At 73.0% G+C, this 50,655-nt stretch carries 42 protein-coding genes and 2 pseudogenes (1 of these 44 cut by a window edge); 23 read left to right on the top strand and 21 right to left on the bottom strand.

From position 1 onward, the window contains the following. The 9 genes and pseudogenes from BIV23_RS37925 to BIV23_RS37965 form a co-directional block, all read left to right on the top strand. Window positions 1-360, top strand: the end of a protein-coding gene (locus BIV23_RS37925; protein WP_079173659.1) for a PfkB family carbohydrate kinase. It extends 783 nt beyond the left edge of the window; only the last 360 of its 1,143 coding nucleotides appear in the window; the start codon falls outside the window, past its left edge; the stop codon is at window positions 358-360. 43 nt (window positions 361-403) lie between these two features. Continuing rightward, window positions 404-1,690 (top strand): annotated as a pseudogene (locus tag BIV23_RS37930) (ABC transporter substrate-binding protein). Further along, the gene (locus BIV23_RS37935; protein WP_071385530.1) at window positions 1,690-2,649 is read left to right on the top strand and encodes a carbohydrate ABC transporter permease; all 960 of its coding nucleotides are present in this window, start codon (window positions 1,690-1,692) and stop codon (window positions 2,647-2,649) included. Before BIV23_RS37930 ends, BIV23_RS37935 begins: the two are co-directional and overlap by 1 nt. 14 nt (window positions 2,650-2,663) lie before the next feature. Then, window positions 2,664-3,569, top strand: a complete 906-nt coding sequence (locus BIV23_RS37940; protein ID WP_079173654.1) for a carbohydrate ABC transporter permease — start codon at window positions 2,664-2,666, stop codon at window positions 3,567-3,569. A 116-nt stretch (window positions 3,570-3,685) separates the two neighbouring features. Further along, window positions 3,686-4,219, top strand: coding sequence for a DUF4981 domain-containing protein (locus BIV23_RS37945; RefSeq protein WP_483883314.1), 534 nt, complete (start codon window positions 3,686-3,688; stop codon window positions 4,217-4,219). A 64-nt stretch (window positions 4,220-4,283) separates the two neighbouring features. After that, complete coding sequence (locus BIV23_RS37950) at window positions 4,284-6,110, top strand: LamG-like jellyroll fold domain-containing protein (RefSeq protein WP_071385532.1); 1,827 nt, start codon at window positions 4,284-4,286, stop codon at window positions 6,108-6,110. Between the two features lie 26 nt (window positions 6,111-6,136). Then, window positions 6,137-7,828 carry a PHP domain-containing protein gene (locus BIV23_RS37955; protein ID WP_071385533.1) on the top strand — a complete coding sequence of 564 codons (1,692 nt, stop codon included), beginning with the start codon at window positions 6,137-6,139 and terminating at the stop codon, window positions 7,826-7,828. Between the two features lie 150 nt (window positions 7,829-7,978). Beyond that, entirely contained in the window at window positions 7,979-8,749 is a 771-nt protein-coding gene (locus BIV23_RS37960; protein ID WP_218161908.1) for an IclR family transcriptional regulator, read from the top strand. A gap of 218 nt (window positions 8,750-8,967) precedes the next feature. Then, complete coding sequence (locus BIV23_RS37965; protein ID WP_071385535.1) at window positions 8,968-10,377, top strand: glycoside hydrolase family 16 protein; 1,410 nt, start codon at window positions 8,968-8,970, stop codon at window positions 10,375-10,377. A 77-nt stretch (window positions 10,378-10,454) separates the two neighbouring features. Here the strand turns inward: BIV23_RS37965 and BIV23_RS37970 are convergent, their stop codons facing one another. Next, window positions 10,455-11,378: a helix-turn-helix domain-containing protein gene (locus BIV23_RS37970; RefSeq protein WP_071385536.1), complete on the bottom strand. Its 924-nt coding sequence runs from the start codon at window positions 11,376-11,378 to the stop codon at window positions 10,455-10,457. A gap of 146 nt (window positions 11,379-11,524) precedes the next feature. On the opposite strand from BIV23_RS37970, the gene tkt reads away from it, so the two are divergent. From tkt to BIV23_RS38005, 7 genes are read left to right on the top strand one after another with little or no spacing between them, the layout of a single operon-like run. Next, the gene (tkt, locus tag BIV23_RS37975; protein ID WP_071385537.1) at window positions 11,525-13,600 is read left to right on the top strand and encodes a transketolase; all 2,076 of its coding nucleotides are present in this window, start codon (window positions 11,525-11,527) and stop codon (window positions 13,598-13,600) included. Window positions 13,601-13,640: 40 nt separating this feature from the next. Continuing rightward, on the top strand, window positions 13,641-14,786 hold the full coding sequence (gene tal, locus BIV23_RS37980; RefSeq protein WP_071385538.1) for a transaldolase: 1,146 nt from the start codon (window positions 13,641-13,643) through the stop codon (window positions 14,784-14,786). Beyond that, window positions 14,783-16,459, top strand: coding sequence for a glucose-6-phosphate dehydrogenase (gene zwf, locus BIV23_RS37985; protein WP_177240184.1), 1,677 nt, complete (start codon window positions 14,783-14,785; stop codon window positions 16,457-16,459). Before tal ends, zwf begins: the two co-directional genes overlap by 4 nt. Next, window positions 16,456-17,382, top strand: a complete 927-nt coding sequence (gene opcA / locus BIV23_RS37990; RefSeq protein ID WP_071385539.1) for a glucose-6-phosphate dehydrogenase assembly protein OpcA — start codon at window positions 16,456-16,458, stop codon at window positions 17,380-17,382. Before zwf ends, opcA begins: the two co-directional genes overlap by 4 nt. Window position 17,383: 1 nt before the next feature. Beyond that, the gene (gene pgi / locus BIV23_RS37995; RefSeq protein ID WP_071385540.1) at window positions 17,384-19,051 is read left to right on the top strand and encodes a glucose-6-phosphate isomerase; all 1,668 of its coding nucleotides are present in this window, start codon (window positions 17,384-17,386) and stop codon (window positions 19,049-19,051) included. Window positions 19,052-19,053: 2 nt separating this feature from the next. Then, entirely contained in the window at window positions 19,054-19,932 is an 879-nt protein-coding gene (gnd, locus tag BIV23_RS38000) for a phosphogluconate dehydrogenase (NAD(+)-dependent, decarboxylating) (RefSeq protein ID WP_071385541.1), read from the top strand. A 6-nt stretch (window positions 19,933-19,938) separates the two neighbouring features. Continuing rightward, window positions 19,939-20,532 (top strand): histidine phosphatase family protein, encoded by a 594-nt coding sequence (locus tag BIV23_RS38005; protein ID WP_071385542.1) that lies wholly within the window; start codon window positions 19,939-19,941, stop codon window positions 20,530-20,532. 39 nt (window positions 20,533-20,571) lie between these two features. On the opposite strand, the gene BIV23_RS38010 is transcribed toward BIV23_RS38005, so the two are convergent. From BIV23_RS38010 to BIV23_RS38020, 3 genes are all read right to left on the bottom strand, one after another. After that, the gene (locus BIV23_RS38010) at window positions 20,572-22,500 is read right to left on the bottom strand and encodes an ArnT family glycosyltransferase (protein WP_071385543.1); all 1,929 of its coding nucleotides are present in this window, start codon (window positions 22,498-22,500) and stop codon (window positions 20,572-20,574) included. Between the two features lie 170 nt (window positions 22,501-22,670). Then, window positions 22,671-24,467 carry a bifunctional sugar phosphate isomerase/epimerase/4-hydroxyphenylpyruvate dioxygenase family protein gene (locus BIV23_RS38015; protein ID WP_071385575.1) on the bottom strand — a complete coding sequence of 599 codons (1,797 nt, stop codon included), beginning with the start codon at window positions 24,465-24,467 and terminating at the stop codon, window positions 22,671-22,673. A gap of 80 nt (window positions 24,468-24,547) precedes the next feature. Continuing rightward, entirely contained in the window at window positions 24,548-25,444 is an 897-nt protein-coding gene (locus tag BIV23_RS38020; protein WP_071385544.1) for a shikimate dehydrogenase, read from the bottom strand. A 163-nt stretch (window positions 25,445-25,607) separates the two neighbouring features. On the opposite strand from BIV23_RS38020, the gene BIV23_RS38025 reads away from it, so the two are divergent. Next, window positions 25,608-26,273, top strand: coding sequence for a TetR/AcrR family transcriptional regulator (locus BIV23_RS38025; protein WP_071385545.1), 666 nt, complete (start codon window positions 25,608-25,610; stop codon window positions 26,271-26,273). A gap of 239 nt (window positions 26,274-26,512) precedes the next feature. Beyond that, window positions 26,513-27,874, top strand: coding sequence for an MFS transporter (locus BIV23_RS38030; protein WP_071385546.1), 1,362 nt, complete (start codon window positions 26,513-26,515; stop codon window positions 27,872-27,874). A gap of 36 nt (window positions 27,875-27,910) precedes the next feature. Here the strand turns inward: BIV23_RS38030 and BIV23_RS38035 are convergent, their stop codons facing one another. The 3 genes from BIV23_RS38035 to BIV23_RS38045 all read right to left on the bottom strand — a co-directional run bounded on the left by BIV23_RS38035 (window position 27,911) and on the right by BIV23_RS38045 (window position 29,612). Next, complete coding sequence (locus tag BIV23_RS38035; protein ID WP_071385547.1) at window positions 27,911-28,252, bottom strand: VOC family protein; 342 nt, start codon at window positions 28,250-28,252, stop codon at window positions 27,911-27,913. Between the two features lie 232 nt (window positions 28,253-28,484). Further along, window positions 28,485-29,081 (bottom strand): TetR/AcrR family transcriptional regulator, encoded by a 597-nt coding sequence (locus BIV23_RS38040; protein ID WP_071385548.1) that lies wholly within the window; start codon window positions 29,079-29,081, stop codon window positions 28,485-28,487. Between the two features lie 90 nt (window positions 29,082-29,171). Continuing rightward, window positions 29,172-29,612: a PPOX class F420-dependent oxidoreductase gene (locus BIV23_RS38045; RefSeq protein ID WP_071385549.1), complete on the bottom strand. Its 441-nt coding sequence runs from the start codon at window positions 29,610-29,612 to the stop codon at window positions 29,172-29,174. Window positions 29,613-29,702: 90 nt separating this feature from the next. Here BIV23_RS38045 and BIV23_RS38050 point away from each other — a divergent pair, with 90 nt between their 5' ends. The 3 genes from BIV23_RS38050 to BIV23_RS38060 all read left to right on the top strand — a co-directional run bounded on the left by BIV23_RS38050 (window position 29,703) and on the right by BIV23_RS38060 (window position 32,921). Further along, complete coding sequence (locus BIV23_RS38050; RefSeq protein WP_071385550.1) at window positions 29,703-30,287, top strand: TetR/AcrR family transcriptional regulator; 585 nt, start codon at window positions 29,703-29,705, stop codon at window positions 30,285-30,287. Beyond that, window positions 30,284-31,636, top strand: coding sequence for an MFS transporter (locus BIV23_RS38055; protein ID WP_071385551.1), 1,353 nt, complete (start codon window positions 30,284-30,286; stop codon window positions 31,634-31,636). Before BIV23_RS38050 ends, BIV23_RS38055 begins: the two co-directional genes overlap by 4 nt. A 61-nt stretch (window positions 31,637-31,697) precedes the next feature. Further along, the gene (locus tag BIV23_RS38060) at window positions 31,698-32,921 is read left to right on the top strand and encodes a serine hydrolase domain-containing protein (protein ID WP_071385552.1); all 1,224 of its coding nucleotides are present in this window, start codon (window positions 31,698-31,700) and stop codon (window positions 32,919-32,921) included. A 20-nt stretch (window positions 32,922-32,941) separates the two neighbouring features. Here BIV23_RS38060 and ribA read toward each other — a convergent pair whose 3' ends face one another. Further along, window positions 32,942-33,613, bottom strand: a complete 672-nt coding sequence (gene ribA / locus BIV23_RS38065) for a GTP cyclohydrolase II (RefSeq protein ID WP_071385553.1) — start codon at window positions 33,611-33,613, stop codon at window positions 32,942-32,944. Between the two features lie 38 nt (window positions 33,614-33,651). Here ribA and BIV23_RS47555 point away from each other — a divergent pair. Continuing rightward, window positions 33,652-34,419, top strand: a pseudogene (locus BIV23_RS47555) (creatininase family protein); the annotation flags it as partial. On the opposite strand, the gene BIV23_RS52695 reads toward BIV23_RS47555, so the two are convergent. The 5 genes from BIV23_RS52695 to BIV23_RS38090 form a co-directional block, all read right to left on the bottom strand. After that, a complete protein-coding gene (locus tag BIV23_RS52695) occupies window positions 34,305-35,480 on the bottom strand; it encodes a lysylphosphatidylglycerol synthase transmembrane domain-containing protein (RefSeq protein WP_071385554.1) in 1,176 nt (391 codons plus the stop codon). The pseudogene BIV23_RS47555 and the gene BIV23_RS52695 sit on opposite strands and share 115 nt — an antisense overlap. Continuing rightward, window positions 35,477-36,619, bottom strand: coding sequence for a class I SAM-dependent methyltransferase (locus BIV23_RS38075; protein ID WP_245790837.1), 1,143 nt, complete (start codon window positions 36,617-36,619; stop codon window positions 35,477-35,479). The genes BIV23_RS52695 and BIV23_RS38075 overlap by 4 nt, the downstream gene beginning before the upstream one ends. Further along, complete coding sequence (locus tag BIV23_RS38080; RefSeq protein WP_425443568.1) at window positions 36,616-37,818, bottom strand: glycosyltransferase family 4 protein; 1,203 nt, start codon at window positions 37,816-37,818, stop codon at window positions 36,616-36,618. Before BIV23_RS38080 ends, BIV23_RS38075 begins: the two co-directional genes overlap by 4 nt. 14 nt (window positions 37,819-37,832) lie before the next feature. Then, window positions 37,833-38,231 (bottom strand): 6-pyruvoyl trahydropterin synthase family protein, encoded by a 399-nt coding sequence (locus BIV23_RS38085; RefSeq protein ID WP_071385555.1) that lies wholly within the window; start codon window positions 38,229-38,231, stop codon window positions 37,833-37,835. Between the two features lie 111 nt (window positions 38,232-38,342). Then, window positions 38,343-39,332, bottom strand: coding sequence for a zinc-dependent alcohol dehydrogenase (locus tag BIV23_RS38090; RefSeq protein ID WP_071385556.1), 990 nt, complete (start codon window positions 39,330-39,332; stop codon window positions 38,343-38,345). A 107-nt stretch (window positions 39,333-39,439) separates the two neighbouring features. Between BIV23_RS38090 and BIV23_RS38095 the strand changes: the two genes are divergently transcribed. Continuing rightward, a complete protein-coding gene (locus tag BIV23_RS38095) occupies window positions 39,440-40,207 on the top strand; it encodes a CDP-alcohol phosphatidyltransferase family protein (RefSeq protein WP_071385557.1) in 768 nt (255 codons plus the stop codon). 67 nt (window positions 40,208-40,274) lie between these two features. Here the strand turns inward: BIV23_RS38095 and BIV23_RS38100 are convergent, their stop codons facing one another. The 8 genes from BIV23_RS38100 to BIV23_RS38135 form a co-directional block, all read right to left on the bottom strand. Continuing rightward, window positions 40,275-40,979 (bottom strand): YcnI family copper-binding membrane protein, encoded by a 705-nt coding sequence (locus BIV23_RS38100; RefSeq protein ID WP_071385578.1) that lies wholly within the window; start codon window positions 40,977-40,979, stop codon window positions 40,275-40,277. A gap of 767 nt (window positions 40,980-41,746) precedes the next feature. Then, a complete protein-coding gene (locus BIV23_RS38105; protein ID WP_071385558.1) occupies window positions 41,747-43,447 on the bottom strand; it encodes an ABC transporter permease subunit in 1,701 nt (566 codons plus the stop codon). A 5-nt stretch (window positions 43,448-43,452) separates the two neighbouring features. Then, on the bottom strand, window positions 43,453-44,949 hold the full coding sequence (locus BIV23_RS38110) for an ABC transporter substrate-binding protein (RefSeq protein WP_071385559.1): 1,497 nt from the start codon (window positions 44,947-44,949) through the stop codon (window positions 43,453-43,455). Window positions 44,950-44,972: 23 nt separating this feature from the next. Beyond that, the gene (locus BIV23_RS38115) at window positions 44,973-45,503 is read right to left on the bottom strand and encodes a GNAT family N-acetyltransferase (protein WP_245790838.1); all 531 of its coding nucleotides are present in this window, start codon (window positions 45,501-45,503) and stop codon (window positions 44,973-44,975) included. Between the two features lie 113 nt (window positions 45,504-45,616). Further along, complete coding sequence (locus BIV23_RS38120) at window positions 45,617-46,981, bottom strand: GH1 family beta-glucosidase (protein WP_071385561.1); 1,365 nt, start codon at window positions 46,979-46,981, stop codon at window positions 45,617-45,619. Window positions 46,982-47,019: 38 nt separating this feature from the next. Beyond that, the gene (locus BIV23_RS38125; protein ID WP_071385562.1) at window positions 47,020-47,859 is read right to left on the bottom strand and encodes a carbohydrate ABC transporter permease; all 840 of its coding nucleotides are present in this window, start codon (window positions 47,857-47,859) and stop codon (window positions 47,020-47,022) included. A 13-nt stretch (window positions 47,860-47,872) separates the two neighbouring features. Further along, a complete protein-coding gene (locus BIV23_RS38130) occupies window positions 47,873-48,883 on the bottom strand; it encodes a carbohydrate ABC transporter permease (RefSeq protein WP_071385579.1) in 1,011 nt (336 codons plus the stop codon). An 8-nt stretch (window positions 48,884-48,891) separates the two neighbouring features. Beyond that, a complete protein-coding gene (locus BIV23_RS38135) occupies window positions 48,892-50,208 on the bottom strand; it encodes an extracellular solute-binding protein (RefSeq protein WP_071385563.1) in 1,317 nt (438 codons plus the stop codon). Window positions 50,209-50,655 lie beyond the last annotated feature (447 nt).

Consider the following 50,655-nt stretch of genomic DNA (forward strand, 5'->3'; position numbering starts at 1 on the left):
GCCGCCTCACTCGGCGGCTGGCCGCTGGCCGAGCGGCTGCGGTTCGCCGTCCTCGCCGCCGGCCTGTCGGTGGCCCGGCACGGCGGGGCGCTGGCGGCCCCCGGCTGGTACGGCGTCGACCGCTGGTGGCGGACGCGGAGCGACCCCGAACTGCGGCGCGCCTACAGCTTCCTCGCCGACCGCCTGCCCGCCGACCCGGGCCCGCCGCCGCGCCCGGCCCCGGTCACCCCGCCGGCGTGGCCCGCACCCGCGACCGCGCCGGAGCGGGGCGCGCCCGTCCCCGCGCCGGGCCGGCCCGCACCGGCGGCATCGCCCGTCCCGCACTCCGACGACGATCCGCCCGCCACGGCGCGGAGCTGATCCCCTCTCGCGCGTCGACGACATCCGAAAGGCGGTGGGAGCTGTGCGGCTCTCCCGAAGAGGCCTGCTACGGGCGGGCCTCGGCACGACGGCCGCCACGGCGCTCGGCGGCCTGGCGTCGGGCTGTGCCGTGCCGACCGGCTCGACCGGCCGGAACATGGTGCTGTGGTACTGGGACGGCGGCCTCGGCGACACCGTCCTGAAACAGGCCAGGAAACGTTTCGACGGGTCCGTGGCGCTACGGGCGGTCAAGATAGGCGGTTACTACCGCTCGAAGCTGATCACCACGATGGCGGGCCGGGCCCACATCCCCGACATCGCGGGCCTCAAGGGCGAGGACATGGCGTCCTACCTGCCCGATGCCGACCAGTTCGTGGACCTGCGCACGCTCGGCGCGGAAAAGCTCCGCCACCGGTATCTGGCCTGGAAGTGGGAGCAGGGTCACGCGGCCGACGGCCGGATGGTCGGGTTCCCGATCGACTGCGGCCCGGTCGCGCACTACTACCAGTAAGAGGTGTTCCGCCGGGCGGGTCTGCCGTACGAACCAGCCGATGTGACACGTGAGCTGGGCAGCTGGGAGACGTTCTTCGCCGCCGGGGAACAGCTGCGGAAACGCCTGCCGGGGACGTACCTGCTGACCGACATCACCAGCGTCTTCGAGATGTCGGTCAACCAGGGCACGAAGCGGTACGTCGACAGGGAGCGGCACTTCATCGGCGACCAGGAACACGTGCGTACCGCGTGGGACCGGGCCGTGGAGGCCAAGCGGCGGCGGATCGTCTCCGACCTGGTCAGCGGCACCCCGGACCAGCTCTCGGCCGTCCAGGACGGCAAGCTGCCCAGCCAGCTCAACGCCTCCTGGGCCACCAACGACATCAAGACGGGGGTGCCGAGGACCACGGGCCGCTGGCGGGTGGCGGCCTGTCCGGGCGGGCCGTCGAACATCGGCGGCTCGTTCCTCTCCGTCACCAAGGCCTGCCGGGAGCCGGAGGAGGCGTTCCGGATCATCAGCTGGGTACTGGACGCCGCCAACCAGGCGCAGGGCTTCGTGGACGCCGGCCTGTTCCCGTCCACCCCGGCGTCGTACGGCCTGAGAACGCTGCGCGAGCCCGATCCGTTCTTCGGCGGCCAGATCACCATGGACGTCTTCGGGCCCGCCGCGCAGAAGATCCCGGTCGCCTACGACAGCCCGTACGACACCGCCCTTTCGCAGCCGGTCAAGGACGAGATCAAGAACGTCGGCGTCCTCGGCAAGGACCCCGAGCAGGCCTGGAGGGACGCCATGCACACCTGCCGGCGCATCGCCGAACACCTGGGGGTGAGCTACTGATGGCCACGGCCCTGGACGGCAAGCCCTCGCCCGTGCTCGCGGATCCGTCCGCCGTCCGCGGAAAGCGGGGCCGGCGCGCGTACTGGCACCTCTACGCCGCCATCTCCCCCTTCTATCTGCTGTTCCTCTGCTTCGGCCTGGTCCCCGTCGGGTTCTCCCTCTATCTGTCCTTCCACCGCTGGGACGGTCTCGGCCGGATGGAGTGGGCGGGCCTGTCGCAGTACCGGTACCTGCTGGCGGACAGCGACTTCTGGTCCTCGATCGGGAACACCGTCGTCATCTGGGCGCTGGCCACCTTCCCCATGGTCTTCCTGGCGATGGTGACGGCCGTGATGCTCAACTCGGCGGTGCGTTTCAAGAACGTGTACCGGTTCGCGTACTTCCTGCCGAACGTCACCTCCGTCGTCGCCGTCGCGATCATCTTCGGCTCGGTGTTCTCCACCAACTTCGGCCTGGTCAACGCCCTGTTGCAGGCGGTCGGGCTGGACCAGGTGGCCTGGCTGAACACGCCCTGGGGCATCAAGGTCGCCATCGCCACGCTGATGACCTGGCAGTGGACCGGTTACAACGCGATCATCTTCCTCGCCGGGCTGCAGACCATCCCCGGCGAGCTGTACGAGGCGGCGCGGATCGACGGCGCCGGGCCCGTCGCGACCTTCTTCCGGGTGACGCTGCCGCTGATGCGGCCGGTGCTGCTGTTCGTGCTGGTCGTCTCGACCGTGACCGGTCTGCAGAGCTTCTCCGAACCCCAGGTGCTGCTCCAGAACACCGCCAACGAGTCGGCCTTCTCCGGCGGCCCCGGGCACGCGGGCCGCACGATGGTCCTCTACTTCTTCCAACAGACCTTCGACAACAACGACTTCGGCTACGGCGCCGCCGTGGCCTGGGGCATCTTCCTCGTCGTCGCCCTCTTCTCGATCGTCAACTGGCGCCTGGTGCAACGCCGGGGCGAAGAATAGGCAGGCCGCACACCATGGCAACCACCCACGGCACACGACGGCCCCGCACCGTCAGGGAAACCCGGAGCATCAGGGGCACCCGGACCGGGCGCATCAGGGGAACCCGCGGCAGAGGCATCGCGCTGCACGCCGTCCTCGTCCTCGGTCTGCTGCTGTCGGCCTTCCCGTTCTACTGGGCCGTGATCATGTCGACGCACACGTCGAGCGAGATCTTCTCCTTCCCGCCGAAGCTCCTGCCGGGCTCGCACTTCCCGGAGAACGTCCGTCATCTCTTCGCCGCCGTCGACTTCTTCGGCTCCATGCTGAACTCGCTGCTGGTCGCGGGCTCGGTGACGGTGCTGGTGCTGTTCTTCGACTCGCTGGCCGCGTTCGTCTTCGCCAAGTTCGCCTTCCCCGGCCGACGGCCGCTGTTCGCCCTGCTCATGCTGATCTTCATGGTGCCGGCGCAGCTGGCCGCCATCCCGCAGTTCGTGATCATGGCGAAGCTCGGCTGGATCGGCTCGATGACCTCGCTGGTCGTGCCGGCGTCGGCCAACGCCTTCGGCATCTTCTGGATGCGCCAGTACATGCGGGGCGCGATCCCCGACGAGCTGCTGGACGCCTCCCGCATCGACGGCGCGCACTTCCTGCGCCAGTACTGGCACGTGGCCCTGCCGGTGGTCCGGCCCGGGCTGGCCTTCCTCGGCATCTTCACCTTCATGAGCCAGTGGAACGACTACGCCTGGCCCCTGATCGCCCTGACCAACCCCGACAACGTCACCCTCCAGGTCGCCCTCTCCCAGCTGAACGGCACCCACGGCACCACCGACTACGGCATGGTGATGACCGGCGCCCTGCTCGCCCTGGTCCCGCTGCTGACCGTGTTCGCGATCGGCGCCCGGCAGATCATCGGAGACCTCGCCAAGGGGGCCATCCGATGAGGGAACCCTGTCGGGGGCCGGTGATGGGTCACTTTCCGTAATCGGTTACCGAGTCCACCCCGGCTCTTCAGGGCGGCTTCATCCGCCGGCCCCGGGGCCACGGAATGGTGCAGCGCGTGAGCTACGGAAGACCGGCCGGGCGCATGGACACCGGGCCGCACGAGCACCGGCAGCGCGGGGCCGCGGTCCGCATCCGGTGCCACCGGCACGAGGGAATCGTCCTCGCCAACGACCACCACGTCCCCGGTCTCGGCCGGCTGGCGGCGACCTGGGAGTTGGTGCGGGCCGACGGGAGGACCCTGGCCGCCCCGGCCGAACTGCCCGATCTGCGGCCGGGCGAGACGGCGGCGGTGTCTCTGCCGTTCGGGCTGCCACGGGACGGCGGCGCGGCCTGGCTGACCCTGCGGGTGCTGACGGCGACGGACGAGCCGGGGGCGCCGCGCGGTACGGAACTGTGCGCGCCCCGGATCCTGCTGCCGGCCACGACCACCACCAAGGCCACCACCGCCACCGCCACGACCACCGTCACCAGGTATCCCGAACGCGCCACGCCCGCCGGGCACACCGAGGCTGAGACTGCCGTAGGGCCGCCGTCCCGCCCGGCACCGGCCGTGAACCGCCGCCGCAGTCGCCCCCTGCGTGCCCTCTGACCCCGAACCGCTCTGCCCTTCTCAGTGACCTCCAGTGATCTTCAGCGACCTTTACGGAGCACACGTGTGTACGTCGCATGACCCCGTCCGGGACGAGGCCGCGCAGGCCGGTGCCGGGCGACGCAGTTTCCTCAGGGCCACCGCGCTGCTGGGCGCCGCCGCCACGGCCGGGGTCGCCGTGCCGGCCGGCGCCGAGGCGGCGGAGAAGGGCGGCCGGCGGCCCGACCCGGAGAGCCGTCGCTTCACGCTCGCGGTGATGCCCGACACCCAGTACCTGTTCGACGGGCCGAGCATCGACGCGGCGCCCGTCGAGGCGTCGCTGCGCTACCTGTTGCAGCACGGCAGGGACGAGAACATCGTCTTCCTGTCCCACCTCGGCGACCTCACCCAGAACGGCGCCGAGGCCGAATTCGCGGCGATCGGCGCGGCGTTCGGGATCCTCGACCGCCGAGGCGTCGGCTACAGCGTGCTGGCCGGCAACCATGACGTGAAGTCCTCGACGGACGACCAGCGCGGCCCGACGCCGTACCTGGAGACTTTCGGTCCCCAGCGCTTCCGGAGCACGTCGACCTTCGGCGGGGCCTCTTCGGACGGCTACAACACCTACCACCTCTTCCGGGCGGCCGGTCGGGAGTGGCTGGTGCTGGCACTGGACTGGCGGCTGTCGGACAAGGGGTACGCGTGGGCGAAGGACGTCCTCGCCCGGCACCCGAGGACCCCCGTCGTTCTCACCACACACGAACTCGTCGTCGAGGACGACCGGTTGTCGGACCACGGGCAGCAGCTGTGGGACCGGCTCATCGCGGACCACGACCAGATCTTCCTCACCCTGAACGGCCACTACTGGCCGGCCGGGCGGGCGGTCCGTACGAACGCGGCGGGCAACGAGGTGCACCTGCACCTCACGAACTACCAGAACCGCTACTTCGGCGGCGCGGCGATGATCCGTCTGTACCGTTTCGACCTGGACCGGAACGTCATCGACGTCGAAACCGTTTCCCCGTGGATCCTCGGCCGGGCCGCCGAGGGCCTGAACGCGCTGGAGCGGCAGGAACTGGAGCTGAGCGGCGACGCGGACCGCTTCTCGGTGGACATCGACTTCGCGGCCCGCTTCGCCGGCTTCGCCCCGGTGCCGGCCCGCCCCGCGCGGCCCGCGTCTAAGATGCTGATCCCGGGCACGGCCGCCTACTGGCGCTTCGAGTCGGCCGTCTCCGGCACCGTGCGCGACCTGTCCGGCCGGGGCAACGACCTCACCGTGGTCCCGGTGGGCGGCGGCACGCTCGGCTGGTCGGCCGACCACCACCCCGACCAGCCGGGGCACGGCAGCCTGGAGTTCCAGGGGTACAAGTCCCCGCTGAAGGGCGCGTATCTGCGCACGGTGGACGGTGCGCCGCTCAACTCGGCGACTTTCGGGAACGGTTACACCATCGAGGTCTTCTACCGCCTCCCGGCCGACTGGGACCCCGCCCACCACGCCTGGTCGGGCATCGTCGGCCGTACCGGCACGGGCGGCGCCGCCGGCAGGACCGGCGACGATCCCGACGAGCCGCTGGCCACCCTCTCGCTGTCGGACGACCGTGAGCCGCAGTGGGCGATGCGGCCGCTCAACCAGGAGGGCATCGCCACCAACTGGGGGCAGGAGACGCCGCTGGAGACCTGGTGGCACCTCGCGGTCGTCAACGACGGCACCCGCACCACCCTCTACGTTGAGGGCTGCCCGGTCGTCCGCAACCCGAAGGCCCCGGCCGTCGGGATCACCTCCGTCGGACTGCCGTGGCTGCTCGGCGGCTACGAGTACGCGGGAAAGACCGACCAGATCCTGCACGGCCGCCTCGGTGACGTACGGATCGTCTCCCGGGCGCTGCCCGTCACCGCCTTCATGACCCACTGACCCCGCCCCCCGCACCGAGGATCACCATGACCGAGCAGCAGCTCCCCGTCTGGGCCGACCCGGCGGTCTCCCCCGCCGACCTCGACGCCCAGGGCATGTCCCGACGCCGGCTCCTTCGCCGTGCCGGCCTGTTCGGCGCCGCCTTCGCCCTCGGGTCGGCGACGACGCCCGCCCTGGCCGCCACCGACGCCGACGCCGACGCCGACCGGCACCTCGGCGGGGACGACCCGCATCTCGCCTACCTGGTCGGCGACCACCACGTGCACTCCGTCTACAGCCACGACGCCAAGTACACGTTCTCCCAGCAGGCCACCGCCGCCGCCCGGTACGGCCTGGACTGGATGGTGTTCAACGAGCACTCCAACGTCGGGCACGCCCGCTACGGCGCCGCGCTGGAGCACCGGGAGATCCTCAGGGCCCGGGCCGAGAACCCGCGCCAGCTGATCTTCCAGGGCCTGGAGTGGTACATCCCGGCCGCCGAGCACGCCACGGTGTTCGCCGCGCCCGGCCCGCACGAGGCCGACCTGCTCACGCGGTTCGAGCTGGCCTACGACGGCAAGCTGCTCGGCTACGACAAGGGCGGCGCCGCCGACCCGGACACCGCCCGCAACGAGGCGCACGCGGTCAAGGCCGTCACGTGGCTGGCGGAGCAACGCCGTTCGGGCTACGTCGACGACGTCCTCGTCCTCGCCAACCACCCGTTGCGCCTCGGCATCGACTCGCCGCACGAGCTGCGTGCCTGGCGGGACGCGGCGCCCGAGATCGTGATCGGCATGGAGGGCGCGCCCGGCGCCCAGGGCGCGGCGATCCCGGGATGGCGGGGCTCGGCGTCGATCCGCGGCGAGTACGAGAACAGGCCGTCCGACCAGTCGTGGTCCGGCTACCCGGCGGACGCCTACCTCACCTACGGCGGCTTCGACTGGGCGACCGCGACGGTCGGCGGCCTGTGGGACGCTCTGCTGGCCGAGGGCAGGCTGTTCTCGATCACCTCCAACTCCGACAACCACCGCACGGTCTTCGACACCTGGAAGAACGGCGACTGGGCGCCGGGGCGGAACTTCGACAACACGGGCAGGCTGCCCGACCCGGTGGACACGGGCACCCCGCAGCCGGGCAGCGACTTCTGGCCGGGCGAGTTCAGCCGCACCCACGTCGGCGTCACCCGCTACGGCTACCGGGCGGTGATGGCGGGCCTGCGCGCGGGACGGGTGTGGGTCGACCACGGGCATCTGCTCGACGGCCTCGACGTACGCCTGAAGCGGGAGCGCGACCACGGACCGGGGGTCACGCTCGGCGGGCGGCTGCGGGTCCGGGCGGGCGAGCGGCTCACCCTGTGTGTGACGGTCACGACCGCCTCGCGCGCCAACCCGCAGGGCATCCTGCCGAGGCCGGCGCACGTGGACGTCGTCCGGGGTGCCGTGCGCGGTCCGGCCGCCGACCGGGACGGCTGGCGGGCGCCGGACACCAGGGTCGTGCACACCACCGACGTCGGCGGCCGCACCGGCACCTACACGCTGCGCATCCCGCTCACCGCCGGCGAGGAGTCCTTCTACGTCCGCCTGCGCGGCAGCGACGGAAACCGGCACGGAACCGGTTACCTCGGCGCGGCCGTCGACCCGCACGGACCGGTCCCGCACACGCCCGGCGACGGCGACCCGTGGGCCGACACGTGGTTCTACTCCAACCCGGTCTTCGTCGACGTGACCGGAGCCCGGTGACCCGGGACCGAGCAGGGCCGACCGGAGCCCGCCGGCCCACGGCGTCCTGACCCGCACCCGTCGGCGCGACGGGCTCCCGCGCGTACTGTCGGCGATGCAGCTCCCGCCGGGCCCGGCGGGAGCGGGCGACGACAGGGCGAGGTGGGTGCGGTGGGCGGTCGGTCAGCTCCCGAACGGTCCGCTTCCGAGCGGCTGCTGGCCGTGCTCGACGCGTTCGACCACGAGCATCCGGCCCTGTCGCTGACGGACATCAGCCGCCGGGCCGGGCTCAGCCTCACCACCGCGCACCGGCTGGCGGGGGCCCTGACCGCGTGGGGCGCGCTGGAGCGCGACGCGTCCGGCGTCTACCACGTGGGGCTGCGCCTGTGGGAGGTGGCCGCGCTCGCCCCGCGCGGTCTCGCCCTGCGCCAGCCGGCGCTGCCGTATCTGGAGGACCTGTACGAGGCGACGCACGAGAACGTGCAGCTGGCGGTGCGGGACGGCACGGAGGCCGTCTACGTCGAGTGGCTGCAGGGCCGTTCGGCGGTGGGCGTGCACATCCGCGTCGGCGCTCACTGGCCGCTGCACGCCACCGGCGTCGGCCTCGCCCTCCTCGCGCACGCCGACCCGGCCGTCCAGGAGGAGTACTGCGCGGGGCCGCTCGCCTCGTTCACCCCGTACACGCTCACCGACCCGCCAGGGCTGCGGCGCACGCTCGCCGAAGTACGCCGCTCGGGCGTGGCGGTGAGCGAGCGTCAGGTCACGCAGGACGCGCTGTCCGTGGCAGCGGCCGTACGCGGCCCGGGCGGGGAGGTGGTCGCGGCGGTGTCGGTGGTGGTGCCCCGGGACGGCGCCCAGGTACCGGTACTGGCTCCGGCGGTCCGGATGGCGGGCCGGGGGATCTCCCGGGCCCTGGGCTGGCGGCCGGGCGACGCGGTCTGAGCGGGTACGGGTGGCTTCAGCCCGTGAACTCCCCCGCGAATCCAGCACTTTCCTTGTTTCAAGGCTTGACGGCCGCAGGGGCGGGGAGCACATTGGCGGCACCCTGAGAGCGCTCTCAGGCGACCTGCCGCGGAGCGCTCTCACACCTCGTGCACACCCCGCAAGTCCCCGTAACCCGCAACTCCTGTACCCCGCACCCCCGTACCCGGGAGGCCCCCATGAACGCACCCTCCGGAATACCCAGACCCAGACCCCCGCGGCGCCGGCCCCTGCGCCGCGCGCTCGTCGCCGTCGTCGCGACGCTCGGTCTGTCCGCGGCCCTCGCCACGGCCGCCACCGCGCCCGCGAACGCCTCCGCGCCCGCGCCCCCGTCGGGCTGGTCCCAGGTCTTCCTGGACGACTTCAACGGGGCGGCAGGCTCCGGCGTGAACACCTCCGACTGGCAGTACGACACCGGGACTTCGTACCCGGGCGGCGCCGCGAACTGGGGCACCGGCGAGGTCGAGTCGATGACGTCGAGCACGAACAACGTGGCGCTGGACGGCAACGGCGACCTGCTCATCACCCCGCGCCGGGACGCCTCCGGCAACTGGACCTCGGGCCGTATCGAGACCACCCGCACCGACTTCCAGCCCCCGACCGGCGGCAAGCTGCGCGTGGAGGCCCGGATCCAGATGCCGAACGTGACCGGGGACGCGGCCGCCGGCTACTGGCCCGCTTTCTGGATGCTGGGCGCGCCGTTCCGCGGCAACTACCAGAACTGGCCGGGCGTCGGCGAGCTGGACATCATGGAGAACGTCAACGGCCTGAACAAGACCTGGGCCACGATGCACTGCGGCACCAGCCCCGGCGGCCCCTGCAACGAGACCACCGGCCTCGGCAACTCCACCGCCTGTCCGAACACCACCTGCCAGTCCGGCTTCCACACCTACACGACGGAGTGGGACCGCTCGGTGAGCCCGGAGGCGATCCGCTTCTACGTCGACGGCGTCAACTACCAGACGGTCACGGCGAACCAGGTGGACGCGACGACGTGGGCCAACGCCACGAACCACGGTTTCTTCGTGATCCTGAACGTGGCCATGGGCGGTGGCTTCCCCGGGGCGTTCGGCGGCGGCCCGACCGGCGCCACCGACCCGGGGCACCCGATGGTCGTGGACTACGTCCAGGTGCTCCAGTCCGGCGGCAGCGGCGGCGGCACTCCCCCGCCGGGCAACCGGGACGCCTACAGCCCGATCCAGGCCGAGTCGTACGACGGCCAGTCCGGCATCGGCACCGAGACGACCACGGACACCGGCGGCGGGCAGGACATCGGCTACATCGCGAACGGCGACTGGGCGTCGTACAAGGGCGTGAACTTCGGCTCCACGGCGGCCACGCAGTTCTACGCCCGGGTGGCGAGCGGGGCCGCGTCCGGGGTGAGCGGTCTGGTCCAGGTGCGGCTGGACAGCCCGACCAGTCCCCCGATCGGCAGCTTCTCCGTGGCCAACACCGGTGGCTGGCAGTCCTGGCAGACCATCCCGGCCAACATCGGCCCGGCGACCGGCACCCACGACGTCTATCTGACCTTCGCCAGCGGCCAGCCGGCGGACTTCGTGAACGTGAACTGGTTCGACTTCGGGCACTGACGCCGCCCGGAGGCGGTAGGGAGGGTGGCTGCACGCGCATGCGTGGAGCCACCCTCTCGTGCGTCTCCGGGCGCCTCTCAGCGCAGCTCCGCCCGGAACCCCACCGGTGTCCGGCCGGTGTGCAGCTGGAAGAACTTGGAGAAGTTCGCCGCGTCGGGGAAGCCGACGGCCGCGCCGACACGGCCGATCGGCAGGTCGGTGTGCGCGAGGAGGCGTTTGGCCTCCAGGATCACGCGTTTGTCGATGAAGCCCTTCGGGGTCCCACCGGTGGCGGCGCGCACGGCGCGTACGAGGGTGCGGCGGGAGTAACCGAGGGCGTCGGCGTAGGCGCTGACGCTGTGGTTGGCGGCGAAGCCCTGCTCGACGGCGTCCCGGAACCGGGTGAAGGTGCTGTCCGTCTGTTGCCGGGAGGCCTCGGCGGAACTGGCCGCGAGGTGGGCGAGGCGCAGCAGGAACGCGGTGAGCGAATGCCGGAGGACGGCGGTGTGCAGGCTGAGCGGGAGGGTGGCGGTGTCCTCGTACTCGCGGTGGAGCTGGTCGAGGGCGGCCTGCAGGGCAGCCAGCTGGGCCGGGTCGGGGTGGAGCAGGGGCGGGAGGTCGTAGCGGTACAGGCCGGTGGCCTCGACGGTGGCGCGCGGCAGGAAACCGGGCTGCATGGTGAGGACGGTTCCGTGGTACGCGCTCTCGCGGGAGAAGCGGTGGACCTGTCCCGGGCGGATCCACAGCAGGTCGCCCGCCGAGGCCTCGTACTCGGCGAAGTCGATCATGTGGCGTACGGGGCCCTCGGTGAAGAGCATGACGACGTGGAAGTCGATGCGGTGGACGCGCTCCAGCGGGGCGTCGGCGTGCCAGGTGCGGCCGGTGCCCATGGGGCCGACCTGCATGCCGACACGGCCGACGGCCAGCTCGGTCGGGAAGGGGAAGGTCCTGATCCCGCCACCGTCTGCGTCGCTGTCGCCGTCCGTGGCACTGCCGTCAGCTTGTGGCGTTCTGTCAGCCATGTCCTGTTCGCGCCGTCCATGTTCCGTGATCGCTGTCCCAGATTCACCACAGACTGACACACCCCGACCTTCCTTCTAAAAAGTCAGACTTTTAAGTTTGAACGCGTCCGGCCAGCCATTGCGCACTGAACGAGGATTTCTTGAAGATGAGCACGCAGACTTCCGACGGCTTCGAGTGGACCGACCTGGACCGGCGCGCCGTCGACACGGCCCGTCTGCTGGCGGCCGACGCGGTGCAGAAGGTCGGCAACGGGCATCCGGGCACGGCGATGAGCCTGGCGCCTGCCGCGTACACGATCTTTCAGAAGGTGATGCGTCATGACCCCGCCGACCCGGAGTGGGCCGGTCGTGACCGCTTCGTCCTCTCCCCCGGTCACACCTCGCTGACCCTCTACACGCAGCTGTTCCTCGCCGGGTACGAGCTGGAGCTGGACGACCTGAAGGCCTTCCGCACCCAGGGCTCCAAGACGCCCGGCCACCCGGAGTACGGCCACACCGCCGGCGTCGAGACCACCACCGGCCCGCTCGGCCAGGGCGTCGCCAACGCCGTCGGCATGGCCATGGCCGCCCGCTACGAGCGCGGTCTGTTCGACCCGCAGGCCCCGGAGGGCACCTCCCCCTTCGACCACACCGTCTGGGCGATCGTCTCCGACGGCGACCTGGAGGAGGGCGTCTCCGCCGAGGCCTCCTCGCTCGCCGGCCACCAGAAACTCGGCAACCTGGTCTTCGTCTACGACGACAACCACATCTCCATCGAGGGCGACACCGCCACCGCCTTCTCCGAGGACGTCCTGAAGCGGTACGAGGCCTACGGCTGGCACACCCAGCGCGTCGAGCCGACCGCCGAGGGCGACGTCGACCCCGAGGCCCTCTACCGGGCGCTGAGGGCCGCGCAGGCCGAGACCGGGCGGCCGTCGATCATCGCGATGCGCACGATCATCGCCTGGCCCGCCCCGAACGCGCGGGGCACCGAGGCCTCCCACGGCTCCGCGCTCGGCGCGGACGAGATCGCGGCCACCAAGCGGCTTCTCGGTTTCGACCCCGAGCAGACCTTCCAGGTCGAGGACGAGGTTCTCAAGCACGCCCGCCGGGCACTGGACCGGGGCGCGGAGGCGCACGCCGCCTGGGACCGGCGGATCGCCGAGTGGGCCGGCGCCCGGCCGGAGCGGGCCGCGCTCTTCGAGCGGATCGGCAAGGGCGAGCTGCCCGCCGGCTGGCAGGACGCGCTGCCGGTGTTCGAGGAGGGCAAGTCGGTCGCGACCCGGGCCGCCTCCGGCAAGGTCCTCCAGGCGCTCGGCCCGGTGATCCCCGAGCTGTGGGGCGGCTCCGCCGACCTCGCCGGCTCCAACAACACCACGATCGACAAGGCCAGCTCCTTCCTGCCGCAGGGCAACCCGCTGCCCGGGGCCGACCCGTACGGCCGTACCGTCCACTTCGGCATCCGCGAGTTCTCCATGGCCGCGGAGATGAACGGCATCGCCCTGCACGGCAACACCCGGATCTACGGCGGCACCTTCCTGGTGTTCTCCGACTACATGCGCAACGCCGTGCGGATGTCGGCGCTGATGCAGCTCCCGGTGACGTACGTCTGGACGCACGACTCCGTCGGCCTCGGCGAGGACGGCCCCACCCACCAGCCGGTCGAGCACCTGGCCTCGCTGCGCGCCATCCCGGGCCTGAACGTCGTCCGCCCGGCGGACGCCAACGAGACCGCGGTCGCCTGGGCCGAGATCCTGAAGAGGCACGCCGTGAACCCCGCCCCGCACGGGCTCGCGCTCACCCGCCAGGGCGTGCCGGTGTACGCGCCGAACGAGGACGCGGCCAAGGGCGGCTACGTGCTGCGCGAGTCCCAGGCCGAGGCCCCGGAGGTGATCATCATCGCGACGGGTTCCGAGGTGCAGCTGGCCGTGGCCGCGCGGGAGACGCTGGAGGCGGAGGGGATCGGCACGCGCGTGGTGTCGATGCCGTCCGTGGAGTGGTTCGAGGAGCAGGACCAGGCGTACAAGGACTCCGTCCTCCCGCCGTCCGTGAAGGCCCGGGTCGCCGTGGAGGCCGGGATCGGTCTGACCTGGTACCGCTACGTCGGCGACGCCGGCCGGATCGTCTCCCTGGAGCACTTCGGCGCCTCGGCCGACGCGAAGACCCTGTTCGCCGAGTTCGGTTTCACCCCCGAGAACGTCGCCGCCCAGGCCCGCGCGTCGCTCGACGCCGCGCGCGCCTGAACCCGACGCGACAACACAACTCAACCGGAAATCAAGAAAGATGACTGACGTGACCGAAGCAATCGCCACCGCCGGAGCCCTTGAGCGCCTCGCCCACGAGGGGGTCTCCGTCTGGCTGGACGACCTGTCGCGGGGGCGTATCGCCTCGGGCAACCTGACGGAGCTGATCGAGAGCAAGAACGTCGTCGGCGTCACCACCAACCCGTCGATCTTCCAGGCGGCCATCGGCTCCGGTGCGGGGTACGAGGAGCAGCTCACCGATCTCGCCGTGCGCGGGGTGACGGTGGACGAGGCGGTGCGGATGATGACGACCGCCGACGTGCGAGCCGCATCCGATATTCTGCATTCTGTATACACCGCCTCCGAGGGGCGCGACGGCCGCGTCTCCATCGAGGTCGACCCGCGCCTCGCCCACGCGACCGAGGCCACGATCGCCGAGGCCAAGCAGCTCGCCTGGCTGGTGGACCGGCCCAACGTGATGATCAAGATCCCGGCGACGAAGGCGGGCCTGCCGGCGATCACCGAGGTCGTCGGGCTCGGCATCAGCGTGAACGTGACCCTGATCTTCTCGCTGGAGCGCTACCGCGAGGTCATGGCCGCCTACCTGGCCGGCCTGGAGAAGGCCCGCGAGCGCGGCATCGACCTCGCCACGATCCACTCGGTGGCGTCCTTCTTCGTCTCCCGCGTGGACTCCGAGATCGACAAGCGGCTGACCGCCCTCGGCACCGACGAGGCCCTCGCCCTCAAGGGCCGCGCGGCCCTCGCCAACGCCCGGCTCGCCTACGAGGCGTACGAGGAGGTCTTCGGCTCCGAGCGCTGGCTGGCGCTCGCCGCGCGGAAGGCGAACAGGCAGCGTCCGCTGTGGGCGTCCACCGGCGTGAAGGACCCCGCGTACAAGGACACCCTCTACGTGGACGAGCTGGTCGCGCCCGGCACCGTCAACACGATGCCGGAGGCCACGCTGAACGCGGTCGCCGACCACGGCGAGATCACCGGCGACACGGTGACCGGCGGCTATGCGCAGGCCCGTGCCGACCTCGACGCGGTCGGGAAGCTCGGCATCTCCTACGACGAGATCGTCCAGCAGCTGGAGGACGAGGGCGTCGCCAAGTTCGAGGCGGCCTGGCAGGACCTGCTGGACGCCGTAGCGAAGTCCCTGGAGAACAAGGGAGTTGACGCCCGATGACCGAGAACGCGCCCGCCGCCGCGGCACCCGCCGCCGCGGCACCCGCCGCCGCGGCACCCGCCGCCGCGGCACCCGCCGCTGCGGCACCCGCGAAGGCGCAGGCGCCGGCGACGTCGCCGGCGCAGGTGACCGTGCCGGTGGGTCCGGCCGCCGGCTGGGAGAACCCGCTGCGGGACACCCGTGACCGGCGCCTGCCCCGGATCGCCGGTCCGTCCGGTCTGGTCATCTTCGGGGTGACCGGTGACCTGTCCCGCAAGAAGCTGATGCCGGCCGTGTACGACCTGGCCAACCGCGGTCTGCTGCCGCCGGGCTTCTCGCTGGTGGGCTTCGCCCGCCGGGAGTGGGAGGACCAGGACTTCGCGCAGGTCGTGCACGACTCCGTGCGTGAGCACTCCCGCACCCCGTTCCGCGAGGAGGTGTGGCAGCAGCTCGCCGAGGGCATGCGGTTCATCCCCGGCGACTTCGACGACGACACCGCGTTCAAGCAGCTCAAGGACGCCGTCGAGGAGCTGGACGCCTCCCGCGGCACCGGCGGCAACTTCGCCTTCTACCTCTCGGTGCCGCCGAAGTTCTTCCCGAAGGTCGTGCAGCAGCTGAAGAAGCACGGCCTGGCCTCCCCGCCCGCGGGTTCCTGGCGGCGTGCGGTCATCGAGAAGCCGTTCGGCCACGACCTCGGCAGCGCCCGCGAGCTGAACGCGCTCGTGCACGACGTGTTCGAGCCGGACCAGGTGTTCCGCATCGACCACTATCTGGGCAAGGAGACCGTCCAGAACATCCTGGCGCTGCGCTTCGCCAACCAGATGTACGAGCCGATCTGGAACCGGTCGTACGTCGACCATGTGCAGATCACCATGGCCGAGGACATCGGCATCGGCGGCCGGGCCGGCTACTACGACGGTATCGGCGCCGCCCGTGACGTCATCCAGAACCACCTGCTCCAGCTGATGGCGCTCACCGCCATGGAGGAGCCCATCGCGTTCGACGCGGAGGCGCTGCTCACCGAGAAGCTGAAGGTGCTCAAGTCGGTGCGGCTGCCGGCGGAGCTCGGCAGGCACACCGTGCGCGGGCAGTACGCCGAGGGCTGGCAGGGCGGCGAGAAGGTCGTGGGCTACCTCCAGGAGGAGGGCATCGACCCGAAGTCGAAGACCGACACCTTCGCCGCGATCAAGCTGGGCATCGACAACCGCCGCTGGGCGGGCGTGCCGTTCTACCTGCGCACCGGCAAACGCCTGGGCCGCCGGGTCACCGAGATCGCGGTCGTCTTCAAGCGGGCCCCGCACTCCCCCTTCGACTCCACGGCGACGGAGGAGCTCGGCCAGAACGCGATCGTCATCCGCGTCCAGCCCGACGAGGGCATGACCGTCCGCTTCGGCTCCAAGGTGCCGGGCACCTCGATGGAGATCCGGGACGTGTCGATGGACTTCGCCTACGGCGAGTCGTTCACCGAGTCGAGCCCGGAGGCGTACGAGCGGCTCATCCTGGACGTGCTGCTCGGCGACGCGAATTTGTTCCCCCGTCACCAGGAAGTGGAAGAGTCCTGGAAGATCCTCGACCCGATCGAGGAGTACTGGGCGGCGCACGGCCGTCCGGCGCAGTACGCGTCGGGCAGCTGGGGACCGACGGAAGCCGACGAGATGCTCGCACGAGACGGACGGAGCTGGCGCAGGCCATGAAGATCGACCTGACCGACACCACGGCAAGCAAGATCAACAAGGCGTTGGTGCAGGGCCGCCGCGCCATCGGCACCCCGGCCGTGGGCATGGTCCTGACGATGGTCATCGTCACGGACGAGGAGAACGCCTACGACTCGATCAAGGCCGCCGAGGAAGCCTCGCACGAGCACCCCTCGCGGACCCTGGTCGTCATCAAGCGGCACGCCCGCACCCTGCGCGACCGCACCCACTCCCGGCTCGACGCCGAGGTCCGGGTCGGCTCGGAGGCCGGCGCCGGCGAGACGGTCGTGCTGCGCACCTACGGCGAGGTGTCCGACCACGCCGACTCGGTCGTCCTGCCGCTGCTGCTGCCGGACGCCCCGGTCGTGGTGTGGTGGCCGGTGGAGGCCCCCGACACCCCGTCCAAGGACCCGCTCGGCGCGCTCGCCCAGCGCCGGATCACCGACCTGTACGCGGCGCTCAAGCCGATGGAGGTCCTGGAGACCCGGGCCCGCAACTACGCGCCCGGCGACACCGATCTCGCCTGGACCCGGCTGACGCTGTGGCGATCGATGCTGGCCGCCGCCCTGGACCAGGCCCGCACGAAGATCACCTCGGCAGCCGTCGAGGCCGAGGCCGACAACCCCAGCGCCGAACTGCTCTCGCGCTGGCTGGAGGCCCGGCTGAAGGTGCGCGTGGACCGCGTGGTCACCGCCGGACCGGTCGTCACCGCCGTGCGCCTCGGCACCGCGAACGGCGAGATCGTCATCGACCGGCCCGAGGGCCCGCTCGCGACGCTGACCCTGCCGGGCCAGCCGCCGCGGACCCTCGCGCTCAAGGTCCGCCCCACCTCCGAACTCATCGCCGAGGAGCTGCGCCGCCTCGACGCCGACGAGATGTACGCCATCGCCCTGAAGGGCGAGGCCGCCAAGGAGAACGCCTGACATGGCAGCGACCCAGCGAACCGGGTTTCCCCAGCTCACCCACCGGCCCGAGTGGACGGCTCTCGCCGACCACCGCGCCGAGGGCCGGCCGCACCTGCGCGAGCTGTTCGCGCAGGACCCCGGCCGCGCCGAGCGGTACGTCGTACGGGTCGGGGACCTGTACATCGACTACAGCAAGCACCTGATCACCGACGAGACGCTGGCCCTCCTGCAGGAACTCGCCACCGCCACGGACGTGTTCGGCCTGCGGGACGCCATGTTCCGCGGCGAGAAGATCAACGTCACCGAGGACCGGGCCGTGCTGCACACCGCGCTGCGCGCCCCGCGCGACGCGGTGATCGAGGTCGACGGCGAGAACGTGGTGCCGAAGGTGCACGCGGTCCTCGACACGATGGCGCGCTTCGCCGACCGGGTCCGCTCCGGCGAGTGGACCGGCCACACCGGCAGGCGGATCAGGAACGTCGTCAACATCGGCATCGGCGGCTCCGACCTCGGCCCCGCGATGGCGTACGAGGCCCTGCGCCCGTACACCGCACGGGAGTTGACGTTCCGCTTCGTGTCCAACGTGGACGGCGCCGACCTGCACGAGGCGACCCGCGACCTGGACCCGGCGGAGACCCTGTTCATCGTCGCGTCCAAGACGTTCACGACGATCGAGACGATCACCAACGCGACCTCGGCGCGTTCGTGGCTGCTGAGGGCGTTCGACGGCGACGACAAGGCCGTGGCGAAGCACTTCGTGGCCCTGTCCACGAACGCCGGGAAGGTCACCGAGTTCGGCATCGACCCGGACAACATGTTCGAGTTCTGGGACTGGGTCGGCGGCCGCTACTCGTACGACTCCGCCATCGGGCTGTCCCTGATGATCGCGATCGGCCCGGACCGCTTCCGCGAGATGCTGGACGGCTTCCACCTGGTCGACGAGCACTTCCGCACCGCCCCCGCCGAGGCCAACGCCCCGCTGCTGCTGGGCCTGCTGGGTGTCTGGTACGGCGACTTCTTCGACGCGCAGTCGCACGCGGTGCTGCCGTACAGCCACTACCTGTCGAAGTTCACCGCCTACCTCCAGCAGCTGGACATGGAGTCCAACGGCAAGTCGGTGCAGCGCGACGGCAGGCCCGTCGAGTGGCAGACCGGGCCGGTGGTGTGGGGCACGCCCGGCACCAACGGGCAGCACGCGTACTACCAGTTGATCCACCAGGGCACCAAGCTGATCCCGGCGGACTTCATCGGCTTCGCCCGCCCGGCCGGCGAGCTGAGCGGGGAACTCAGGGCGCAGCACGACCTGTTGATGGCCAACTTCTTCGCCCAGACCCAGGCCCTCGCCTTCGGCAAGAGCGCCGAGGAGGTCCGCGCGGAGGGCGTGGCCGAGGAGCAGGTGGCGCACCGCACCTTCCACGGCGACCACCCCACCACCACGATCCTGGCCGGCGAGCCGACCCCGTCCGTGCTCGGCCAGCTCATCGCCCTCTACGAGCACAAGGTGTTCGTCCAGGGCGCGATCTGGAACATCGACTCCTTCGACCAGTGGGGCGTCGAACTCGGCAAGGTCCTCGCCAAGCGCGTCGAGCCCGCTCTCACCGAGGGCGCGGACGTCCCCGGTCTCGACCCCTCCTCGAAGGCCCTCGTCGCCGCCTACCGCACTCTCAAGAACGCAACGGAGAACTGATCATGCAGCTCGGTCTCATCGGTCTCGGCAAGATGGGCGGCAACATGCGCGAGCGGATCCGCCGCGCCGGCCACACCGTCATCGGCTACGACCGCAACCCCGACGTCTCCGACGTCAAGTCCCTCGAAGAGCTGGTCGAGAAGCTCGACGCGCCCCGCCACATCTGGGTGATGGTCCCGGCCGGCACCGCCACCCAGACCGTCGTCGACGAACTCGGCGACCTGCTCCAGCCCGGCGACACGGTCATCGACGGCGGCAACTCCCGCTGGACCGACGACGAGAAGCACGCCGCGGCCCTCGCCATCAAGGGCATCGGCTTCGTCGACGCCGGTGTCTCCGGCGGCGTGTGGGGCCTGCAGAACGGCTACGCGCTCATGGTCGGCGGCGACAAGGAGCACGTCGAGCGGCTGCACCCGATCTTCGAGGCGCTCAAGCCGGAGGGCCCCTACGGCTACGTCCACGCGGGCCGGGTCGGCGCCGGGCACTTCTCCAAGATGGTCCACAACGGCATCGAGTACGCCATGATGCAGGCGTACGCCGAGGGCTGGGAGCTGCTGGAGAAGGTGCACTCGGTGGAGAACGTGCGCGAGGTGTTCCGCTCCTGGCAGGAGGGCACCGTCATCCGCTCCTGGCTGCTCGACCTCGCGGTCAACGCCCTGGACGAGGACGAGCACCTGGAGAAGCTGCGCGGCTACGCGGAGGACTCCGGCGAGGGCCGCTGGACGGTCGAGGCGGCCATCGACAACGCCGTCCCGCTGCCCGCGATCACGGCGTCGCTGTTCGCCCGGTTCGCCTCGCGCCAGGACGACTCCCCGCAGATGAAGATGATCGCCGCGCTGCGCAACCAGTTCGGCGGCCACGCGGTCGAGAAGAAGGGCTGAACCACCGTGGGGGACCTCCTGCTGGTCCGCCACGGTGAGACGGAGTGGAGCCTGTCGGGCCAGCACACCAGCTGGACCGACCTGCCCCTGACCGAGCACGGCGAGGAACAGGCCAAGTCCCTCGCCCCGCTCCTCACCGGGCGGACGTACGCCCGCGCGCTGGCCAGCCCGCTGGGCCGCGCGATACGCACCGCCGAACTGGCGGGCCTGAGCGGGCTCGTGACCGACCCCGACCTGCACGAGTGGGACTACGGCGGCTACGAGGGCATCACCACGGCCGACATCCACACCACCCGCCCCGGCTGGGACCTGTGGACCGACGGTGTGCCGCCCGGCCCCGAGGGCCACCCGGGCGAGTCGCCCGCGCAGATCGGCGCCCGCGCCGACCGGGTGCTGGCCCGGGTCGACACGGCGCTCGCCGAGGGCGCCGGGGACGTGGTCCTCGTGGCCCACGCCCACTTCCTGCGGGTGCTCACCGCCCGCCGGCTGGGCCTCGCACCCGCCGAGGGCCGGCTGTTCCAGCTGGCCACCGGCACGGTCAGCCGGCTCTCCACCGAGCACGGCCGGCCCGTGATCGCCGAGTGGAACAGGCGGGCGTGACGGCCGTCAGCCGTACGCCCGCCCGTCCCGCGGCCCGGTTCACCCCCTGCGGTGGGCCGGGCCGCAGTCGTACAGCCGGTTCGTGTGGTCGCGCGATCCGTCGTACGCGGCCGCCGGGACGGGCGCGCAGTGATCGCTCGTCCAGCGCACCAGCCCGCCGACGAGCGTGTGCGCCCCGTGCCGGTGCGCGGCCCGGACGTCGGTCCGCTTCAGGACGACGTAGCGCAGCCGGCCGGAGTCGATCAGCCGGTGGAAGCGGGCGGAGGAGGGGTACGGGACCCGCCCGGTGAAGCCGCCCATGGGCATGACGTGCGCGTTCGCCGAGATGACGTACGGCGCGGCGGACCACCAGCCGGGGACGGCGGCCAGGTACTCGGCGCCGTGCCGGTGCGCGGTGAGATAGCCGAGCAGGTGCTGCTGGGCGGGGTCCAGTTGGGCGAGCGGGTTGCCCGAGCGGTGGCTGGTGGGCCCGACCCGGGCCAGCGAGCCGGGCTGGTTGTAGCGCAGCGACAGCGCCGACGCCGACCAGGCGGCGGGCACGAGCAGGGCCGCGGCCAGGCCCACGGCAAGACCGGCCCGGGCCACGCGCGGGCGGCGCCGGAGCACGGCCAGGGCCAGGGCGACCACGGCGAGGACGGCGGCGGCCGGGCCCGACCAGGGCAGGAAACGCGGGTACCACAGGGTCAGCGCCACGCACCAGGCGGCGTTGACGGCGAGCGCCACCGGCAGCACCCAGCCCTGCGGGCCGCCCCTGAGCCCGGCCCGCCAGGCCCGTACGACACCGGCGCCGGCGAACGCAGCGAGCGCGACCGCGACCACCCCCATGTAGTAGGTGTGCCCGGTCACGCTGCCGAAGCTGAAGACGAAGAAGAACGTCGCCAGCCACACGCCCCACAGCACCTGCCCGGCGAGCACCCGGTCCGTGCGGGCCGGGCGCCGCCGCCACAGCGCCAGGGCGCCGCCGACGAGCCCGAGCGCGGCCAGCGGGTAGAGCCACCCGGTCTGGGTGGCGAGCCCGGGGCTGAACATCTTCCACACGCTGTCGCCCATGCCGGGGCCCGAACCGGCCGCCCGCAGGCTCTCGTTGGGCGCGACGCTGCCGGTGCCGGCCGCGTCGACGCCGACCGTGTGGAAGCGGGTGAGGAAGTTGTAGCCGACGACCAGGCCGAACGCCGAGTTGTCGGTGGTGCCGTCGAGATACGGGCGGGCGGAGCCCGGGGTGAGGGTGGCCGCGACCATCCACGACACCGACACCGCGAACATGACCGCGGCGGCGAGCGCGAGGTCCCGCAGCCGGCGGCGCAGGCTCGGCGGGGCGGCGACCAGGTAGGTGCCGGCGAGCGCGGGCAGCACCGCCCAGGCCTCCAGCATCTTGCACTGGAAGGCGACGCCCACCCAGAACCCGGCGAGCAGCAGCGGGCCCACCCGGCCCCGCTCGGTCGCGCGCCAGGCCGCCTCGGCGGCGAGCAGGAGCAGCAGGACGAACGGGGCGTCCTCGGTGACGGACCGACCGAGGCCGATCGTCACCGGGGTGAGGGCCAGGAAGGCCGCCGCCAGCAGCCCGGCCGGCACGCCCGCCCAGCGCCTGACCAGCACATGGAGCAGGACCACCGAGGCGACGATCTCCAGGGCCTGCGGCAGCACCAGCGCCCACGGGTGGAAGCCGAACACCAGCGCCGACAGTGCCTGCGGCCACAGGAAGCCGGGCAGTTTGTCGATGGTGAGGGTGTTGCCCGGGTCGAAGGAGCCGAACAGGAACGCGACCGGGTTGTCCGTCATGCTGCGCACCGCGGCGGCGTAGAAGCCGTGGAACGAACTGTGGTCGAGGCCCCACAGGCACAGCAGCGCGGCGAGTGCGGCTATGGCCACCAGTACCGGGCGTTCGTACCGCTGGGCGGGCGGGCGGGGCGCGGCCGCGGGCGGCGGCCCGCCGTCCCGGACGACCGACTCGGTGGAGGTGCTCAGCATGAACGGCCTTTCAGGCTCCCGGAAAACGTGTGACACGGGCGCAGCGCGCATACCGGATCTTGCGGAGTATCCGCGTCCGGAGATGTACGGAGCCTGAACCGGAGCTGAATCCGGTGGAGGTCTCACCGCCCTCTCACCCCTACGGGAGATCCGGTAAGAGGCCGGTCAGTTCAACGCAAGAGCCGTCCCGTGTGCTGAGCCGCGAGCCGCACCGGCGCGTTGACGGCACCGTACCCCTGGTGGCCGGGATCGCGCTGGACGAGTTCGAAGAAGACCCGGCCGACCGTCTCGGTGTAGCAGTGCCGGAAGGCGCCGCCCGCGTCGCGGTCGTAGAGGATGCCGAGCTCGTGGTACGTCTCCAACTCACCCTCGGCGAAGGCGAATCGGGCGGCGAGGTCGTCGTAGTAGTTGTCCGGGACCGGCAGCAGCCGGCCGCCGGCCGCGCGCAGGGCGCGGGCGGCGGCCACCACGTCGTCGGTGGCCAGTGCGATGTGCGCGGCGTGCACCGTCCCGTCGGCGGGCGCCGCGCCGACGGTGAGCGCGATACGGACACCGCCGTCGGCGCTCGCGACGGCCCTGCTGCGGCGCAGCCCGTAGGGGTCGGCGAGGTCGATGCTCTCGCGGGCGTCCAGCCCGAGGACGCTGCGGTGGAAGAGCGTCGCCGCGTCGTAGCGGTGCCAGGGCTGGGTGAGGGCGAGGTGGTCGATGCGGGTGGCGCCGGCGGGCCCGGGGGCGTCCGGCAGTGCGGCGAAGTCGCCTCGCCAGCGCGGGAGCCGGGACGGGTCGGAGGTCTCGTCGGCGAGGAAGAACAGCTCCGTGCCGTCGGGTGCGGCGACCGCGTCCAGCGGGGCGTCCTCGGGGGCGCGGCGGCAGGGCAGGACGGGGGCGTGCAGGGCCTCGGCGCGGCGGGCGGCGCCGGCGGGGTCGGGAGACGCGAGCCCGATCGCGGCGAGCCGGGTGCCGTCACGGCGGTCGGCGCCGGTGTTGACGAGGATGCGGGCCGCACCGTGCTCCCACAGGTCGACGGGTTTGCCGCGGTGCCGGGCGGTGCGGGCGAAGCCGAGGGCGGCCAGCAGGGCGGTGACCGGTTCGGCGTCCGCGGTGAGGAGTTCGGCGAAGGCGATCCCCGTGGGGACGACCCGCGGCGGCAGCTCGGCGGCGCCGACGGCCTCCTGGAGCAGCAGCAGGGACCGGTGGGCGTCCACGGCGGTGGCACCGGCATCGGCCTGCCGGTGGACGTCGTTGAACACCTCCAGCGACAACGGCCCCCGGTAGCCGGCGTCGAGGACGTGCCGCAGCAGTCCCGCGACGTCGAGGCCGCCCTGGCCGGGGAAGCAGCGGTGATGGCGGCTCCACTGGAGGACGTCCATGGCCGGCAGCGGCGCGTCGGCGAGCTGGAGGAAGAAGATCCTGTCGCCGGGTATGTCCGCGATGCCGCGGGGGTCCGAACCGCGGGAGAGGATGTGGAAGCTGTCCAGGCAGGTGCCGAGCGCGGGGTGTCCGGCCGCCTCGACGATGCGCCACGCGTGGTCGTACGTGTTCACATGCCGCCCCCAGGCCAGTGCCTCGTACGCCACCCGGATCCCGAACTCCTGGGCGAGGTCGGCGAGTCGGGCCAGCTGTGCGGTGGCGAGTGCGTCGTCGTCCACGGCGAGCGGGCTGACGCTGGAGCACACGAGCACGGTGTCGGCACCGAGCCGCCGCATCAGCTCGAACTTGTGCCGGGCACGCTTCAGGTTTCCGGCGTGGACCTTCTCCGGAACGGCCTCGATGTCCCGCATCGGCTGGTACAGGTCGATCCGCAGCCCGAGATCGGCGCACCGGGCGCGGATCTCCTCGGGCGGGAGCGGGCTGGCGAGCAGGTCGTTCTCGAAGATCTCCACCCCGTCGAACCCGGCCCGCGCGGCGGCGGTGAGCTTCTCGGTGAGGGAGCCGCTGAGGGAGACGGTGGCGATGGAGGTGCGCAGCGCCCCGTACGGGGCGCGGGCCGTGCCGGCGTGCGGCTCCGCCGCGTGGGCACGGTCAACCGCGACGAAGCCGTCCCCGGTCATCCGGCCAGACTCCCCGAACGCTCAGCCCCCGCCAGCTCCGCGAGGTCGCCCAGCATGCGCCCGCTGTCCGGCTCCACCCCCGTGAACAGCCGAAACGCGTCCGCGGCCTGGAACACGGCCATCCCGCCCCCGGGCAGCACGGCACAGCCGCGCTCCCGCGCGACCCGCACCAACTCGGTCTCCAGCGGCCGGTACACCACCTCGGCCACCCACGATCCGGCCCGCAACAGCTCGGCGGGCAGCGGCAGTCCGGGATGGGCGGCCATACCCGTAGGGGTCGCGTGGACGAGTCCCCCCGCACCGTCGGCCTCCGCCAGCAGCACGGGCAGCTGATCGGCGGCCGCCGCCTGCGCCCGGCCGGGGCCGAAGTGCCGTACGAGCGACTCGGCGAGCCCGGCCGCGCGGCCGGGCAGCGCGTCGACGACCGTCACCCGCCCCGCGCCCAGGGTCAGCACGGCGTGCGCCACCGCCGCGCCCGCGCCCCCCGCGCCGAGCTGGACGACCCGCTCCAGAGGGGCGTCCGGCAGGCCGCGCGCGAAGGACGCGGCGAAGCCGGTGACGTCGGTGTTGTGACCGACGGCCCGGCCGTCGGCGCCGAAGACGACGGTGTTGACCGCGCCGAGCGCCTCGGCGCGCGGGTCGAGCGCGTCCAGGTGACCGAGGACGAGCTGCTTGCAGGGGTGGGTGATGTTGAGCCCGTCGAAGCCGAGGTCGCGGGCGGCCCGGACCAGGTCGCCGACGGCCTCCGGGGCGACACCGAGGACGTCGATGTCGAGAAGCCGGTAGAGGAGGCGCAGGCCCTGCCGGTCCGCCTCCCGCTGGTGCAGGGCGGGGCTGAGCGAGGGGCCTATGCCGGCCCCGACCAGCCCGACGAGATACGAGTCCTTGGCCACGCGGACCTCCCGAGGCGACGCTAATGTACGAACCAGTACGTTAGCTATATCAGCGGCGGGAGTCCCGGGGAAGCCCCCGGCGGCGTCCGGGGCCCTGCTTCTACAATCACCGGCACCACCGACGAGTGCTCCGCCCCGGTGTCCCCGGCCCCGAAGGAACCCGATGACCAGCGTCGAAGAACCCCTGCACCCCGGCGGGAAGCTGCGCGACGCCGCCCGCACCCGGGCCGAGATCCTCGACGTGGCCACGCAGGAGTTCGCGCGGGCCGGCTACGACGGCGCCCGCGTCGACGAGATAGCGGCCCGCACCCGCACCACCAAGCGGATGATCTACTACTACTTCGGCGGCAAGCAGCAGCTGTTCACGGCCGTGCTGGAGCGGGCGTACGGCGTGATCCGGGAGGCCGAGCAGCGCCTGGACGTCGAGCACCTGGACCCGGTCGCGGCGATCCGGCGCCTCGCCGAGCTGACCCTCGACCACCACGAGCAGCACCCGGACTTCATCCGCCTGGTCAGCATCGAGAACATCCACGGCGCCGAGCACATCGCGGCCTCCGAGAAGCTCGCACGGATCGGGTCCCCGGCGCTGGACGTGATCCGCCGGATCCTCACCGCCGGACAGGAGTCCGGGCTGTTCACGGCCGACGTGGACGCGGTCGACCTGCACGCGGTGATCAGCTCGTTCTGCTTCTTCCGGGTCGCCAACAGGCACACGTTCGGCGCCCTGTTCGGCCGCGACCTGGCGGACCCGGGCCGGCGCGAGCACTACCGCACCATGCTCGGCGACATGGTGATCGCGTACCTGACGGCGGAGCGGGCGGACGACTGACTGCCCGCACACGCCCGCGTGGCCTCCGCGCGACGTCGGCACGACGTCCGCGGCGACGTCCGCGCGCAAAGGCTCGTGCACGGTCTCTTGACACACGGGAAACAGCGGCGCAACATCCCATCCACCACGACTAACTATCCAGTGGGTTAATTAGCCGCCGTGATCCGGCCCTCGCCCGCTCCCCTCGCCGCCCGACTCCCCTCTTCCACAGGGTGACGTTCCCCCGAAGGAGCACCGCCGTGTCCGAGTCCGTCCCCGCGCCCGCCCCCAACGCCCCTGCCGGCCAGCCCTGGAAGGCGGCGACGGCCGCCTGGATCGGCAGCGCGCTGGAGTACTACGACTTCTTCGCCTACGGCAGCGCCGCCGCCCTGGTCTTCCCGAAGGTGTTCTTCGACGCCTCCGATCCGGCCACCGCCACCCTGCTCTCGCTCGCCACCTTCGGCGTCGCCTACGCCGCCCGGCCGCTCGGCGCGCTGGTCCTCGGACACGTCGGCGACCGGCTCGGCCGCAAGAAGATCATGGTGTTCACACTGGTTCTGATGGGTCTGTCGACGTTCCTGATCGGCTGTCTGCCCACCCGCGCCCAGGCCGGCTCCCTCGCCCCCGTGCTGCTCGTGCTCTGCCGTGTCCTGCAGGGCATATCGGCGGCCGGCGAGCAGGCCGGCGCCAGCTCCATGAGCCTGGAACACGCGCCGGAGCACCGGCGCGGGTTCTTCACCAGCTTCACGCTCAGCGGCACCCAGGGCGGCCAGCTCATCGCCACGCTCGTCTTCATCGCGGTGGCGCAGCTCCCCGAGAACCAGCTGCTCTCCTGGGGCTGGCGGGTGCCGTTCTGGCTGAGCGTGGCGGTCGCCGTCGCCGGCTACGTCATCCGGCGCCGGCTGCGTGAGACGCCCGCCTTCACCCGGCAGGCCGCCACCGAGGGCGTGGCGAAGCTGCCGCTGGCGGTGCTGCTGCGCGAACACGGGACGGACGTGCTGCGCGTGATCGCGGGCTCGCTGATCGCCTCCGTCAGCACGATCTTCACGGTGTGGGCGCTGGCCTACGCCACCAGCGACGCGGTCGGCATGTCCCGTACCTCGATGCTGTGGGTGGGCGCCCTCGCCAACCTGGTCGCCCTCGGCGCGATCCCGCTGTGGGCGACCCTGTCGGACCGGATCGGGCGCAGGCCGGTGTTCCTGATCGGCGCGGTCGGCAGCGCGGTGTCCATGGCCGGGTATCTGTGGGCGGTCTCCACCGGCTCCTACCCGCTGACCCTGGCCCTCGGCATCGTCTCCTTCGGCGTGCTCTACAGCGCGGCGAACGGCGTGTGGCCCGCCTTCTACGGCGAGATGTTCGCGACCCGGGTCCGGCTGTCCGGCGTGGCGATCGGCACCCAGACCGGCTTCGCGGTGGCCGGGTTCGCGGTCACCTTCGCGGCCGAGATCGCCGGTCCGGGCGGCGCCGACTGGGGGGCGGTGGCCCTGTTCACGGCCGCGCTGTGCGTCCCTCCGGTCGTCGCCGCGCTCAGCGCCCGCGAGACGCACGCCGTCCCGGCGGAACTGCTCGGCGAGCGGAGGAGCGGGCGGCGGACGGCGCAGGCGGAGCGGATCACGGCCTGATCGGGAGCCGCCCGCGCGGCACACCCCGGATGCGCACTAGGGGCGCGGGTGGTGGGGCTCGTACAGGGCGATCTCGCCGCCGCCCGGCAGGCGGACCGCGGTCACCCGGCCCCAGCGGGCCTCCTCCACCGGGCGGCTGAACTCCGCTCCCCGCTCGGCGAGTTGGCGCCGGGTCTCGTCCAGGTCGTCGCACGTCAGCATCAGCTCGTGCGAGGGGGTGCCGTCGGTGGGGTGGCAGGCCACCTCGGTGGGCGGCGCCTTGAAGATGAGCCATCCGCTGCCCGCGTCGACGTAGTTCCAGCAGAGGGTCCCGCGCAGAAAGGCCCGGTCGGCCTCCGGGTCCCGGCTGTAGAGCACCACATGTGCACCGTTGATCACGCGGGGGAGGCTAGTGCGGCGGGCAGGCCCGGACAAGCACCGCGCCCGGCGGCCGCCGGGCATGTCCGGCCCCCGGCGGGAATCACCCGCCGGGGCGGGTGGCCGCGCGACCGTCCCGCGCGCACGCTGGGATCCGTAGGGAACGCCGACCGGGCACGGTCCCGGAACGGAGGAGGAGCCATGAGCGGCCCACCACACCCCATGACGTTCCTTCCGCTCAGGCCCACCGTGGTCAGGGCGCCGGGGCCACCGCGGCGTCGAGCAGCGGGCCCAGTTCCCGTACGGCCCAGGTCAGCGGCCGTACGTCCTGGTCGGCGCGGGCCAGCAGGATCGCACCCTCCAGGGTGCTGATCATCAGCGTGGCCAGGGACGCGGCGCGGGCCGCGGGGACGCCCATGCCGGCCAGGGCCTCGGCGAGCGGGGTCCGCCAGGCCGTGAAGGCGGCGGCCGCGGCCTCGCGGGCCGAGCCGCCGGCGGCGGCGCACTCGGCGGCGGCCGCGGCGACCGGGCAGCCCGCGGCGAAGCCCTCTGCCGCGTACTCGTCGGTCCACTGCGCGACCATCGCCGCGAACAGGGCGCTCGGGCTCGGCTCGTCCAGGCTCGCGACGAAGCGGCCGATCCGCCCGCCCGCGTACCGTCCGGCCCAGCCGACCGCCTCATTGACCAGCTGTTCCTTGCCGCCCGGGAAGTAGTGCTGCAGGGACCCGCGCGGCGCGCCGGCATGGACGGCGACCTCACGCATTCCGGTCGCGGTCACGCCGTGTCGCCGGATGAGCTCGACCGCGCTGACGACCATCCGCTCCCGCGGCCCCGGCCGCTCCTCGCCCATCGCCGACCTCCGTTCCGTGCCGGCCCCAGCCTATGACCACGGTCATAACTGCCGCCACCAGGACGGCGGACCGGCGACCGTCACCCCCGCTCACTCCTTCTTCGGGATCCCGTACACCCGTTCCACCCGCAGCCGTACGACCAGGCGCCGGTCGCGGACCATCGCCGCACGGTAGTCGTCCCAGTCGGGGTGTTCGCCGAGGACGTCGCGGTAGAGGCGGACCAGCTCCTCGACCGTGTCGTCGTGCGGGTCGCGGGCGACCGGGGTCAGTTCGGCGGTGCCCTCGGCGACGGTGTACGCCCAGCGGTCGGCGCTGGTGACGTGGTACGAGGCGCGGGGGTCGCGGCGCAGGTTGCGGGTCTTGGCGCGGTCGTCCGTGACGGAGATCCGGATGAGCCGCTCGTCGGGGTCGTAGGCGTGGCTGACGTTGGACAGCTGGGGGCGGCCGTCCTGCTTGAGGGTGACCAGGGTGCCGCCGTGGCCCGAGGAGAGCAGGTCGAGCAGGGCGTCCTGTGTGGTGTCGTGAGTCATATCACGGTCAACTCGGCGGTGCGGGCCGCGCATTCCCACGGACGACACCGATAGTAGACAGTGTCTACCCACGCCTGGTAGACACCGTCCATGACCGATTCCGACAACGGGTTGCGGGAGCGTCTGGTCGACGTCGGGGTGGAGCTGCTGGCCGCCGAGGGGCCGGCGGCGCTCACCCTGCGGGAGATCGCACGGCGCGCCGGCGTCTCGCACGGGGCGCCGCGCCGCCACTTCCCCACCCACCTGGAACTGCTGTCCGCCATCGCCCGCCGGGGCTTCGCCGACCTCGCCGAACGCGTGCGGCACACGCCCGGCAGCGGCGCCGGCGCCGGGCCCCGCGCACAGGTGGCCGCGCTGGCGCGGACGTATCTGGAGTTCGCGCTGGAGAACCCGGGAATGTACGAGCTGATGTTCCGTCATGATCTGCTGGAGAGCGGGCATTCGGGGTTGCGGCAGACGAGCCTTCCGCTCTTCGCGCTGCTCTCCGGGCTGGTCGGCGAGGTGCGGCCGGAGGCCGACGCCCGGCGGGCGGCGGGGGCGCTGTGGGCGAACCTGCACGGGATCGCCCAGCTGTGGCGCTGGCGCAGTCTTCAACTCGCCCTGGACAGCGAGGACGTCGGGCCGTTGCTCGATGCGGCCCTGGCGGCGCACCTGGGCCCGGAGGGCGGGCGGTGAACCGGCGGTGGACGCTGGTGAGCAGTGTGGCGGGCGCGGTGGTCGTGGCGCTGGACGGTACGGTCCTCACGGTCGCGCAGCCGTGCCTGCAAAGGGAGTTGGGCGCGTCGTTCGCCGAGGTGCAGTGGTCCAGTACGGCGTATCTCGTCGCGGTGGCGAGCCTGCTGGTGTTCGCGGGCCGGCTCGGTGACCGGTACGGGCACCGGCGGGTGTTCGCGCTCGGCCTGCTGGGCTTCGGGGCGGCGTCGACGGGGATCGGTCTCGCGCCCGGGGTGGGCTGGGTGATCGGGCTGCGGGCGGTGCAGGGGGCGTTCGGTGCGTTGTTGCAGCCGGCCACGCTGGGCATGCTGCGGGCGGCGTTCCCGCCTCAGCTGCTGGCGAAGCCGCTCGCCGTGCGGACGGCGGCGATCGGGCTGGCGGCGGCAGCGGGACCCGTCGTGGGCGGCGCGCTGGTGACGGGGCTGGGCTGGCGGGCGGTGTTCCTCGTGAACGCACTGCCCGCGCTCGCCTTCGGCCTGCCGGCCCTGCTGCGCCCGGAGCGGACCCCGGCCGTCGGTGCCGGGACGGCGCTGGACGTACCGGGTGCGGTGCTGCTCGCGGTCGCGCTGGCCGCTCTGGTGCACGCGCTGACCGCCGGGGCCGTCTCCTGGCCGGGGCTCGCCCTCGCCGGGGCCGCCGCGGCCGTCCTCGTCCGGCACGAGCGGCGTACGGCGAGTCCGCTGCTGCCGCCGGGCGTCGTCGGCTCACGGGTGGTCGCGGCCGCGCTCGGCGTCCTGGTCACGGTGTCGGCGTCGCTGTTCGGCACGCTCTTCGTGGCCACGTACGTCCTCCAACGCGGCCTCGGGCTCGACCCGTTGCAGAGCGCCCTGCGCAGTCTGCCGCTGGCCGTGCTGATGGTGGCGTCCGCCGCGCTGTGCCCGGTGCTGCTGCGCCGCCTCGGTGCGCGCCGTACGACGGCGGGGGCGGCGGCGCTGCTCGCGCTCGGGGTCCTCGTGCTGTCGCAGGCCGCGTCCGCGCCGGCGTTCGGCTGCGGCTTCGCCCTGCTGGGCGCCGGGTTCGGGACCGTGATGGTGGCGGCCACGCACGTCGTCGTGACGGCGACGGAGGTGGCGGTGGCCGGGGTGGCGGGCGGCTTGCAGCAGACGGCGCTGAACGTGGGTCCCGCCCTGGGCGTGGCCGCGGCGAGCGCGCTGCTGGGCGCCGGGACCGAACCGGCGCTGCTCGTCCTCGCGGCCGTCGCGGCGCTCGGTGCGCTGCCGGCCTGCGCGCTGTCCCGGGCCCACGGCGTCGCGTCGGTCACACCCGGCGCCGGAGATCACCTCCGGCACTCCGTTTCTGCGCGACGATGAGCACCGGACGCGGACCGGGTGGTCGGGCGGGGTCGCGTACGACGGCGAGCGGAGGAGAGCGATGGCGGGGCTGGGGCAGGAAGTCGAGCCGGGCGAGGCGGGGCTGGACGCCGCGGGGCTGGACCGGCTGGAGCGGTACCTCGCCGGGCACGTGGACGCGGGGCGGCTGCCCGGCTTTCTGCTGGCCCTGGCCCGCGGCGGGCGCGTCGCGCACCTCACGGTGTACGGGCGGCGCGATGTCGCGGGCGAACTGCCGGTGGAGTCGGACACGTTGTGGCGGATCTACTCGATGACCAAGCCGGTCACCGCCGTGGCCGTGCTACTGCTGGTGGAGGAGGGCCGGCTGGGCCTGGACGATCCGCTGGAGCGGTATCTGCCCGCGTTCGCCGAACCCCGGGTGTACGACGGCGGTTCGGGGGACGGCCTCACCACCCGCCCGGCCGCCGGACCGATCCGGATCCGTCATCTGCTCACCCACACCGCCGGGTTGACCTACGGCTTCTACCACCACCATCCGGTCGACGCCCTGTACCGCGACTCGGGGCTGGAGTACTCGGTGCCGCCGGGGGCCGATCTGGCCGAGACGGTCGAGGTGTACGCGCGGATGCCGCTGCAGTTCGAGCCTGGCACGCAGTGGAACTACTCGGTCGCCTCGAACGTGCTGGGCCGGGTGGTCGAGGTGGTGTCCGGGCGGCCGCTGGACGTGTTCTTCGCCGAGCGTGTCCTCGGCCCGCTCGGCATGACCGACACCGGGTTCCATCTCGCGCCCGGGCAGGAGCCCCGGCTGGCCGGGCTGTACCGGGAGACGGACGAGGGCGGGATCGCGCCGGTGGCGGGGCTGCCGGTGCACGGCCGGCCGCGGTTCCTGTCGGGCAGCGGCGGCCTGGTCTCCTCGGCGTACGACTTCCACCGGTTCATGGAGATGCTGCGCCGCGGCGGCGAACTGGACGGCCTGCGGCTGCTGTCGGCGGACAGCGTCACGCTGATGACCGGCAACCGGCTGCCCGGCGGTGCCGTCCTGCGCGCCTTCGGCGCCCCGGTCCACCGGGAGCCCGGCAACGACGGCCTGGGCTTCGGTTTCAACGTCTCCGTGGTGGTCGACCCGTCCCGCACCCTGGCCCCGTCCAGCCTCGGTACGTACGGCTGGACGGGCGCGGCCACGACCGTGTTCTGGGTGGACCCGGCCCACGAGCTGACGGTGCAGTTCATGACCCAGGTGCGCCCGAGGACGCTGAAGGTGTTCCCGCAGCTGCGGCGGCTGGTGAGCGAGGCGCTGACCGGCTGACAGCCGGGCCGCAGGAGCCGTCAGGACCCGTGGGCGACGGCGTCCAGGTGCGGCAGGATGTGGTCCATCCGCTCCCGTTTGGTGCGCAGATAGGTGATGTTGCTCTCGCACGGCTCGATCAGCAGCGGCACCCGCTCGGCGACCTGGATGCCGTGCCGGACGAGGGCCTCGCGCTTGCGCGGGTTGTTGGACATCAGCCGGACCGAGCGCACGCCGAGGTCGCGCAGGATCTCGGCGGCGACGCGGTAGTCGCGGGCGTCGACGGGCAGGCCGAGCGCGAGGTTGGCCTCCACGGTGTCCAGGCCCTCGGCCTGGAGCGCCATCGCGCGCAGTTTGGCGAGCAGTCCGATGCCGCGGCCTTCGTGCCCCCTCAAGTACACGACGACACCGCTGCCTTCGGCGACGACGGCGCGCAGCGCGGAGGCCAGCTGGTCGCCGCACTCGCAGTGCCGCGAGCCGAACGCGTCCCCGGTCAGGCATTCGGAGTGCAGCCGGGTCAGCACGTTCTCGGTGCCGATCTCGCCGTACACCAGGGCGACTTGTTCCTCGCCTCGGGCGTGGTCCAGGTATCCGATCGCCTGGAATTTCCCGTACACGGTGGGCAGCGGCGCATTCACGACGCGTTCCGTGTCCGTCCGCCCTGCGGACTTCGAGCCCAGTACGCCGATGTCGACGCCGGTGTTTTCTGTCATGATCTGATTCCTCAAGCGAGACGAAAGGCCGTGAAAAGATGAGTGGTTCGGGCGTGCGGGCGGCGGCACATGCGGGGATGCGCGGGATGCACGGCGTGCTGCCGGCGGACACCACGCAGGACGTACGGGCGCGGGGGGCGGGCGTCCCGGCACAGGTCGGCGTCCTTCCCGTCGGCAGTTTCGAGCAGCACGGGCCCTTCCTTCCGCTGGCGACCGACACGCTGGTCGCGTGTGCCGTGGCGCGGGAGATCGCGGCCGCGTACCCGGTGCACCTCCTGCCTCCGGTGACGATTTCCTGCTCGCACGAGCACGCCGGCTGGCCGGGGACCGTCAGCATCTCCGCCGTGACCCTCCACGCGGTGGTCGCGGACATCGCGGATTCGCTGCGCCGCGGCGGGGTCGGCACGCTCGTCGTGGTCAACGGGCACGGCGGCAACTACGTCCTCGGCAACGTCGTGCAGGAGGCGTCCGCGCGCGGTGAGCGGATGGCGCTGTTCCCGGCCGCCGAGGACTGGGAGAAGGCCCGGGAGCGGGCGGGGGTGGAGACCTCGCTGCTCTCCGACATGCACGCCGGGGAAATCGAGACCTCGATTCTTCTGCACGCTCATCCCGAATTCGTCCGCCCTGGTCACGAGTCCGCCGATTTCCTCGCCGACGACCGTCGTCGTCTGCTCACCGTGGGAATGTCCGCCTATACCGAATCGGGTGTCATCGGCCGTCCTTCCCTGGGGTCGGCGGAAAAGGGGAAGGAACTGCTGGCGAGCCTCGCGGATTCCTTCTCCGCGGTGTTCGCACTGTTCACCGCGTCCGACGGCGGCGGGGACGCGGCGACCGTACGGGGATAGCCGCGCAGCCCGGCGTACCAGCGGGCGACGAGGACGACGGCGCCGGGCAGGCTCGCCACGAAGCTGAGCACGCCGTACACCACGGCGACGGCGACCCCGCTGCCCGCGCCGAGCCCCGCGGCCCCGAACGCCCAGGCGGTGACGCCCTCGCGGGGGCCGAAGCCGCCGATGTTCAGCGGCAGTCCCATGGCGACGAGCGCCAGGACGGCGAGCGGGACCAGCACGGCCACGGAGGCGGCGGAGCCGGCGACCCGGGCCGCGACGACGAACATCGCCAGATGCCCGGCGAGGACGAGGGCCGAGGACAGCGCGACCCCGGGCCCGGCCTGCCGGGACAGCAGCCCCTGCCGGGCCTCGTCGAGGCTCGTGCGCAGCGCGGTCCGGCGCCGGCCGGGGGCGCGGTTCATGCGGACGGCGAGGACGACGGCGAGGATGCCGGCGCCGGCCAGGGCGGCGAGCGGGGCGGCGGCGCGGACGTCGTCGCGGACCGGCGAGGGCAGGACCAGCAGGGCCGCCGCGCCGAACACGGCCAGCGCGATCTGTCCCGCCACCCGCTCCAGCACCACTGCCTTCACGCCGCGCCGCAGGTCACCGGCGCTCTGCCCGTGCCGCACCGCGCGGTGCACGTCGCCCAGGATCCCGCCGGGCAGAGCCGCGTTCAGGAACAGCGCACGGTAGTAGTCGGCGACGGCGGGCCCGAAGGGCAGCCGGATCCGCAGGCCCCGGGCCACCAACTGCCAGCGCCAGGCGCTCAGTACGGTGGTGACCGCGCCGATACCGAGGGCGGCGAGGACGGCCCCGGTATCGATCCGGCGCAGCCCGTCGAGCAGCGCGCCGGTGCCCAGCCGCCACAGCAGCGCGCCGAGGATGACGACACCGGCGGCGGTCCCGAGGTGCGTGCGCAGCGCACGGCCGTCGAGGCGCCGCGAGCCGACGGCGGGCGTGGCGGCGGGAGCGGGGGCGGGTGCCTCGTCGTCCGCCGGTCCGGCGCCCGCGGGGTACGCGGTCGCCCGCGCCGTCATGAGGCGCCGTCCGTCGGGCGGGGCAGGGCCAGCAGGTCGCTGTGGTGGACGACCACCCGCAGCTCACCGGCGGACGAGGCGGCGAGCCGGTCGCGCAGGTAGCGTGCCGCGAGCTCGGCGAGGTCGGGGCGCTGCTCCACGGCCGCACCCACCCAGCCGCGCAGCCACTGTTCGGTCAGCGCGGCCTGTTCGGGTCCGAGGTGCCACGGGCTCGGGTGCACGCGGACGCTCGCGCCGCGCGCGGCGAACGCCTCGCGGGCCACGGTGACCGCGTCCGGGCCGAGCAGGTCCGCGCGCCGCTGGTGGGCGTTGAACGCCTCGGCGATCTCGGCGTCCAGCGGGTCGTGCGGGGTGAGTTCGACGCGTCCGGCGACGGACAGCGTCAGCAGCGCGGGGCACCCGGCGCCGGTGCACGCGTCGGCGAGGGCGACGATCTCCTCGCGGGTGAGGACGTCGAGCAGTGCGGAGGCGGTGACCAGCGAGGCGCCGCTCAGCGCGTCGGGGGTCAGCCGGGCCACGTCCCCGCGTCGGGTCTCGACGGTGACGCGGCTGCCGTCGGCGGCGGAGCGCGGGGAGGCCACGGCGGCGAAGTGCAGCAGATAGGGGTCGCGGTCGTGCAGGATCCAGTGCTGGGCACCGTCGAGGCGGGGTGCGAGCCAGCGGCCCATCGAGCCGGTGCCGCAGCCGAGGTCGTGCACGGCCAGGGCGCCGGTGCGGCCGGGCAGGTCCGCCAGCCCGATCCGCAGCGGGTCCAGCAGGTCCCGCGCACGGGCGGTCGCGTCGGCGCTCTCCCGCAGGTGCAGCCACTCGGGCGCGTACCGGGGCGGTTCGTCGGGCTCGTCGTCCCGCAGCCGTACGGTGGCCCGCTCGCCCGGACGGCCGACGGGACCGGCGCCGGGGACGACCGACGGCACCGAGTCGGCCGCGGCGGCCGCGGGCCCCAGGTCGACAGCGCCCGTACCTGCCACCGTCGCACCGGCCGTCGTCGGACGGGGCTCGCCGGACGCCTCGCCGTCGGTCTCTCCGCGCGGCACGGACTCCACCTCGCTCTCACTCCCCCGCGGCAACCGCGTTCCCCTGGGCCCCGGTTGGGCCGGGACCGCGGCGGCCTCGTCCGTCACGGTGTCGCGTGCCGTCATGCCGCCCTCCCCGGGGTCTCGGGGAGGCGGCCGAGGACCGCGGCCAGGCTGCGGGCGGTGGCGGCCCAGCCGTCGAGCGCGGCGCGCCGGGCGCGGGCCGCGGCCTTGAGCCGGCGGCGTACGTCGGGCTCACCGAACCAGCCGCGCAGTTCGGCGGCGAGCGCGCCGGGGTCCTCCGGCGGGACGAGGATGCCGGGCACCCCGCCGTCGGGGGCGCGGCCGACCGCCTCGGGCACGCCGCCGACGTCGGTGGCGAGCACCGGGATGCCACGGGCGAGCGCCTCGGTCACCGCCATGCCGTAGGTCTCGGCGTACGACGTCAGGACCATCAGGTCGGCGGCGGCGTAGGCGGCGTCGAGGCCGGCGCCGGAGCGCGGTCCGGTCAGGTGCAGCCGGTCGGTGAGGCCGTGCCGGGCGATCAGTTCCCGCAACTGTGCGACGTAGGCGGGGTCGTGGACGAGTCCGCCGACGCACTCGCAGGTCCACGGCAGGTCGCGCACCGCCGCGAGGGCCTCCACGAGCCGGTGCTGGCCCTTGCGCGGGGTCACCGCGGCGACGCACAGCAGCCGGGAGACGCCGTCGGTGCCGGGTGCGAGGGGCGCGATGTCGGCGCCGGGCGGGGCGGCGTGGACCCGGTCGGGGGCGAGGCCGTGGTGGGAGACGAGCCGGCGCACGGCCCAGTCGCTGGTGGCGACGACGGCGGGTACGGCGCGCAGCACGGCTCGTTCGCGGGCGTCGAGGTCGGCGGCGGCCCGCGGGTCGCGGCCGGTCTCGTCGCCGAGCGGCAGATGCACCAGCACCGCGAGGCGCAGGCGTCCGGACTCCGGGGTGACGATCTCGGGTACGCCGCAGGCGACGAGTCCGTCGAGCAGGACGATCGCGTCGTCCGGCAGCTCCCGCAGGGTGCGGGCGAGTGCCTCGCGGGCGGTGCGGTCGGGGCGGGGCCAGGCGCCGGCGGCGATGTGCCGGGTGACCTGCCAGCCGAAGCCGGGCAGGTCGAGGCAGAGCCGGCGGTCGTAGGCGTTGCCGCCGCTGGGCGCGGCCGGGTCGTCGACGCCGGCCGGCATGACGAAGTGCACGGTGCGCAGGGACATGGGGATGATTCCGGCGTGCTGCTCGGCTGCGGTGGGCTGCGCGGGCACGTAGGAGAGCCGCGCCCGCCGAACGGCCGCACCGGTGATGCCGGCCGTATCGGTGATGTCGGTCCTGTCGGTCACAGGGCACGCTCGTAACTCGCCCAGGCGATGTGCGACTCGTGGAGGGTGACGGAGACGGCGGCGATCCCCTTGGCTCCTTCGCCGAGGTTGCCCTTGTGGACGCGTTCGGCGAGCCGGTCGGCGATGACCTTGGCGAGGTACTCGGTGGAGGTGTTGACGCCGGCGAAGTCGGGTTCGTCGTCGAGGTTGCGGTAGTTCAGCTCGGCCGTGATCAGGCGCAGTTCCTGGGTGGCGAGGCCGATGTCGACCACGATGTTGTCCTGGTCCAACTGCTGGCGGCGGAAGGTGGCGTCCACGAGGAACGTGGCGCCGTGCAGTTTCTGCGCGGGTCCGAACACCTCGCCGCGGAAGCTGTGGGCGATCATGATGTGATCGCGGACGGTGATGCTGAACAACGGACGACCCTCCAGGTGCGGCGCGTCTGGTCCCCCGGACCGTGCCTGCCCGGGGATGACGTCTAGTACGGCTCTTCGCTTCCCCGTGTTCAGCCCTCTCTCACTCTTTTCTCAGGTCAGACCGGCCTCGGCGTACCGGATGCGGTGGCACAGGGCCGGGATGTCGCCGGTGGCGAGCCGCGGCATGACGTCGGGAAGTTGCTCGAACCCGCTCTCCCCCGTGATGAGCGCGTCCAGGGCCGGGTCGGCGAGCAGGTCGAGGGCGAGGGCCATCCGGTCGGCGTAACCGCGGCCGGGGCGGGCGGCCGGGGAGACCGTGCCGACCTGGCTGCTGCGCACGGTGAGCCGGCGGGAGTGGAAGGCCTCGCCGAGCGGCAGGCTCACGCGCCGGTCGCCGTACCAGCTCAGCTCCACGACGGTGCCGTCGGGTGCGAGGAGTTCCAGGGCGCGGGTGAGGCCGGCCTCGCTGGCGCTGGCGTGGACGACGAGGTCGCAGTCGCCGAGGGCGCCGTCGGGGGTCGCGAAGTCGACGCCGAGGGCCTCGGCGGTCTTCGCGCGGGCCGGGTCGGCGTCGACGAGCTGGAGGCGGATGCCGGGGAAGCGGGCGAGCAGGGCGGCCACCGAGCAGCCGACCATGCCGCCGCCGACCACGGCGATCCGGTCGCCGATCAGCGGCGAGGCGTCCCACAGGGCGTTGACGGCGGTCTCGACGGTCCCGGCGAGCACGGCCCGTGCGGCGGGCACGGAATCGGGTACGACGGTGACGGCGTTCACCGGGACGACGTAACGGCTCTGGTGCGGGTACAGGCAGAAGACCGTACGTCCGATCAGGTCGGCCGGGCCCTGCTCGACCGTGCCGACGCTGAGGTAGCCGTACTTCACCGGGCCCGGGAAGTCGCCCTCCTGGAACGGCGCCCGCATCACGGCGTGTTGGCCGGGCGGCACCTGGCCGCGGAAGACCAGCGTCTCGGTGCCGCGGCTCACTCCGGAGTACAGCGCGCGTACGAGGACCTCGCCCTCGGCGGGCTCCGCGAGGGTGACGTCGCGCAGTTCTCCGTGGCCGGGCGAGCGCAGCCAGAACGCGCGGGCCGAGCGGTTCATCGGCATCCTCCTGAACAGTGGGCACGTTGTTCACGTACCGAGAAGTGCACAGGCCGCGCACAGTACGCGGCGTTGATCGACTCTGTCACTCGGCCGGAGGGTGTGCGGTGGCCCTGAACAACACGTATGACGCGAGGCTCCAGCAGGAGACCGCTGTGGGAGCGGGCGTACAGATCCTGCTGCTGGCCCTGCTCGGCACGGCCATAGGCATGGGGCCGGCCGGCTGGCTGACGGGGCTGGCGTTCGCGTTCGCCACCTGGGCCGTGCTGGCCCGCGCCCTGCACCGCTCCCGCCTGCGCTCCTTCGGCCCGGCGAACCGGGTCACGCTCGGCCGCGCGACCCTGGTGGGCGGGGTGACCGCGCTGGTCGCGGACTCCTTCGAGAGCTCGCCGCCGGTGACGGTGCTGGTCGGCCTGACCGCCGTCGCCCTGCTCCTGGACGGCGTCGACGGCAAGGTGGCCCGCCACACGGGGACGTCGACGGCCCTCGGGGCGCGCTTCGACATGGAGGTCGACGCGTTCCTGATCCTGGTGCTGAGCGTCTACGTCTCGACGCAACTGGGCGCGTGGGTGCTGCTGATCGGCGGCATGCGGTACGCGTTCGTCGCGGCCGCGCGCCTCGCTCCCTGGCTGAACGCCCCGCTGCCGCCCTCCTTCGCCCGCAAGACGGTGGCCGCGGTGCAGGGCATCGCCCTCCTGGTGGCGGGCGCCGAGCTGCTGCCGCACCTGGCGAACCTCGCGATCGTCCTGCTGGCGCTGGGCTCCCTGGTGTGGTCCTTCGGGCGCGACGTGCACGGGCTGTGGCGTACCTCGCGTACGCCGCTGCGGGTGCCGGCCGAGGCCCCGGTGCTGGAGCTGGAGCTGGCCGCGCGCTGAGCGACGGCGGAGTGGACGAAGGGCCCGGACCGGGAACGCCGGTCCGGGCCCTTCGTCCTGCTCGCGGCTATCGGCGCGGCTGCCGGCTCCGTACGAGCGCGAAGGCCGCGGCGGCGAGGCCGAGGGCGCCGACGACCAGTCCGGCGATGCCGAGTCCGCGGGCCGTGGAGTCGGCGGAGTCGGCGGCCCGGGTGGTGGCGGCGCTCTTGGCGGGGGTGGCCGCACCGGTGTCACCGGCCGTCAGCTTGAGCGCGGGCGCCGGGTTCTCCGGGGCGTTGCCGGCGGTGGGCTCCTCGATCCAGCGGACGACCTTGCCGTCGGAGTACGTCTGGAGTGTCTTGAAGACCAACTGTCCCGTGTCGGAGGGGAGTTGGCCGAAGGCGACATCGAAGTCCTCGTACTGCCCGGCGCCGATCCGCCCGCCGGTGAAGGTGATCTCGGAGGCGGCCTCGGTGATGGTGCCGTCGTCGGTCTTGACCGGCGTCTTCAGCTTGGCCGTGGTGACCTTGGCGGTCCAGCCGTCCTGCGGGTGGACGAGGACGCCGAGGACGGGGTGGTCGGTGGGCAGGAAGACCTGCACCTTGGTGGTGGAGGCGGTGTCCTCCTCGTTGGGCACGCGGAAGGTGAGGACGCCGTCGGTGGCGCCCTTGGCGTAGCTGTCGGGGTGGACGGTGACGTGCGCGGAGGCGGCACCGGCGGCGAGGAGCACGGTGGCGGCGGCACCGGCGACGACGGTCGCGGCGCGGCGCAGGGCCGGACGTGTGGCGGACATGATGGATCGGTCTCCGTACGGGTGACGTGGGTGAAGGGGTCGGATCGGGTACGGGACCGGGATCGGGGGGCCGCGCCGGCTGACCGCGTGCCGCAGCGGGGTACGGCGCGGCGGGGCGGGCTCGGCCGGGAGGCACGGGGTGTGCGGGGCCGGGGCGGGCAGCGGGGCGTCACGCCACCAGGCGGCGAGGCCGGGGACGAGGCCGGCGGTGCGGCGCAGCAACGACCACAGGGCGGCCTCGCCGCGCCGCAGCCACCAGGCGGCGGCGAGCGCGGCGAGGAGATGGGCGGCGGTGGCGTGAGCGGTGGTGTGCGCGGGCACCGTCGCGTGGGCGTGTGCCGCGTCGGCCATGGCGGCGCCGTGCATGAGGGCCATGGCGTGGCCCGGCGCCCCCTCGGGTCCGCTGCTGCCGTGGGCGGTGTCGAAGCCGGTGTGCAGGGCGGCCTGGGTGGCCAGCGTGGTGGTGCCGATGCCGGTGAGGGAGCGTTCGCGGGCGCCGAGGATCCAGCCGAGCGTGAACACCGCGGCGAATCCGGCCGCGTCGGCCCACAGGGGCGGCATGGCCCCCATGGCGAGTCCGTGCCCGGCGGCGGCGAGCAGCACGCACACCGCGGCGAACACCGCGGCACGCAGACCTCTCACCACCGGCGACGCACTCATGGTGAGGCAGTCTCCCACGGTCGGGTGATACATGGGGCGGGGGCGTCGTGTTCAGTCGGGTGCGCCTGGAGGCGTCGTTCGGCGATGCTCGTAGGCGGTGCGCCCGCTCACCGGGGTGCGGCGCGCGCCGGGCGTCGTACGGCCGCCGCCGAGGTGACGGCGAGCGCGCCGAGGACGGCGAGGACGGCGGCGGGGGCGAGGACCGTCCAGGGGGCGCGCTCGGCGTAGGGCTGGTTCTCGGCGAGGAGGTGGCCCCACTCGGGGGACGGCGGCTGGGCGCCGAGGCCGAGGAAGCCGAGCGAGGCGAGGGCGAGGGCGGTGCCGGGCAGCCGGAGCAGGGCGTGCCGGGCGACGGGCGGGACGACGGCGGGCAGGAGTTCGTGGCGCAGCAGGTACCAGCGGCCGGCGCCGAGGGCGCGGGTGGCGGTGAGGTGCGGGGCGGCGCGCTCCTGGCGCAGGAGGGCGCAGGTGTGGGTGGCGAGGGGGGCCCAGGCCACGGCGGCGACGGCGAGCGCGGGGGTGGCCGGGCCGCCGCCCGCGACGGCGGTGACGAGGAGCGCGGCGAGGACCGGCGGTACGGCGTTGACGGTGTCGGCGAGCGGCCCGGACAGCCGGGGCAGCAGTCCGAGCAGCAGCCCGGCCAGCAGGCTGCCGACGCTGAGCGCGAGGGCGAGCAGCAGGGTGTCGAGGGCACCGTGGGCGATGCGGGCGAGCAGGTCGCGGCCGAGCGCGTCGGTGCCGAACGGGTGGGCGGCGCCGGGGGGTTGGAGGCGGGCGGCGGTGTCGAGGGCGAGCGGGTCGCGGGGCAGGCCGGCGGCGAGGACGGCCAGCAGTACTGCGGCGAGGAGGAGCGGCGTCGTGGCCCGCGCGGGCGCGCCGGCCGGGTGCAGCGCGGGTACGGCCCCGTCCGTGAGGGCGGGTCCGACGACCAGGCGTACGCCGAGCCGGGCGGCGCCGGCGGCCAGCGCGGCGAGGAGCACCAGGCAGAGGGTGCCGGTCTGGAGGACGGGCAGGTCCTGGGCGAGGGCCGCCTGGAGGGTGGTGCGGCCGAGGCCGGGGATGTCGAAGACCTGCTCGACGGCGACGGCGCCGCCGGTCATGCCGACGACGAAGAGGGCGGTGCCCGGCAGCAGTCCGGGCAGGACGCGCCGGACCGCCTGCCGGGCGATCGAGCGGGCGGGCAGTCCGCGCGCGCGGGCGGCCCGCACCCAGGGTTCGGCGAAGGCGCCGGGCAGCTGGTCGTCGAGGAGCCGGCCGAGGACGGCGCCCACGGGCAGGCCGAGGGCGAGGGCGGGCAGCACGGTGTGGCGCGGCCCGTACCAGCCGAGGGCGGGCAGCCAGCCGAGCTGGACGCCGACGACGGTGGCGAGCACGGAGGCGGTGAGGAACTCCGGGAGCGTGGCGAGCATGGCGGAGCCGGCGCCGCCGGACCGGCCGCCGCGGTACAGGGTGCGGGCGCAGACGACGGCCGCGGTGCACAGCGCGACGGCCAGGGCGACGGCCATCAGCAGCAGGGAGGCGCCGAGCGCGCGGAGCACGACCGGTCCGACGTCGGCGCCGGAGAGCCAGGACCGCCCGGCGTCCCCGCGCACCAGTCCGCCGAGCCAGCGCCCGAGCAGGAGCAACGGCCCGTCGTCCAGGCGCAGTTGATGTCGGATGGCGGCGAGCACCTCGGGGTCGGGGTCCCGGTCCCGGGCGCGGGCCTTGAGGACGGTGAGCGCGGGATCGGTACGGGTCAGCCAGGGCAGCAGCCCGATCCCGCACACCAGGGCCCCGGCGAGCGAGGCCCGCCACAGCATGCTGCGCATGCCGCTCAGCGCCGGGTGCCGGTGCCGACGAGGGTGCGCTCGTAGGGGTCGAGGCGCACCCCCTCGACCGTGCCGGAGACGCCGGTGACGACGCGCTGGTGGACCAGCGGTACGACGGTGTCGGTACCGAGGATCGCCGCCTCGGCGCGCAGTGCGGCGGTCCGCCGCCCGGCGGGGTCGGCGGTGCGTTCGGCGGCGGCCACGGCCCGGTCTACGGCGCGGTCGCACAGCAGGGCCAGGTTGTAGCCGCCGTCGCAGGTGTAGTCGCTCGCCAGGACGGCGACGGGGTCACCGGTGTCGACGAGGCTGTTGCGGGCGAGGACGAACGCGTCGAACTTCCCGTCGAGGGCGTCGCCCTCCAGTCGCCCGTACTCGCGCACGACGAGCTTCACCCGGAAGCCCGCCTTCTCCAGCTGCTGCTTCAACACCTGGGCGACTTCGGGGAGTTCGGGCCGGTTGTCATAGGTGGCGAGGGTGACGACTGTTCCGTCGGGCCGCCTCGCGGCGGCCCGGCCTGCGGGCTTGAGGTGCTTGCCCTCGGCCCAGGTGACGGCGGGCCCGTAGATCCCGGCCCCGCGGTCGGCGTGGCCCTCGTACACACCGCGCGCGAGGCCGGAGGTGTCGACGGCGGCGCGGGCGGCGGCCCGCAGGCCGGCGTCGCGCAGCGGCCCGGAGCGGGAGTTGAGCAGCAGGCTGGTCGTGCGCGTGGTGGCGGTCTCCCGCCGGGTTCCCGGCGCCAGGGTGGCGGCCTGGGCGACGGGCACGGCCTCGGCCAGGTCGGCGTCGCCGCTGCGCAGGGCGTTGGTGCGGGCGGTGCCGTCGGCGACGAAGCGGACATCGATGCCGCCGGCCCGGGCGCGCCCGCCCCAGTAGCCGTCGTAGCGGTCGAGGGTGGCGGAGACGGTGCCGTTCACCTTCTTCAGGACGAACGGCCCGGTGCCGCTGCCCACCGGGTCGACGGCGCCCTTGCGGGCGTACGCCGTGGCGGACAGGACGGCGAGGCCGGGGCTGGACAGCCGCAGGGGCAGGATCGGGTCGGGCCGCCCGGTGGTGACACGCAGCCGGCGGGCGTCCACCGCCCGGGCGGTCAGCTCGACACCGGACAGGGCGGCCGGGGCGGGCCGGGCCGCGGCGGCGCGGGCGAGGGAGGCGGCGACGGCCCGTGCGGTGACGTCGGTGCCGTCGTGGAAGGTGGCCTCGCGCAGGGTGAACAGCCAGCTTCGGTCGCCCTCCTGCCGCCAGGAGGTGGCGAGGGCGGGCGCGGCGGCGCCGTCGCCGTCGAGCGCCGTCAGCCCCTCGGTGACGCCGAGCCGGGTGAGGATGGTGCCGTCGGCACCGTACGGGGAGAGCCGCTCGGCGGGCGGGAAGGCGAGCGCGACGCGCAGCCGGGCGCCGCCGCCGGTGCCGCCGACGCGGTCGGCGCCTGCGCCGGGGGCGAAGCAGCCTGCCAGCAAGGGGGTGAGAAGAAGGGCGGCGAGCAGCCGGGGACGCGGGAGAGACATGATCCTCGGTTCGTTACGGTTCGTCATGGTGCGGTGTGGACGGGCAGCTCGAAGTGCACGAGGCTCTGCGGGCGTTCGGGGTCCGCCCGCTCGTCGTGGACGGGCTTCCCGAGCGACCGCCAGAACGCCTCGGCGCCGGGCACGGCAGGATCGGTGTGCAGATACACGGCCCGGTACCCGCCGTCCGCCGCGGCGAAGTCCAGGAGCCGCTCGACCAGTTGCCGCGCGATCCCCCGCCTGCGGTGCGCGGGCCGTACGTACACCCGGCGCAACTGCGCGGTCGGCCCCGACGGATACCGCTCGGCCAGCCACCGCGGATTCGGCGGCCACGCGGGGCCCCGCGCGTCGAGCGCCCCGGTCCCGACGACCTCCCCCGCCCCGTCTACCGCGACGAACAGCGCGTGCCGCACGGGTACGAGGTAGGCCCCGGCGGGATCGACGATGTCGGCGTGCCAACGGGGCACGTATCCGGTCCCGAGGTCCCGGTAGACGGTGTCGAGCATGACGGAGCGGGCGCCGTCCACGTCGGCGGGGGTTGCGGGCCTGATGCTCATGGAATGCACTTGCATACTATATGCATTAAGCAGGGGGTTCCCGCCCGGCTCGGGCGGGGAGCCGGTGGGCACGGACTCCCGCATCCGCGCCCACCGGCCGTACGGGGGCCGGGTCAGGCGGCCCGGCGGGTCCGGCCCCGGTGGACGCGGACGATGTCCGCGTACCGGTGGCCGCTGCCCTTGATGGTGCGCACCTGGGTGCGGTAGTCGACGTGGACCAGGCCGAAGCGCTTGGCGTAGCCGTACGCCCACTCGAAGTTGTCCAGCAGGGACCAGGCGAAGTAGCCGGCGAGCGGGGCGCCCTTGCGGGCGGCGGCGGCGCAGGCGGCGAGGTGCTGCTCCAGATAGGCCTGGCGCTCGGGGTCGTCGACGCTGCCGTCGGGGCGGACCAGGTCCTCGAAGGCCGAGCCGTTCTCGGTGACGTAGATCTTCCGGGCCCCGTAGTCCTCGGTCAGCCGGAGCAGCAGCGTCTCGATGCCGCCGGCGTCGATCTCCCAGTCCATGCCGGTACGCGCGACCCCCTCGCGGCGCACGGCACGGACATACGGCGCCGGGCCGTCGGGGGCGTCGGCGACGTAGGCCGGGAAGTAGTAGTTCAGGCCGAGCCAGTCCAGTGGCGCGGCGATGGTCCCCACGTCACCCGCGCGGGCGGGGAGTTCGACGCCGTAGGTGTCGACCATGTCGGCGGGGAAGCCGCGGCCGTGCACCGGGTCGAGCCACCAGCGGTTGACGTGGCCGTCCTGGCGGTGGGCCGCCGCCACGTCCTCGGGACGGTCGGTGGCCGGGTGGATGGTGGAGAGGTTGTTGACGATACCGATCCGGGCGCCGGGCGCGGCGGCCCGCACCGCCCGGGCGGCGAGGCCGTGGCCGAGGAGCAGGTGGTACGAGGCCCGTACGGCGGCGGTCAGATCGGTCCAGCCCGGGGCCATCTTGCCCTCCAGGTGGCCGATCCAGGCCGAGCAGGAGGGCTCGTTGAGGGTCGCCCAGAGCTGCACGCGGTCGCCGAGGCGGCCGGCGACCGCCGAGGCGTACTCGGCGAACGCGAAGGCCGTGTCCCGCTCGGGCCAGCCGCCGCGGTCCTGGAGCGTCTGCGGCAGGTCCCAGTGGTAGAGCGTGACGGACGGCGTGATGCCCGCCTCCAGCAGCGCGTCCACCAACTCGTCGTAGAACGCGAGGCCCTTGGGGTTGACCGGGCCCGTCCCGGCGGGCATGACGCGCGGCCAGGCGACGGACAACCGGTAGGCGTCGACCCCGAGTTGCCGCATCAGGGCGATGTCCTCGCGCCAGCGGTGGTAGTGGTCGCAGGCGACGTCGCCGGTGTCGCCGTTCGCGGTCCTCCCCGGGGTGTGGGAGAAGGTGTCCCAGATCGAGGGCGCCCGGCCGTCCTCGGCGACGGCCCCCTCGATCTGGTACGCCGCGGTCGCCGTGCCCCACAGGAAGTCGGGCGGGAAGGCGGCGAGGTCGATGCGTTCGGACACGGAAGTCCCTTCGGAATGCAAGGAATGCGAGAGACCGGTCACTTGACGGCGCCCGCCGTCAGACCGGCGACGAGATAGCGCTGGAGCAGCAGGAACCCGGCCACCACGGGCACACTGACGACCAGCGAGGCGGCCATGATCTGGTTCCAGTAGACGTCGTAGAGGGTGGAGTAGCCCTGGAGGCCGACGGCGAGGGTGCGGGTGGTGTCGTCGGTCATCACGGACGCGAAGAGCACCTCGCCCCACGCGGTCATGAAGGCGTAGACCGCGACCGCGACGATGCCGGGGACCGCGGCCGGTACGACGATGCGCAGCAGCGCGCCGAGCGGGCCGCAGCCGTCGACCAGCGCCGCCTCGTCCAGATCGCGCGGCACCGAGTCGAAGTAGCCGATCAGCATCCAGATGGAGAAGGGGAGCGAGAACGTCAGATACGTCAGGATCAGGCCGCCGCGGGACCCGAACAGGGCGATGCCGGTGGCGTTGCCTATGTTGACGTAGAGCAGGAACAGCGGGAGCAGGAAGAGGATGCCCGGAAGCATCTGCGTCGACAGCACGGTCACCGTGAACACGCGCTTGCCGCGGAAGTCGTAGCGGCTGACGGCGTAGGCGGCGAACACCGCGATGACCACCGAGCAGACGGTCGCCGCGGCCGACACGATCAGCGAGTTCACGAAGTAGCGGGCGAGCGGGACGGTCGACCAGATGTCGATGTACGGCCGGATCGTCAGCCCGCTGGGCAGCCAGCGGAACGTCCCGGTGACGTCCGCGAGCGGTTTGAGCGAGCTGGAGACCATCACGTACACCGGGACCAGCACGAAGCCGGTGAGCAGCGTGAGGAAGATCCGCCGGGCCCACAGGAACGAACGCGGGGGTGCCATGGGCGAGTTGAGGCTAGCCACGGGCGGGCCTCCGTCCGCGCGAGGTGATCAGCAGGTACCCGCCCGTCACGACGAGCAGGAAGAGCAGCAGCAGGACGGACATCGCGGAGCCGGTGCCGAAGTTCCAGGTGACGAAGGACGCCTGGTAGATGTGGACCGAGATGAGGTCGGCGGCGGCCGGGGCGGACTTGCCGAACAGGACGTACGGCGTGTTGAAGTCGTTGAACGTCCACAGGAACAGCACCAGGACGAGCACCTGGTTGACCGGGCGCAGCGAGGGCAGGGTGATGCGGCGGACCTGCTGCCACACCCCGGCGCCGTCCAGCGCGGCGGCCTCGTACAGCTCCCGTGGGATGTTCTGGAGTCCGGCCGTCACGATGAGGAAGGCGAACGGCCAGCCCTTCCACACCGACACGGTCAGCAGGGCGTAGAAGCTGTTGTCGCCGATGAGCCAGAAGGAGCGCTGGTCGGTGAGGTGGAGCTGGTCGTGCAGGACGTGGTTCACCAGGCCGTTGTCGTGCTGGAACATGAACACCCAGGTGATGACGGCCGCGTAGACGGGCAGCGCGTACGGCACCAGGAACAGGGTGCGCAGCAGCCCGCGGCCGCGGAAGGCGTCCTGCATGAAGACGGCGGCGGCGGTGCCGATCAGCCAGCACAGGGCGACCGAGAGCAGGGTGAAGCCGACGGTGACGAGGAAGGAGTGCAGCAGGGCCTTGCCGACGGGGGCGTCGAAGTTCACCGACACCTTGTAGTTGCCGAGGCCGGACCAGGGGGCGGTGCCCCAGTCGCGGATGGAGAACTGGGTGAGTTCCCTGAAGCTCATCACGATGCCGACAGCCATCGGCACGAGATGGACGAGCAGTTCGAGCACGAGCGCGGGCAGCAGGAGCAGATAGGGCAGAGCGGCGCGGCGGATCCGCCCGGTGCCGCGGCGGGGTTCGCGCGCCGCGGCGCCCGGGGGTGGCTCGCGCAGCGTCTCCGCGGAGGCGGTGGCCGTCGTCGTCGGCGTAGGCGTCGTCATCGTCTCGCTCACGCCGCCGGCATCTGCTGCTGGGCCTTCTCCAGCTCGGCCTTGACCGAGCCGGTGGTCACCGCGCGGCCGGCGGCGGCGTCGGCGAACAGGTTCTTGACGGCCGTACCGACTGTCGTCTCGAACTGCGACTCGGAGGGGACCTGCGGCATCGCGGCCGCGGACGCGGAGAGGGTGCTCTTCAGCACCGTGTCGGCCGGGGTGGCGAACGCGGCGTCCGCCTGCGCGGACGTGACGGGCGGGATGGAGCTGTAGGCCTTGTTGAGGATCTTCTGCTCCGCGTCGGAGGTCATGAACCTCACGAACCGCGTGGCGCCGTCGAGGTTGTGGGTGTTCTTGAAGACGGCCAGGTTGATGCCCATGAAGGCCGAGTCGACCTGGGTGCCGCTGCCGGGCGTACCGGAGATCACGGGCACCGGCGCGATGCCGTAGGAGTCGGCGCTCATGCCCTGGGACGTGAGGTTGGAGGCGGCCGACTGCCACAGCAGCATGGCCTGCCTGCCCTTGGCGAAGTCGCTGACGGACTGGTTCTGCGCGTACTCGGCGTCGCCGGTCGGGATGGCCTTGTCCGTGGCCATCAGGTCGACGTAGCTCTTGACCGCGTCGACCACCTGGGGAGCGGTGAAGTCGGGTTTGCCGTCGGGGGTGAAGAAGGCGGCGCCGCGCTGCTGGGCGAAGACGAAGACGTGGTGGATGTTCTCCGAGGGGTTCGCGCCCTCGGCCCCGAGCGCGGCCTTGCCCCTCGCGTCGATCTTCTTGCCGTCGGCGACCAACTCGCCCCAGGTGGCCGGTGGTTGCGAGATACCGGCGTCGGCGAAGATCTTCTTGTTGTAGTAGAGGGCGTACGCCATCGAGTACAGCGGGATCGCGGCCGGGTCCTTGCCCCGGACGCCGGTCGAGTCGAGCGCGGCGGCGGCGAACCGGTCCTTGCCGCCGATCTTCGCGAGGTTCTCGGCGTCCCACGGCAGCAGCGCGCCGGTCGCCTGGAGCGAGGCGCTCCAGGTGTTGCCGATGTTCAGCACGTCCGGGCCCTGGCCGGAGGTGGTGGCGGTGAGGATCCGGTTGAGCAGGTCGGACCAGGGCACGACCTCCAGCTTGACCTTGATGCCGGTCTGCTTCTGGAACTTGTCGAGCTCGGGCCCCAGCACCCGCTGGTCGACGGCGATGCTGGCGCCCTGGTTGGAGGCCCAGTACGTCAGCGTCTTCGGGGAGTCGTTCGACCCGCCCCCGGTCGCGGAACCGCCGCCGCAGGCCGTGGCCGCGAGGGCGAGAGACAGGGCGACGGCGCCGGTGGCCCCGGCTCGGATTCTGCGCATGGCTCCTGGTGTCCCTTTCCGGGGGTCGAACCCCGAGGCCGCCGCCGGGAGCCGGCGTCACACGACGTCGCCTTCCGCCCCCGAAAGCTCCTCATGGCTTAATTTAGGACGTGAGTTAAACCTCGGAAACGGCGTCCGTCAAGGGGTTGGGCACGGGTGGGCGCAGTCGTGATGAAGTCGTTCGCCGGGAGGGGGTGTTGATGGTGGTCGGGGTGTTGGGGTGGTGGAGGTGTTGGGGGTGGCGGGCGGGGCCGAGGCGGTGGGACCGGGACCGCAGGGGCCGGACCCCGGACCCGGGGCTCCTGGGAGCCCAGGGCCCCGGGGGCCGGGGAGTCCGGTGGTCCGCTACCGGGTGGGGGCGGGTGCCGTGTCCGGCCGTGGTGCCGGGGCGTAGCCGGTGGGGCGGGCGGTGAAGGTGCCCCGGCCCTGGGTGCGGCTGCGCAACCG

Origin of the sequence: Streptomyces monashensis, assembly GCF_001866665.1 — a bacterium.
In the GTDB taxonomy this organism is placed as follows: domain Bacteria; phylum Actinomycetota; class Actinomycetes; order Streptomycetales; family Streptomycetaceae; genus Streptomyces; species Streptomyces monashensis.

Coding starts and splice junctions, on each gene's coding strand:
- BIV23_RS38135 (WP_071385563.1), bottom strand. CDS start 50,208: ATGCGCAGAATCCGAGCCGGGGCCACCGGCGCCGTCGCCCTGTCTCTC.
- BIV23_RS38130 (WP_071385579.1), bottom strand. CDS start 48,883: ATGACGACGCCTACGCCGACGACGACGGCCACCGCCTCCGCGGAGACG.
- BIV23_RS38060 (WP_071385552.1), top strand. CDS start 31,698: ATGGCGGGGCTGGGGCAGGAAGTCGAGCCGGGCGAGGCGGGGCTGGAC.
- BIV23_RS38045 (WP_071385549.1), bottom strand. CDS start 29,612: ATGACTCACGACACCACACAGGACGCCCTGCTCGACCTGCTCTCCTCG.
- BIV23_RS52695 (WP_071385554.1), bottom strand. CDS start 35,480: ATGACGGCGCGGGCGACCGCGTACCCCGCGGGCGCCGGACCGGCGGAC.
- BIV23_RS38010 (WP_071385543.1), bottom strand. CDS start 22,500: ATGCTGAGCACCTCCACCGAGTCGGTCGTCCGGGACGGCGGGCCGCCG.
- tkt (WP_071385537.1), top strand. CDS start 11,525: ATGAGCACGCAGACTTCCGACGGCTTCGAGTGGACCGACCTGGACCGG.
- BIV23_RS38050 (WP_071385550.1), top strand. CDS start 29,703: ATGACCGATTCCGACAACGGGTTGCGGGAGCGTCTGGTCGACGTCGGG.
- gnd (WP_071385541.1), top strand. CDS start 19,054: ATGCAGCTCGGTCTCATCGGTCTCGGCAAGATGGGCGGCAACATGCGC.
- BIV23_RS38090 (WP_071385556.1), bottom strand. CDS start 39,332: ATGAACCGCTCGGCCCGCGCGTTCTGGCTGCGCTCGCCCGGCCACGGA.
- BIV23_RS38125 (WP_071385562.1), bottom strand. CDS start 47,859: ATGGCACCCCCGCGTTCGTTCCTGTGGGCCCGGCGGATCTTCCTCACG.
- opcA (WP_071385539.1), top strand. CDS start 16,456: ATGAAGATCGACCTGACCGACACCACGGCAAGCAAGATCAACAAGGCG.
- BIV23_RS37955 (WP_071385533.1), top strand. CDS start 6,137: ATGACCGAGCAGCAGCTCCCCGTCTGGGCCGACCCGGCGGTCTCCCCC.
- BIV23_RS38100 (WP_071385578.1), bottom strand. CDS start 40,979: ATGTCCGCCACACGTCCGGCCCTGCGCCGCGCCGCGACCGTCGTCGCC.
- zwf (WP_177240184.1), top strand. CDS start 14,783: ATGACCGAGAACGCGCCCGCCGCCGCGGCACCCGCCGCCGCGGCACCC.
- pgi (WP_071385540.1), top strand. CDS start 17,384: ATGGCAGCGACCCAGCGAACCGGGTTTCCCCAGCTCACCCACCGGCCC.
- BIV23_RS37965 (WP_071385535.1), top strand. CDS start 8,968: ATGAACGCACCCTCCGGAATACCCAGACCCAGACCCCCGCGGCGCCGG.
- BIV23_RS38110 (WP_071385559.1), bottom strand. CDS start 44,949: ATGTCTCTCCCGCGTCCCCGGCTGCTCGCCGCCCTTCTTCTCACCCCC.
- BIV23_RS38105 (WP_071385558.1), bottom strand. CDS start 43,447: ATGCGCAGCATGCTGTGGCGGGCCTCGCTCGCCGGGGCCCTGGTGTGC.
- tal (WP_071385538.1), top strand. CDS start 13,641: ATGACTGACGTGACCGAAGCAATCGCCACCGCCGGAGCCCTTGAGCGC.
- BIV23_RS38040 (WP_071385548.1), bottom strand. CDS start 29,081: ATGGGCGAGGAGCGGCCGGGGCCGCGGGAGCGGATGGTCGTCAGCGCG.
- BIV23_RS38075 (WP_245790837.1), bottom strand. CDS start 36,619: ATGACGGCACGCGACACCGTGACGGACGAGGCCGCCGCGGTCCCGGCC.
- BIV23_RS37970 (WP_071385536.1), bottom strand. CDS start 11,378: ATGGCTGACAGAACGCCACAAGCTGACGGCAGTGCCACGGACGGCGAC.
- ribA (WP_071385553.1), bottom strand. CDS start 33,613: ATGACAGAAAACACCGGCGTCGACATCGGCGTACTGGGCTCGAAGTCC.
- BIV23_RS38115 (WP_245790838.1), bottom strand. CDS start 45,503: ATGAGCATCAGGCCCGCAACCCCCGCCGACGTGGACGGCGCCCGCTCC.
- BIV23_RS37935 (WP_071385530.1), top strand. CDS start 1,690: ATGGCCACGGCCCTGGACGGCAAGCCCTCGCCCGTGCTCGCGGATCCG.
- BIV23_RS37940 (WP_079173654.1), top strand. CDS start 2,664: ATGGCAACCACCCACGGCACACGACGGCCCCGCACCGTCAGGGAAACC.
- BIV23_RS38025 (WP_071385545.1), top strand. CDS start 25,608: ATGACCAGCGTCGAAGAACCCCTGCACCCCGGCGGGAAGCTGCGCGAC.